This window comes from Bradyrhizobium sp. AC87j1, assembly GCF_002936975.1.
GTDB classification, from domain to species: Bacteria; Pseudomonadota; Alphaproteobacteria; order Rhizobiales; family Xanthobacteraceae; genus Bradyrhizobium; species Bradyrhizobium shewense.
Genome location: NZ_PTFE01000046.1, coordinates 1 through 56,891, shown reverse-complemented (window position 1 = coordinate 56,891; position 56,891 = coordinate 1). Strand labels below are relative to the sequence as shown.

Here is a 56,891-nt window from a genome sequence, read left to right as displayed (position 1 = left end):
GAGCAGCAAGAGCAGCACGGTGCCGACCATCGGCCCGAGGAAGGTCGAGACGCCGCCAAGCATGTTGATGAAGATGCCCTCGCCCGAGATGGTCCAATAGGCGAATTCCGGATAGGCGCCGGAGACGAACAGCGCCATCACCATGCCCCCCATCGCCGCGAACAGCGCCGCCAGCACGAACACGGTGAGTTTTGCGCGCCAGACGTCGATACCGAGGAAGCTCGCGCGCGCGGCATTGTCGCGGATCATGCGCAGGGTGTAGCCGAATGGCGATTGCGCGATCTGGCGCATCCCGAGCAGGCCGAGGATCAACAGCGCGCAGCTCGCAATGTAGAGATGGACGTGGTTGGAAAGATCGATGCCGAGAAAGACGGGTCGCGGAATGCCGCCGCGCAAGCCCTGGTCGCCGCCGGTGAACGAAGCCCAGGACAGGATGGTCGAATGGATCAGCATCTGGAAGGCGAGCGTGACGAAGGCGAAATAGATCTCCTTCAGCCGCACGCAGATCGCGCCGATGACGGCCGCGATCACCGCCGTGATCGCCAACGTCGCCACGAAGGCGACCGGAATGGGCACGCCGAGCTTCTGCATGATCAGGCCGAAACTGTAGGCACCAAGGCCGAAGAACATGCCGTGGCCGAACGAGGTCAGGCCGGTGTAGCCGACCAGGAGGTTGAGCGAGGTCGCGAACAGCCCGTAGGCGGAGCAGCGGATGACGAAATCGAGCAGCGCCTTGCTGCCCGTCAACAGCGGCAGGCTCGCCAGCACGGCAAAGGCGACCAGCGCGATCAGGACGTCGCGATAGCGTTGCAGCACCGAGCCACCGCGCACGGGTGCCAGCCCTTGCGCGCGTCCGGCCTCCAGCTCGGTCATGCCGCCTCCTTGCCGAACAGGCCGGTGGGTTTCGAGACCAGCACGATCACCATGAACAGATACATCAGGCCTTCCGTGAACAGGGGAAAGCCGAGCGAGCCGAACGAGCGGATCAGGCCGAGCAGCAGCGCTCCGATGAGGGCGCCCAGGATCGAGCCCATGCCGCCGATCACGGTGACGATGAAGGATTCGATCAGCACCGAGAATCCCATGCCGGGCGTGAGCGAGCGCACCGGCGCGGCGAGCGCGCCGGCGAGTCCCGCAAGCATGCCGCCGAGCGCGAACACGCCGCCATAGATCAGGCCGGTGTTGATGCCGAGCGCGGACACCATGCCAGGATTTTGCGCGGCGGCCCTGATCACCTTGCCGATCCGGCTGCGCGACAGCCCGATGCCGAGCACAATGGCCGCGACAAGCGCAACGCCGATCAGCAGCAGATAATAAGGCGGCACCACGCCGCCGGCGATGAACAGCGGCATCACCTGGAACGCGGAAGGCATGCCCATCGACTTGAATTCGGGCCCCCAGATCAGGCGCACGACATCGTCGAAGATCAGCACGAAGGCGTAGCAGACGAGGAGCTGCATCAAGACGTCCGCGCCATAGACGCGGCTCATGAAGACGCGCTCGAAGATCAATCCGAGAATGGCGGTGCCGGCCGCGCCCGCCAGCATCGCGAGTGCGAAGCTCCCCGTGAGCTGATAGGCGGTCATCGCGAAATAGGCGCCGAACATGTAGAAGGCGCCGTGGCTGAAATTGACCACCTTGAGCACGCCGAAGATCAGCGTCAGCCCGACCGCGACCAGGAACAGCAGCATGCCGATGATGAGGCCGCTGGTGGTCTGCGTCACCAGGCAGGCGGAGCTGGAGAGGCAGCCGGCAAGCGCGTCGAGATCCACGAGAGCACTTTCATTGTCGGGCGCCTGACAGGGCGCGAAAAACCAAACGAAAGCGGCGAAGACGGTCGCCCGTCTCCGCCGCACATCAGATCAGGTGTAACCCTTGCTCTTCTTCCACTCGGCCTCGAGCTCGAAGATCGTCTTCCAATCGCCGGCCTTGACCTCCGGCACATACGGCTCCTGCGGGATCGTGGTGCCCCAGCCGATGGCGTAGCCGACCAGCGTGTGATCGTCGCCGCGCATCGTCACGGTGCCGTCGGCACCGAACGGGCACTTGATGGTGAGGCCCTTCAATGCCTGCGCGATCTTCTTGCCGTCGACGGAGTTCGCCTTCTTTGCGGCTTCGGCCAGGAACATCACGGCGGTTGCGTTCTGCCACGACCAATTGGTCGGATACTCGTTGTGCTTCGCCTTGTAGGCATCGCCCCAGGCCGCGTTCTCCGGCGTGGTCGGAAAGGTCTTGATGTAACGGTTGCCGGAGTGGATGCCCTTGGGCAGGTTTTTCACGACGGTGAGCGCGGTGTAGTCGGCCATGTTGACCGCGAACACCTCCATCTGGCTGAACATCGCGTAGATGTTGGCCTGGTCGATATAGGAGGTGAGATCGCCGCCCCACAGGCAGGAATAAAGCGCCTGCGGTTTGGCTTGCAGGATCTTGGTCACGACCTCGGTGTAGTCGGGCTGGAACAGCTTTGGCCAGGATTCGCTGATGATCTCCACATCAGGCGCGAAACGCTTCAGATACAGCGTGAACTCGCCGGTGGTGTCGCGGCCATAGGCATAATCGGGCGAACAGGTCGCCCATTTCTTCAGGCCCTTGGTCTTCGCGATCGCGGCGGCGTAGCTGCCGCCGACGATGGAATCGTGGATGCCCTGGCGCACGCAGCGGAACGCGTTCGGGATGTGCTGCTTCGGATCAGCCGTCAGCGAGGACGCTTCCGAGCAGGTATGGATACAGAGCACGCCGAGGTCGCGCGCCACCTCATGCACCGCAAACGATCCGGAGGACGCCTCGCCGTCGAGCAGCAACTCGCAGCCATCGGTGTTGACGAGCTCGCGCGCGACGCGGGCGGCTTCCTGCGGCTGGCCCTTGGAATCGCGGATCACCATCTCGATCTGCCGGCCGGCAAGGCCGCCGGCGGCGTTGACCTTCTCGACTTCGAGCATGACCGCATTGCGCGAGGACGTACCGAGCTGCGCCACCCGGCCCGACAGGATCGTCGGCATGCCGATCTTGATGGTCTTGGCTTGCGCACGCGCCACCCACGGCGCGGCAACACTCATCGCACCGGCGCCCATCAGCGCCAGCGTTGAACGGCGGCTGATGCCCGGTGTGCGGGTCCTCGTCATTTTTCCCTCCCTCTGTCGGGTCGGCGTTTTCCTGGTCCCTTGCCGGAGATCGTCTCGTCTCCGTGTTCCCAAGGATTTCAGAGGGAGGGGGTGACGTCAAGCCAAACATGAACTATGAGTCAGAATTCAAAACAGAGGAAACGAGGCCGACAATTGGCCTGAAACCAGCGAAAATGATCAACCTGTCGAGCTTCATCGCCTTTCATGCCCGGCGCACGCCGGAGCGGTCTGCGCTGAAATATCGCGGCGAGGAGATTTCCTACGCGGCCTTCGACGCGCGCATCCGGAAAGCGGCCGGCTGGCTCGCCGCGCAGGGCATCAGCGTCGGCGACATCGTGGCGGTGCTGATGAAGAACAGCGCGGCGTTCCTGGAGCTCGTCTTCGCCACCAGCCATCTCGGCGCGGTGTTCTTGCCGATCAACTTCCGCCTCTCCCGCGACGAGGTCGGCTACATCGCCGGCAATGCTGGCGCACGGCTTCTGATCGTCGACGAGGAATTGGCTGCGAATGCCGCGGGCACTGGGATTGTCGTGCTCGACGAGGCTGCGCAGCAGAGCCTCACGCATCTCGCAGCCGATGTGCCGCCCGCGCCGATGCATGCCCGCGCACCATCGGACCTGATGCGGCTGATGTATACCTCGGGCACGACCGACCGCCCCAAGGGCGTGATGCTCTCTTACGATAATTTCTACTGGAAGTCCGCCGACCAGACGATCACGCTGGGGCTCAGCGCCGAGACCCGCCTTCTCGTCGTCGGCCCGCTCTATCACGTCGGCGCGCTCGACCTGCCCGGCATCGCCGTGCTCTGGCATGGCGGCTTCATCCACATCGAACGCAATTTCGAGCCGGAGACCGCGCTTGCGGCGATCGCCGAGGACAAGCTCAACGCGGCATGGTTCGCACCTGTGATGACCAGCGCGATGCTCACCTGCCCGACGCGTGAGCGTTATGACGTCTCCAGCCTGCAATGGGCCATCGGCGGCGGCGAGAAGACGCCGGAGCTGCGCATCCACGCCTTCTCCGAATATTTCCGCAATGCGCGCTACATCGATGCCTATGGCCTCACCGAAACCGTCGGCGGCGACACCTTCATGGAGGCCGGCCGCGAGATCGAGAAGATCGGCTCGACCGGGCGTGCGATTGCCCATGTCGAGATCGAGATCCGCGACGAGGACGGCAAGGTCGTGCCGGCCAACGTCAACGGCGAAATCTGCCTGCGCGGTCCCAAGATCACGCGCGGCTATTGGAAGGATCCGGACAAGACGGCCTCCGCCTTCTTCGGCGACTGGTTCCGCAGCGGCGACGTCGGCTATCTCGATGACGACGGCTTCCTGTATCTGACCGACCGCAAGAAGGACATGATCATCTCCGGCGGCGAGAACATCGCCTCCTCCGAGGTCGAGCGCGTCATCTATGAATTGCCCGAGGTGCGCGAAGTCGCGGTGATCGGCCTGCGCGACGCAAGCTGGGGCGAACGTCCGGTTGCGATCGTCGTGCTGGCCGAGGGCGCCAGGCTCGAGCTCCCTGCCCTCACCGAGCATTGCCGCGGGCGGCTCGCGAGCTTCAAGGTGCCGAAAGAGCTGATCATTCGCGACAGCCTCCCGCGCAACCCGTCTGGAAAAATTCTCAAGCGCGTGCTGCGCGCCGAACTGGAGACCGTGGCATGACGCAAGGCCCAGCCACCGCGAAGATCACAAAACTCAACCGCGTCGAGCGCAACGCCTGGACCAAGCAGAAGATCTTCGAGGCCGCCACCAAGGTCGTCGGCAAGCATGGCTATGCCGAAGCCTCCGTCGCCCGCATCACCGAACAGGCCGGCGTCGCGCAAGGCACCTTCTACAATCATTTCGAGAACCGCCAGGAGCTGCTCGACCAGCTGCTGCCGAAGATCGGCCTCGACATGGTCGAATTCATCCGCGCTCGCACCGGCACGGCGGATGCGGCGCGGCAGGAGATCGAGCGCTTCGCCGCCTTCTTCGACTTCATCCGCGAGGTGCCGGAATTTTTGCGCATCCTCAACGAGGCCGAATTCTTCGCACCCATCGGTTACCAGAAGCATCTCGATAACATCTCGATCGCCTATGTCCGTATCCTCCGCCGTGCGCGCCTTGCCGGCGCCATCGAGGATTTCAGCGACGAGGAGTTCGAGGCGATCGTCCACATGCTGATGGGCGCGCGCGGCTATCTCAGCCGCCGCTACTCCTACTCGGCCGGCGGCGTCACCGCCGTGCCCGAGCACGTCATCTCCGCCTATCGCAAGCTGATGACGCGCGGCCTCTTCACCGACTCCGGAGACCAGGACACGCCATGAACATCGAATCTCCGCACAGGCCGCTCGACCTTGCTTCGACCATCGCAGAGGGCGACATCCGCTGCCTCCTGATGGTGCTGGTGCACATGACGGGCGATGAGAAATGGCTTGCGCCGCCGTACTTGCCCAAGCGCGACATCCGCCTGATCCCCGATCCCGAAGCCGGCGTGCCCAAGGAAATCCAGGACGAAATCCGCGCCGCGGTGGTGAAGCTCTTCGCCAATGGCACGCCGAAGCCCGTCATCACTGATCCCGGCGACGAGCTGCTGCTGAAGATGATGCGCGCCTGTCTTGGCGAGAATGTCGCGCCGGAATACGCCCCGCTGATGCGCGAGGAGATGGGGTTTGTTGCGCGCGAGGCGCGTTGGACCGAGCAGCCGTCGAACGACAAGCTCGCGGAGCAGCACGTGCTGATCGTCGGCGCCGGCGTCTGCGCCATTGCGCTCGGCGTGGCGCTCGGCCATCTCGGCATTCCCTACACCATCGTCGAGAAGAACGCCGAGCTCGGCGGCACCTGGTGGATCAACCGCTACCCCGGCTGCGGCGTCGACACGCCGAACCACTCCTATTCCTACTCGTTCGGCTCCGGCAATGCATGGACCCGCTACTTCTGCCAGCGCGAGGAGTTGCTCGGCTATCTTCAGAAGGTCGCGGACGAATATGGCATTCGCAAGCATCTGCGCGTCAACACCGAGCTGACCTCGTCGCGCTGGGACGAAGGCAAGCGGCGCTGGATCTCGACGCTCAAGACCGAGAGCGGCGAGGAGACCTTCGAATCCACCGCGCTTGTCAGCGCGATCGGCCAGCTCAACGATCCCTCCCGCGCCCGCTTCAAGGGCGAGGACACATTCAAGGGAACGATCCTGCATTCGGCGCGGTGGTCGGATGACATCAACATCGACGGCAAGCATGTCGCCGTGATCGGCACCGGCGCAACCTCGATGCAGCTGGTGCCGTCGATCGCCGGCCGCGTCGCCTCGGTCACGGCCTATCAGCGCAGCGCGCAATGGGCGCGGCCGGTGAAGGGTTATGCCGATCCAATCAGCGAGGGCGCGCGCTGGCTGCTCGCGCATCTGCCGTTCTATGTGCAGTGGTACCGCTTCAACATGTTCTGGCGCTATGGCGATGGACTCTTGCCTTTCCTGCGCAAGGACCCGGCCTGGCCGCATCCCGAGCGTGCCGTCAACAAGGGCAACGACCGGCACCGCCAGGAGCTGACCGATTTCATCCTGTCGGAATTGCAGGGCCGGCCGGACCTGATCGAAAAATGCGTGCCGACCTATCCGCCCTACGGCAAGCGCATCCTGCTCGACAACAACTGGTTCAAGACGTTGACGCGGCCGAACGTGGAGCTCGTCACCGACGCAATCGACCATTTCGACCAGGGCGGCATCGTCACCGCCGACGGCAAGCACCGCCCCGCCGACGTCATCGTGGTCGCAACCGGCTTCAAGGTGACGGAAATGGCCGCCCGCCTCAACATCAGCGGCCGCGATGGCAAGGATTTGCGCCAGGCCTGGGCCAACGACAATCCGACCGCGTTCCTCGGCCTCACCGTGCCCGGCTTTCCGAATTTCTTCTGCATGCTCGGCCCCAACTCCGGCCCCGCGCATGGCGGCAGCGTGATCTTTCAGTCGGAATGCCAGAGCCGCTACATCTCCGCTTGTCTCGCCAGCATGATCGAGCACGACGTCGCCGCCATCGACGTCCGCCCTGATGTGCTCGACGACTACGTCCGCAAGGTCGACGCCGAGCACGAGACAATGATCTGGACCCATCCGGGCATGAGCACCTACTACCGCAATTCAAGTGGCCGCGTGTTTTCCGCGATGCCGTGGCGGTTCGTCGACTATTGGCGCATGACGCATGATCCGGATCTGGGGCAGTACAGGATGACGAGGGCGTAGCCTCTCGCCGCCTCGGAATTCACGGGTTAACCTCCCGTCCGACAAGGAGCGCCATACGTCCAAAGGGAGCGGTCCGTGCCCAAGCCAATCGTGCGCATCTACACCGACTACAAGAGCCCCTATGCGTTCGTCGCGAACAAGCGGCTGTTCGCGCTCGAAGAGACGCACGGCGTCGAGCTCGAATGGCTACCCTACACGCTGCGCGTCGCCGAATTCATGGGGACGGTCGAGGAGCGCACGCCGCATTTCTGGCGCAAGGTGCGCTACGCTATATGGACGCACGGCGCTATGCCAACGCTCAGGGACTCGTCATGAAAGGACCGCGTCGAATCTACGACGCGTTCTATTCCAGTGTCGGCATGCTGTTTGCGCAACGGCACGGCTTCTTCCGTGCGTATCACGACACGGTGTTTCGTCGCTTCTGGAGCCATGAGCTCGAGATCGACGACCTCGCCGCAGTCACTGACGTCATCACATCGTGCGGTGGTTCGGCGAGCAAGTTCGAAGCCTACGTCCACGGCCCTGCCCGCGCCGAGCACGACCGCATCATCGACGAAGCCGAAGCGCTAGGCGTCTTCGGCGTGCCCACCATGGTGTTCAACAGCGAGCTGTTCTGGGGCGGCGATCGCATCGACATGCTGATCGCGCGCATCGAGAACCCCGAGACGATCGAGGCCGCGCTCGGCAGCCACCATCGTAAGCCAGGGTAACTGCTACGCCGCCAGCCCAGTCTCCACCGGAGTAAACTCCAGCCCGAGGCTCTCCGCCACCGCCCTGTTGGTGATGCGGCCGCGATGGACGTTCAGTCCGTTGCGCAAATGCGGATTTTCCAGTACCGCGGCAAAGCCCTTGTTCGCGAGCATCAGGCCGAACGGCAGCGTCGCATTGTTCAGCGCCTGGCTCGACGTCACCGGTACCGCGCCCGGCATATTGGCGACGCAATAGTGCACGACGCCGTCGACCTCGTAGGTCGGGTCGGTGTGCGTGGTCGCGTGCGAAGTCTCGAAGCAGCCGCCCTGGTCGATCGCGACGTCGACCAGCACCGCGCCCGGCCGCATCGATTTCAGCATCGCGCGCGTGACCAGCTTGGGGGCGCTGGCGCCCGGCACCAGCACCGCACCGATCACGACATCGGCGGTGAACACCTCGTCCTCGACCGATTCGATGGTCGAGAAGCGGGTACGCACGCGTCCGGCAAAAAGATCGTCCAATTGGCGCAAGCGCGGGATCGAGCGGTCGATCACGGTGACTTCGGCACCGAGGCCTGCGGCCATGCGCGCCGCCTGCGTTCCGACCACGCCGCCGCCAAGCACGACGACGCGCGCCGGCTGCACGCCGGGCACGCCACCCAGCAGCAGGCCGCGGCCGCCTGCCGAGCGCTTGAGCGCGGCGCCGGCGGCCTCGATGGCGAGGCGGCCGGCGACTTCGCTCATCGGGGCGAGCAGCGGGAGGTGACCGTTCGCGTCCGTGACGGTTTCATAGGCGATCGCGGTACAGCCGGAGGCAAGCAGGCCTTTGGCCTGCTCCGGATCCGGCGCAAGATGAAGATAAGTGAACAGGATCTGGCCGTCCCGGAGCTGGGCCCATTCGCTCTTCTGCGGCTCCTTTACCTTCACGATCATGTCGGACTTGGCAAAGATGTCGCGGGCGCTCTCGGCAATTGTGGCCCCTGCCCGCCGATACACCTCGTCGGACGCGCCGATGCCGCCGCCGGCGCCGGTCTCGACCGTGACCTGGTGCCCGGCCGCGACATATTCACGAACCGCGCCCGGGGTGAGCCCGACGCGATATTCCTGCACCTTGATCTCCTTGGGCACACCGACGCGCATCTTCCGGGCTCCTTTGCCACCTTGATTCTGTTCCTCATCGTAGCGACGGGGCCGGTTTGGTTTCGTGCAAATATCCGCTAGTTTCGGTTGGCCCGCGCCGGTTTCCGGCGCCAAGCTGCCCTTTCACGCTGGAAACGAAACATTGGCCCTCGACCGGAAAGACCTCGCGATCCTCGCGGAACTCACGACCAATGCACGTGCCAGCCACACCGAGCTTGCCAACAAGGTGGGGCTCTCCAGCACGGCGTTGGCCCGGCGGCAGAAGGCACTGGAGGACGAGGGCTACATCCAGGCCTACCAGGCCGCACTCGATCTGGCCCAGTTCGGCCTCACCACCACCGTGTTGGTGCGCATCGCGCTGGAGAGCCAGAGCGACGACGCATTGAAGGCGTTCGAGGCGGAGGTGGTGAAATGCCCTTCCGTCGTGCGCTGCTTCCTGATGTCGGGAACCGACGACTACATCCTGATCGTGCTGGCCCGCGACATCCAGGATTTCGAGCGCATTCACCGCACCGAGTTGTCCCGCCTGCCGCGCGTCGCACGCGTGCAATCGAGCTTCGCCCTGCGCGAAATCGTCAACCGCGCGGTACCGACGGTGGTGTTCGGCGAAGCGAAGCGCTGACCTCGTCTATCCGGTCGGGAGAATCGGTCTGGAACCAAGCAACGCGTCATCCGTTGGGCGCTATCGGCCAGCGGCGGCAGCGCATTCTTGCGTCACTTCCACAATTTGCCTAGCTCGGCCTTTCCGCAAGGAATTAGGACATGGCCGACAGTACGATCCCCGAGCGCATTCTGATCAACCTCGTCGTCAATGGCGAAAGGCGCGCGCTTCAGGTCGTGCCGTGGACCACGCTTCTCGATGCGCTGCGTGACCGCCTGGAGTTGACCGGCACCAAGAAAGGCTGCGATCACGGCCAATGCGGCGCTTGCACCGTGCTGGTCGACGGAAGGCGGGTCAATTCCTGCCTGACCCTCGCGGTCATGAAGGATGGCGCCGAGATCACGACGATCGAAGGCTTGGCCAGGGACGGCACGTTGCATCCCCTGCAACAGGCCTTCATCGACCACGATGCCTTCCAGTGCGGCTATTGCACGCCGGGACAGATTTGCTCTGCCGCGGGCTTGTTGGCCGAAGGTCGGGCGCGCGATGCCGACGAGATCCGGGAGTTGATGAGCGGAAATCTCTGCCGCTGCGGCGCATATCCCAACATCGTGGCTGCGATCGAGCAGGCAATGAGCCGGTCATGAATAATTTTCAGTATTCCCGCGCCAACGATGTCGCCGACGCGATCCGCCTTCTGGCCGCCGATCCTGGCGCAAAACTGGTTGCCGGCGGGACCAATCTGATCGACCTGATGAAGGAGAACGTCGAACGCCCCTCGCGGCTGATCGACATCTCCCGCCTGCCGCTCCGCAACGTCGAGGAGACACCCGATCAGGGGCTGCGCATCGGTGCCCTGGTGCCGAATTCGGACCTCGCTTACCATCCGTTGATCGAGCAGCGCTATCCCCTGCTCGCCAGCGCCATCCTCGCCGGCGCCTCCGCGCAATTGCGCAACATGGCTTCGGTCGGCGGCAATCTGATGCAGCGAACGCGTTGCGCCTATTTCTATGATACGACCACCCCTTGTAACAAGCGAGAGCCCGGAAGCGGCTGCTCGGCGATCGACGGTCTCAACCGCAACCACGCGATCCTAGGCGCCAGCAATTCCTGCATCGCGACCAACCCATCCGACATGAGCGTGGCGCTGGCCGCGCTCGGCGCGCTGGTGCACATCGCAGGCCCTACCGGTGAGCGCACCATCGCGCTGACAGATTTCCATCGGCTTCCAGGCGACAAACCTCACGTCGATACCAATCTCAGCACCGGCGAGATCATCACCGCGATCGGGCTGCCGCCGCGCGGCTTTGCCCGGAACTACAGCTATCTGAAGATCCGTGACCGGCTGTCGTACGCCTTCGCCTTGGTCTCGGTCGCGGCTGCGCTCGAACTGGAGGGCAACGCGATCAGCGAAGCGCGCCTGGCACTCGGCGGTGTGGCTCACAAGCCGTGGCGCAGGCTCGAAGCTGAAGCGGCGTTGCGCGGCCAGGCGGCAACGCCGGATCATTTTGGACGCGCTGCCGATCTGCTGCTGGAGGGAGCGGTCGCTGGTTCGCACAACGGCTTCAAGCTCGAACTCGCACGCCGGGCCGTCGTACGTACGCTGATGCAGGCCGCAAGCGGCACACCACAATCACAAGCTCACAAGAAGATCGCGTGAGGGACCGATGAACGGCTATGTCGGAACACCAACGTCCCGCGTCGATGGCCGGGCCAAAGTCACTGGCGCCGCCAAATATGCCGGCGAATTCGCGGCAGACGGCCTCCTCCATGGCTTCATCGTCGATGCCACGGTTCCGCGCGGGCGCATTGCTCGGCTCGACACCAGCGACGCGCTGAAGGTGAAGGGCGTGGTCGACGTGCTCACGCACGCGCATCGCGTGGCCCTCGCCGACAAGGATGAGGCCTGGAAGGACGAGGTGGCGCCGGGGAAGGGTTCACCCTTCCGCCCGCTTTATGACGACAGGGTCAAGTTCAACGGTCAGCCAATCGCGCTCGTCATCGCGGAGGACTGGGAAACTGCCAAATTCGCGGCAACGCGCGTGCGTGTCGAATACGAGCAGGAGGCGTTTGCGACCGATCTCGAAACCGAACGCGGCACATCCGCCAAGGTGGACCAGCCGCACAAGCCGCGCGGCGACGCCGCAGCGGCGCTGGCTGGGGCAGCGGTTCGCCATGAGGCCGACTACGTCCTCCCGACCGAGCACCACAACCCGATGGAGCTCTATGCGACGACAGCGGTCTGGGACGGCAGCGGCAGCCTCACGGTCTACGACAAGACGCAGGGCGTCCAGAACGTCCATAAATATCTCTGCGGCGTGTTCGACATGAAGCCGGAGGACATCCGCGTGGTCTCGCCCTATGTCGGCGGCGCCTTCGGCTCCGGCCTGCGGCCGCAGCACCAGGTGGTGCTGGCAACGCTTGCCGCCCTCGCGCTGAAGCGATCCGTTCGTGTCGTATTGACGCGGCAGCAGATGTATGGGCTCGGCTACCGGCCGATGACCATCGAGCGCGTCGCGCTCGGCGCAAAGTCGGACGGCACGCTCGATGCGGTCACGCACGAAGCCATTGCCGTCACCTCGCGCTACGAGGATTTCTCACGCAATGACACCGGCTGGGCGGAGCAGCTCTACAAGAGCCCCAACAGTCGCCTCTCCCACAAGCTCGTCCACCTCGACGTCGCCACCCCCTGCGACATGCGTGCGCCGGGCGCGGCAACGGGCGTCTGCGCACTCGAATGCGCCATGGACGAGCTGGCCGTCGCGCTCAAGCTCGATCCGATCGAGCTGCGCCTGAAGTGCTACTCGGATCGCGACCAGAGCGAAGACCTGCCTTTCACCAGCAAGCAGCTGCGCGAATGTTACGCCCGTGGCGCGGAAGCCTTCGGCTGGGCCCGCCGCAATCCCGCGCCGCGTGCGATGCGCGATGGCAAGGACCTGGTCGGCTGGGGCATGGCGACAGGGGTGTGGGAGGCGCTGCAGATGCCGGTCGCCGTGCGCATCGTGCTGACCGCCAACGGCCACGCCGAGGTATCCTGCGCCGCGTCCGATATCGGCACCGGCACCTACACCATCATGGCGCAGGTCGCGGCCGACGCCCTCGGGCTGCCGATCGGGAATATCGACGTGAAGCTTGCCGATTCAACCCTGCCCCAAGCGCCCGTCGAGGGCGGCTCCTGGATGGCCGCTTCGAGCGCACATGCGGTCTTGGGAGCGGCCGAGGACATTCGCCAGGAGCTCGCGCGTCTGGCCAAGGCGATACCTGACTCGCCACTTGGCGGCCTCAATGCATCCGAAATGGTTCTTGTTGACGGCACGATTTCCAAGGCCGGCGACAAGAGCCGCGCCGTCGCGATCGCCGATGCGATGCGTCACGGCAAGCTCGAGCGGATCGAGAAGCAGAAGCTCAACCAGTTCGCGGAGGACAAGTCGCACGCCCGCAACACGCATTCGGCTGTCTTCGCCGAGGTGAAGGTCGACGAGGAACTCGGCGTCATTCGGGTCACGCGAGTCGTGAGCGCCGTCGCGGCCGGGCGGATCCTGAATACCAAGACAGGCCGCAGCCAGATCATGGGCAGCGTGGTCTGGGGGATCGGAATGGCGCTGCACGAGGAGACGGTGATGGACCACCACTTCGGCCGCATCATGAACGCGAACATCGCCGAGTACCACATCCCGGTGAATGCCGATATTCACGACATCGACGTCATCTTCGTCGACGAGCCGGACGACCGAATCAACAAGCTCGGCGTCAAGGGTCTCGGCGAGATCGGCATCGTGGGCGTGCCTGCGGCAATCGCGAACGCCGTCTATCATGCCACCGGCAAGCGTGTCCGGCACTTCCCGATCACGCTGGACAAGCTGCTCGGCTGACCTGCCTTGTCATCCGAGCCATGCTTGGATCGGGCCAGTGTCATCCAGCTGTCATCGAATGTGTCGATGAGCTGTGTCTCTGGCACATTCAGGACCCGACATGGACTATTTCAAGCGCTTCAACTTCCTGTTCGCCGCACCAGTGTTCGACGCCGACGATCTCGAAGGCGTCCGCTTCAACCAGATCATCGAGGAGATCCAGCGTTCCGGCTTCGAGGTGGTCCGGGCCCGCAAGCTCGAGGATGCCGAGATGGCGGTGCAGACCGATGCCGCGATCGGCTGCATGGTGGTGGACTGGGGCAAGAAGGGCCTGGAGGGCAAGACCTCGGCGCTGATCAACCTGATGCGCCGCCGCGGCCTCGATTTCCCGATCATCCTCCTGATCCGGCGCAAGCGCTTCGAGGACCTGCCGGTCGAGGTGCTCGATTTCATCGACGGGTATGTCTTCCTGTCCGAGGAGACGCCGACCTTCATCGCCAAGAATCTGATCAGCCGGCTCAAGCAATATGCCGAAACGCTGAAGACGCCGTTCTTCGGCGCCCTGGTCGACTATGCAGAGGAAGGCAACCAGCTCTGGACCTGCCCGGGGCACAATGGCGGCGTGTTCTACAACCGCAGCCCGATCGGCCGGGTCTTCGTCGAGCACCTCGGCGAATCCGTGTTCCGCGACGACCTCGACAATTCCGTGCTCGATCTCGGCGACCTCCTCACCCATGAAGGGCCGGCGCTGAAGGCGCAGAAGGAAGCCGCGCAGATTTTTGGCGCGGAGAAGACCTATTTTGTGCTCAACGGCACCTCGACCTCGAACAAGGTCGCACTCGGCGCCCTCGTCACCGACGGCGACCTCGTGCTGTTCGACCGCAACAACCACAAGGCCGCCCATCACGGCGCCCTGATGATCAACGGCGGCGTCCCGGTTTACGTGCCGACCATCCGCAACGCCTGGGGCCTGATCGGCCCGATGCGCTGGGACGTGCTGGACGAGAAAACCTTGCGCGAGGCGATCCGCAATCACCCACTGGTCACGGACAAGGATGCCTGGCGCAAGGAGCGGCCGTTCCGCGTCGCCGTCGTCGAACAGTGCACCTATGACGGGACGATCCACAGCGCCGAGATGATCCTGAATCGCATCGGCCATCTCTGCGAGTACATCCTTTTCGACGAGGCCTGGGCCGGCTTCATGAAATTCCACCCGCTCTATGCCGGCCGCTTCGCCATGGGGCTGGCGAACCTTCCGCCGGAAGCACCGGGCATCATCGCGACGCAATCGACCCACAAGCAGCTTGCGAGCTTTTCGCAGGCCTCACAGATCCACATCAAGGACCGCCACATCCGCGGCCAGAAGCGGCGCGTCGAGCACCGCCGCTTCAACGAGAGCTTCATGCAGCACGCCTCCACCTCGCCCTTCTATCCGCTGTTCGCCTCGCTCGACGTCGGCGCCCAGATGATGAAGGGCCGCTCGGGCGAAGTGCTGTGGGACGACACGATCCGCCTCGGCATCGAGCTGCGCAAGAAGATCCGCGCGATGCGCAGGGAGTTCGAGGAGAAGGAGCAGAACGCCGATCGGCGCTGGTTCTTCGAACCCTTCGTTCCCGACCGCGTCGCCATTCCCGATGTCGGCCGCCCCGGCGCCGCCCACAACGTCGCCTGGGAAACCCTCTCCACCGATGAGCTCGCCACCAACGCCGCGCTGTGGCAGCTCTCGCCCGACACCAACTGGCACGGCTTCCCCGGCATGGCCGAAGGCTTTGCCATGACCGATCCGAACAAGCTGACGCTGCTCACCCCCGGCTTCGACCGCTCCGGTGCCTATGCCGAGCACGGCATCCCCGCCCCCGTCGTGGCGCAATATCTGCGCGAGAACCGCATCGTCCCCGAGAAGAACGACCTCAACTCCCTGCTCTTCCTGCTCACCCCCGGCGTCGAAGCGAGCAAGGCCGGCACGCTGATCTCCGGCCTCGTCGCCTTCAAGCGGCTCCACGATGACAATGCGCTGCTGTCCGACGTCATTCCGGAGTTCTACCAGCGGCGGCAGGCGCGCTATGCCGGCGTGCGCTTACGCGATCTCTGCGGCGAGATGCACCGCTTCTTCCGCGCCGCCGACGTGAGCGCGCTTCAGGCCCGGCAGTTCATGCCCGAGCACATGCCTGAGATCGCGATGTCGCCTCGCGATGCTGCCCGCTATCTGTTCAAGAACGATGTCGACTATTTGCCGATCGAGGCCATCGCAGGCCGCATCGCGACCACGCCCTTCGTGGTCTATCCGCCGGGCATCGCCACCATCGTGCCCGGGGAGCGGCTGACGGAAAGGGCGAAGCCCATGGTGGATTATCTCAAGATGTTCGAAACCTGCTTCAACACATTTCCGGGCTTCGACGTCGAGATCCAGGGCGTCTACAAGGAGATCGACGCCCAGGGGCGCATCGGGCTCTATACTTACGTCGTTGCCGAGTAGGTGCGAATGAACGAAACAGCTGCGCGCGCGAGCGACGAAGCCGTCCTGGTCAGGCCGTCACGCGAGAGCGATGTCGAGGCGATGCTGGCGATCTACCGCCATCACGTCCGTAACGGCGTGGCGCGCGACATCGAGGGAGCCGGCGCACCCGAGCCGGACGATCTGCGCGACCGGCGCAAGAACCTCAAGCAGACCCGCCTGCCGCATCTGGTCGCGACCTTTCGCGGCGAGGTGGTCGGCTATGCCTATGCGGTGCTGTTCCGCAAGCGCCCGGCCTATCGCTACACGGCCAAGCACTCGATCTACGTCCACCATGAGCAGCTCGGCCGCGGGGTCGGACGGCTGTTGCTGCAGGAATTGATCGATGCTTGTGCGGCTGCCGGCTTCCGCCAGATGATCGGCTATATCGACGCCGACAACGCGCCCTCGCTGGCGCTGCACGAGAAGTTCGGCTTCGCGCGCGCCGGCCTGCTTTGCGGCGTGGCCTATCGCCACGGCCGCTGGTCCGACACCGTCATGGTGCAGCGATCGCTCGGCGCGGGGACCACGGCGCCCCCACCCGTCATGGCGCCGGGCCGGTAAACCTCAGGACGGAAAGTCGGCCGCTCTCACATGGATGCGGTCGGCATGCAGCGACCAGTGATGCAGCGCCTGGTCCTTGCAGAACCTGGCCTTCGCCCGCTCCCTGGCCTCGTCCTCGTCGGAGGCGTCGATTTCCAGCGTCCCCTGGCAAATCTCGCTCTGCCGGCCGTACTCGCCGAGCACATCCTTCATGAACTTGACGACATAGGTTGACATGGGACCTCCCTGCTGCCCCGGCCGCACTCTAGTCCCATTTAAGCCGGACCGGGAAAGGAGATTTTGACGCGGATCAAGCCCGGCAAAGTTCCCGCCGCCCATTCAGGCGGCAGCCCTCATGTGGTGATGTCGAGCAGCGACTCTGTCGTTTCCGCGTAAGCCTGAATGACTTTCGCATTGGCAATGAAGCTGTACTTGGCGGCCGCCAGTTGAACGAATTCGTTGGCGATATCGACATTCGGCGCGGCGACCAGCCCATCCTGGTTTGCGAAGGAAGCGCTTGGGTCTGATTGCGCGGTATAGCTCGGCGATACCGTCGACACCTTCGCGATCGTGCCGCCCGGCGTCGAGCCGCTCGATTGGTCGACCTGATCGACGCGCAATGGCACGTAAGCCGCGGGAAACGTCGGAGCAATGCCCGGACTGCCTGTAACGGCCGACGGGCTCGACCCGCCCGACGCCGGCAGCGGGCCGGTCGTTTGAACATTGGCGATGTTGCTCGCGGCGACGTTCACGCGCAAACTCGCCGCATAAAGTCCGGATGTCGCAATCGAGAAGATGCTCATGGACTTTCAACTACAGGACAAGTGATACGCGTTCACTTACCCGCTCGATAAGATGCGGCGCTTTGCCTTTCCGTCGTGGTAACCAATGATCGGAGCGCGCTGAGCCTTCGCGCCCTACCCCGGCGTCACCCCGAACGCCTGCTTGAAGCGCTCCGCATAACGCGGCCAGACCTCGGGATTGATGATGCGCGGCGGGCGCTTGCCGTCGAGGGTGTCCAGCACCTGCTCAGCCGCGATCCGGCCCATGTTCTGCCGCGCCTCGATCGTGACGCCGGCGGTGTGCGGGCTCGCCAGCACGTTGTCGAACTGGAGCAGCGGATGCTCCGGCGGCGGCGGCTCCTTGGACCAGACGTCGAGGCCGGCACCGGCGATGCGCTTGTCGCGCAGCGCCTGGAGCAGCGCATCCTCGTCATGGATGAAGCCGCGCGCCGTGGTGATGAAATACGCATGCGGCTGCATCAGCCCGAACTCGCGCACGCCGATCATGTTGCGGCTGCCCTTGTTGAGCGGGCAGGAGATCGAGACGAAATCGGCGCGGCGCAACAGCTCGTCGAGCTCGACCTTCTCCCCGCCCCGCTCCGCCATCACCTCGGCCGTGAGGTACGGATCATAAGCCAGCACCCTCATGCCGAGCAGGCCCTTGCACAGCGCGGCAATGCGGCGGCCGACATTGCCGAGGCCGATGATGCCGACGGTCTTGTGCTCGACCTCGTTGCCGACCAGATCGTTGCGGTTGACGTCGCGCTCGCGGCGCAGTCGGCGATCGGACTGGATGATACGTTTGGACAAGGTCAGCATCATCGCCAGCGCGTGCTCGGCGACTGAATGGGCATTGCCGCCGGACTGATTGACGACGAGCACGCCCGCATCCGTGCAGGCTTCGACATCGACAGGGTCGAAGCCCGCGCCATTGCTGGAGACCAGCAGCAGGTTCGGCGTGCGCTTCAGGAAGGTGGCATCGACATGGAAATGCGGGGCGAGTTCGTCCCGGGCGGCGCCGATCTGGTAAACGTGCGCCGCATTCAGGATCGGCGCGTAGACATCTTCGGGACTCCCGTTCTCGATGCGATCGAGCCGGACGTCGGGCCGCGCCTTCAGGATGTCGGCATAGATCGGATTGGCCAAATAATTGGAGTAGAAGACGCGCTTGCTGTTGACGGACATCAGGACCCTTCCGGCTCTCCAGGGAAATCCGCAAGGTCGGCGCGATGCGCGCCCGTCCGTGCCCCCTCCCGTTTTCTCGTTGTCGCCGCTTATGACATGGCGGTGCCGACCACGACAGGCCGTTCAGCGCAGATCACGGTGCGGCCCGGACATGTTGACAATCCCGCCCGCTCCGTCAAGTTCGACCGATCGCGCGACGGCCAGAACCAAGAAGCATGCGCGGCCCAAGAAAATACGCCAAGGGAGAACGCAATGGCGATTGCGGAACAGCGTACTCAGGCGGGACAGGCGTCCGGCGACAACAGCTGGCACGGCATCGTCCTGCAAACCCTGAAGCGGAACGAGATCAGCCTCATCCCTTACGTGCCCGACCGGGTGCTGACGCCCCTGATCAAGAATCTGCACGCCGATCCCTTCTTCACCACCTTCGCCACTGCCCGCGAGGAGGAAGCCGTCGGCATCGTCTCAGGCGCCTGGATGGGTGGGCGGCGCGGCGCAGTCCTGATGCAGACCTCCGGCTTTGCCACGCTCGCCAACGTGCTCGCCTCGCTCGCAGTGCCCTACCAGATCCCCCTGATCATGTTCGTGTCCGAGCGCGGCACGCTCGGCGAGTTCAATTACGGGCAATCGCTGGTCTGCCGCACCATGCGCCCAGTGCTGGATTCGCTGGCGCTGGAGCACCACACCATCACCCGGCTCGACGAGCTCGAATTCATCACCGACCGCTCGATCAAGCAGGCCGTCACGACACAGGCGCCGGTGGCCCTGATCCTCAACCCGCTGCTCACGGGCGGCAAGGTTTTCGACAAGTGAGCGCCACCATGAACACGCGCAATACCAAGGTGATGAACCGTTTCGATGTCACTTCGCGCCTGATCGAGAAGCTCAAGCACGAAGAAGCCGTGATCGGCGGCATCGGCAACACCAATTTCGACCTCTGGGCAGCCGGGCATCGCCCCCAGAATTTCTACATGCTGGGCAGCATGGGCCTCGCCTTCCCGATCGCGCTCGGCGTGGCGCTGGCGCAGCCCGACCGCCGCGTCTTCGCGCTCGAAGGCGACGGCTCGCTGTTGATGCAGCTCGGCGCGCTCTCGACGATCGCGACGTTGAAGCCGAAGAACCTCATCATGATCGTGATGGACAACGGCATCTACCAAATTACCGGCGCACAGCCGACGCCCGCGGCAAGCGTCGCGGACATCGTTGCCATCGCGGCAGGCTCTGGCCTTTCCAACAGCACCTGGGCCGCAGACGAGGAGGATTTCGAGCGGTTGGTCGATGCGGCGATGTCCGCCGCCGCGCCGAGCCTGATCGCGGTCCGCATCGACGACAAGCCCGGCGTCGGCACCACAAGGCGCGATCCCGTACAAATCCGGGAGCGCTTCATGCACGGGCTCGGCGTGCGCGAGCCGCTTTAACATTTTGTCATTAACTACACAGCGATCTGATGGAGGGACTGTACCGGTCCGCTGCCAATCTGTGCTAAGCGAACCGGATGTCCATTTTGATCCGTTCATTTGCCTGGCTGCTCGCTGCCGCCGTTACTTTCGCCACCCTCGGTCCCCCCGGCCTGCGACCCCATTCCGACCTCGGCCAGGACGGCGAACATGCGCTCGCCTTCATCCTGGTGGGACTGGCCTTCGGCCTCGCCTATCCGCGGCGGCGCCTGCCGGGCGCAGGAGCTGCGGTCGTCCTGATTGGCGTGCTCGAGCTGATGCAATTTTGGGCACCCGGACGCCACGCCCGGCTGGAGGACTTTCTGGTCGACGCGCTCACGGCCTGCCTCGGCTTTGCGCTCGCGGCGGTCACCGATTGGGTTGTGACACGCTTTCGCGCAAGCCCCTCTGCAGCAAGCGAAGGCCCCGCGGAGTAAAGCTCCGCAGGGCCCTTTTCTCTCCACACCTGTGGGTCGGCTTGGATCAGTCGATGATCTTGACCACGCGACGCGTGCGCGGCTCGACGATCACGCGGCGATCGTTCACGACCGCATAGCGATACTCAGTGTAGTTCGGTACGGGGCGGAGCACCACGGTCGGCGGCAGCGGCTCGCCTACCACGACGCGCTCCTCGACCACGACGGAATCGCTGCGAGGAATTCCGCCAAGGACCGCATTCGGAATCTCGAGGCCGGCGCCCACGGCCGCACCAACGGTGCCGCCAACCATGGCGCCGATCGGGCCGCCAATATCGCCGCCCGCACGCGCGCCGTCCCTGGCGCCTTGTTCGGTCGTCGACTGAGCAAAGGCTGCGCTCGACGCCAGCAGCGACGCTGCAGCCAACGTAATCGCAAGACGGGTTTTCATGTTGCTTTGTCTCCAGTGATTGTCCTGCGCCTTCAACCGTGGGGCCGGAGCATTGTTCCGGTTCCCCCGAAGCGAAGACGCCTCAAAAACTGGAGACTGTTACCGCGTAACAGTTCAGGCTGCGGCGATCTCGTGGCCTGCCATCAGTTCCAGTGCCCGCACCATCGCGGAATGATCCCAGCCCTTGCCGCCATGCGCAGTGCAGGCCGAGAACAATTGCTGCGCCACTGCCGTGCTCGGCAACGACAGGCCGAGCGTGCGCGCGCCTTCGAGCGCGAGATTGAGATCCTTCTGATGCAGCTCGATGCGGAAGCCGGGATCGAAATTGCGCTTCACCATGCGCTCGCCATGCACTTCGAGGATGCGCGAGGAGGCAAAGCCACCCATCAGCGCCTGCCGCACCAGCGCCGGATCGGCCCCGGCTTTCGATGCGAACAACAACGCCTCGCTCACCGCTTCGATCGTCAGCGCGACGATGATCTGGTTGGCAACCTTCGTCGTCTGCCCGTCGCCATTGGCGCCGACGCGGGTGACATTCTTGCCCATCTTGTCGAACACCGGCTTCATGGTGTTGAACGCCCGCTCCGGCCCGCCGACCATGATGGTGAGGCTCGCCGCCTTGGCGCCGACCTCTCCACCTGAGACCGGCGCGTCGAGATAGTCCGCCCCGAGCGCCTCGATCTTCTTTGCAAACTCCTTCGTCGCCAGCGGCGAGATCGAGCTCATGTCGACGACGATCTTGCCTTTCGAGATGCCGCTCGCAACACCATCCTTGCCGAACAGCACCGCTTCGACATGCGGCGTGTCCGGGACCATGATGATGACCGCATCGGCCTCCTCGGCGACCTGCTTGCTCGACTTGCAGGCGATGCCGCCCGCCGCGATCAGCTCGGGCGCGACCGGCGCGACATCATGCAGGAGCACGCGATGGCCAGCGCTAAGGAGATGGCCGGCCATCGGCCGTCCCATGGTGCCAAGTCCGATGAAGCCGATGTCGATCATGTCTCATTCTCCAGATTTAGGCCAAGTCGATCCACAAGCTCGGTGCACCTCTCCCGCTTGCGGGAGAGGTCGGCGCGTAGCGCCGGGTGGGGGCTCTATCCGCTTGGGGACTTTCTCCGCATCTCGATCGAATCTTTTCGCGGAGATACCCCCACCCCAGCCCTCCCCCGCAAGCAGGAGAGGGAGCGCACCGCTGCTGTGGGTGCATTCTCAGGTCTCGAACGTCTGCGCTGCGTGCCAGGACAGGCCTTCCAGCGTCGTAGTCCTCGGCTTGTATTCGCAGCCGACCCAGCCGCGATAGCCGATTGCGTCGAGATGGCGGAACAGGAAGGGATAGTTGATCTCGCCGGTGCCGGGCTCGTGGCGGCCCGGATTGTCGGCGAGCTGGATGTGGGCGATCTGGGGCAGATATTCCTGCATGGTGCGAGCGAGATCGCCCTCCATGATCTGCATGTGATAGATGTCGTACTGGACGAACAGATTGTTCGACCGCACCTCGGAGATCAGCTGTATCGCCTGCTCGGTGCCGTTGAGGAAGAAGCCGGGAATGTCGAGCGTGTTGATCGGCTCGACCAGCAGCTTGATGTTCTCACGTGCCAGCGTCGAGGCGGCAAAGCGCAAATTTCCCACCAGCGTCTCGTTGAGTTCGCTCGGATCGGCATCGGCAAGCGCAATACCCACGAGGCAGTTGAGCTGCTCGCAATCGAGCGCCTTGGCATAGTCGATGGCGCGAAACACGCCGTCGCGGAATTCAGCGGTGCGATTGGGCAGGATCGCAATGCCGCGCTCGCCCCCGGCCCAGTTTCCGGCCGGCAGATTGTGCAGCACCTGGGTCAGGCCGTGGGCTTCCAGCTGCTCGCGCAGCTGCGCCTTGTCGAAATCATAGGGGAAGAGATACTCAACCCCGGAAAAGCCCGCCGCCTTCGCCGCTGCGAAGCGGTCCAGGAACGGCATCTCGTTGAAGAGCATGGTGAGGTTGGCGGCGAATTTCGGCATGATGAGGTCCTCTCCTATTCCGCCGGCTGCAGCACGCCCGGGCGCGCCCGCTCGACCTCGTCGAGCGGAAGGTCCAGCACCTCCTCGAACTCGACGATGTTGTCGATCTCCGTGCCCATCGCGATGTTGGTGACGCGTTCGAGGATGAACTCGACCACCACGGGCACGCGGTGCTTGGCCATCAGCTCACGGGCGGTCGCGAATGCAGCCTGCGTGTCCTTCGGATCGGTGACGCGGATCGCCTTGCAGCCGAGGCCTTCGGCGACCGCGACATGGTCGACGCCGTAGACGCCGATCTCGGGCGCGTTGATGTTCTCGAAAGAGAGCTGGACGTGATAGTCCATCTCGAAGCCGCGCTGGGCCTGGCGGATCAAGCCGAGATAAGAATTGTTCACGACGACGTGGATGTAGGGCAGATTGAACTGCGCCCCGACCGCGAGCTCCTCGATCAGGAACTGGAAGTCGTAGTCGCCGGAGAGCGCGACGATGTCGCGATCCGGGCACGCGGCACGCACGCCGAGCGCGGCGGGCAGCGTCCAGCCGAGCGGACCCGCCTGCCCGGCATTGATCCAGTTGCGCGGCTTGTAGACGCCGAGGAACTGGGCGCCGGCGATCTGCGACAGGCCGATCACGGTGACGTAGCAGGTGTCGCGACCAAAGGCCTTGGTCATCTCCTCATAGACGCGCTGCGGCTTGATCGGGACGTTATCGAAATGGCTCTTGCGCAGCATCGTCTTCTTGCGATCGCGGCAGGAAGCGGGCCACGCCTGGCGCTCGCGCAGCTTGCCTGACCGGCGCCACTCCCTGGCGACGGTGACGAACAGCTCGAGCGCGGCCTTGGCGTCCGAGACGATGCCGAGATCGGGATTGAATACGCGCCCGATCTGGGTTGGCTCGATGTCGACATGCACGAAGGTGCGGCCCTTGGTGTAGGTCTCGACCGAGCCGGTGTGGCGGTTGGCCCAGCGGTTGCCGATGCCGAGCACGAAGTCGGATTCGAGCATAGTGGCATTACCGTAGCGGTGGCTGGTCTGAAGGCCGACCATGCCCGCCATCAGCACGTGATCGTCGGGGATCGCGCCCCACCCCATCAGCGTCGGCACCACAGGCACGTTGGCGATCTCGGCGAATTCGACCAGGAGGTCGGAAGCATCGGCATTGATGATGCCGCCGCCCGCAACGATCAGCGGCCGCTCGGCGGCGTTGAGCATCTCCAGCGCCTTCTCGACCTGCTTGCGCGTCGCGGTGGGCTTGTAGACCGGCAGCGGCTCATAGGTCTCATCGTCGAACTCGATCTCGGCCAGCTGCACGTCGAGCGGCATGTCGATCAGCACCGGCCCCGGCCGGCCCGAGCGCATCACATGAAACGCCTGGCTGAACACGCGCGGCACCAGCGCCGGCTCGCGCACGGTGACAGCCCATTTGGTCACAGGCTTTGCGATCGACTCGATGTCGACGGCCTGAAAATCTTCCTTGTAGAGCCGCGCCCGCGGCGCCTGCCCGGTGATGCAGAGGATCGGAATGGAATCGGCGATCGCCGAATAGAGCCCGGTGATCATGTCGGTGCCGGCCGGCCCCGAGGTTCCGATGCAGACGCCGATATTGCCGGCCTTCGCCCGCGTATAGCCCTCGGCCATATGCGAGGCGCCCTCGACATGGCGCGCCAGGATGTGCCGGATCGAGCCGCGCTTCTTCAGCGCCGAGTAAAGCGGATTGATCGCGGCCCCGGGAACGCCGAAGGCGGTGGAGATGCCCTCCTTCTCCAGAATTCGCACGGCAGCATCGATAGCTCGCATCTTCGCCATATCGGACCTCGCTCAAGTTGCGTCAGCGAGCGAGATCATCGGGTGCGCAGAAGCCGATCTCAACGAGATCGATTTTATTTTCCACGATGCGGCAGCCGCGGAAAAATCGTGGGCGTCTCAAGCGGTTAGATCGAGAGTCGCGTGAAAGCGGATCACTCGAACAGCGGCGCCAGTTCCATCTGCGGCACCAGCACGAGGCCCTTGTCGGTGATGCGAATTTCCGGAATGACCGATAGGGGAATCAAATTGAAGCCCATGTAAGGAATGGTGCAGCCGGCCTCGGCCCATTCCTTCTTGAGCATCTTGACCTCTTCGGCCACCTCCGTGACGCGCTTGTCAGAGAGAAGCCCCGCGATCGGTAGCGGAACCAGCGCCCTTACCTTGCCATCGGCGACGACGCAGACGCCGCCCTGCTGGTCCTTGATGGCAGCGATCGCGACTTGCATATCGGGCTCGTTGGTGCCGGCGACGATGATGTTGTGGCTGTCGTGCCCGACGCTGGAAGCGACCGCGCCGCGCTTCAGACCAAAATCCTTGAGCAGGCCATGGGCAACATTGCCGGCGGATTTGCCGTGGCGCTCGACGACGGTGACGAAACACAGACTGTAGCGTGCGAACAGCAACGGCCAATCCTTGGCTGGCTCGATCGCGACCTTCTCATGGATCAGCGTGATGCCCGGCAGCGCCGTCTTGATCGCATTGACGGTGCAGGCCTTCGCCGGCAGATCCGGCGTCAGCTTGACCTTCTCCGGCAGCTTCACCGTCGCATAGGCCGCCTTGGGATATTGATAGCGCTGCGACAGCGCCTGATCGAGCACCCCGGTGATCTTGCGGCTCTCGACCACGAGCTCGCCGCCATACCAGGTGCATTGCGGCTTGAGCTGGTCGTCCATCAGCACGAGATCGGCGCGGCGGCCGCCGCCGAGGCCACCGATGTCGCCATCCATGCCGAAGCGCGTGGCGCCATGCAGCGAGCCCATCGACCAGGCCTGCTCCGGCGACATCCCGGCCTTCACGGCTTCGCGCACCACCCAGTCGAGACCGAACATCAGGAGATCGTCGGCGTCGCGGTCATCGGTGCACACGGCCGTGCGCTTGTGCGAGGCGCCGAGCTCGGTGACGGTGCGGATCGCCTGCGGCAGCGAGTGCCAGGGCGTGGTCGGCGGGCCGCCACGCAGGAACACCCACACGCCGGCGTCGAGCAGATCGTCGGCGATGTCGCGGTCGATCGCCTCATGGGTGTCGGTGACGCCTGACGCCGCATAGGCCGCGACGAATTCACGGCCGTAAACATGGCCGGACACGGGACGACCACGCTTCAAGGCAGCCGCAAGGATGGCGTGGCTGCGCTCGTCGCCCATCGTGACCGGGACAAAATCCATCTTCTCGCCCAGCCCCACGGCTTCGGGCCAACGGTCGAACAGGCCGGCGATCTTGTCCGGCGTGAGATCGCCGCCGGCCGTTTCCAACTCGGCCGACGTCGCCGGCACCGTGCTCGGCACCGTCAGGAAGATCGAGAGCGGCGCCTCGCGCGCGTCCTCCAGCATCGCCTCCACGCCGGCGACGTCCATGACGTTGCCGATCTCGTGGCTGTCGCAGAAGATCGTGGTGGTGCCGTTGAGCAGCGCGGCTTCCGCGTAGGCACAGGCCGTCACCATCGAGGATTCGATGTGGATGTGCGGATCGACCAGGCCCGGCGCGACGATGCCGCCGGCGGCGTCGTAGAGCGGCACGTTGGGCCAGACCTTCTTCGCCGCGCCTGACGGCTTCACCGCCGCGATGCGCCCGCCGGTGATCCAGACCTCCCGACCGGGATGAATGCGTTCCGAATAGGTCGAGAGCACCCGCGCGCCGGCGATGACCAGATCTGGCGCGAGGCGCGCGGAAGCGACGTCGGCCAGGCGCCGGGTCATCGCATGCAGCGGGGCCACGGTGAAGCGGGTGAGTTTGGTCATCGGGACCCTCGCGCGGCGTTACGGCCCAGCGATGGTTACGCCCTGCACCAAACCGGGCAAGTGCAAATATGACGGCACGCCCTGCTTACGCCTTAGGCGCCGCGCCGCCTGCCCCCGACCTGGCAGGCCGGCGCGGGTTCCGCGTTCTTGCCGGCGGTGCAGCAATGGGCTTGACCCGAATCCGCATCGACCGGCCCTTCGGCTCATCGATCTCGAACGAATTCGTCTTCCGCACGAGGTCGCTCAGCTTGCGGAAGCCGTAGGTCCTCGGATCGAAATCGGAAGCGAGATTGGCGAGCTGCCGTCCGACTTCACCGAGCGCGACCCAGCCGTCCTCGCTCTCCATCTGGGTGATGACCTTCTTGATGATGGGCGTGGCAGCATCGGGCGGCTGAAGCGGCGCTGAGCGTGAGGATGCGTCCTGGGTGGCCGCGGTGCCGGCAAGCAGGTTCTCCGTGTAGACGAATCTGCGACAGGCCTGCCGGAAGCTTTCGGGCGTCTTCTGCTCGCCAAAGCCAAAGACATCGATGCCCTGCTCCCGGATGCGGGCGGCCAGACGGGTAAAGTCGCTGTCGGATGACACCAGGCAAAAGCCGTCGAACCGGCCGCTGTGAAGCAGGTCCATGGCGTCGATGACCAGCGTGATGTCTGATGCATTCTTTCCCGTCGTGTAGGCGAATTGCTGCTGCGGGATGATGGCGTGTTTGGACAGAATGTCGGCCCACCCCTTGGACCGCGCATTGGAGAAGTCGCCGTAGATGCGGCGAACGCTGGCCTCGCCGATCTTGGCGATCTCCTCGAACAGTCCGTCCGCGATTTTCGCCGACGCATTGTCCGCATCGATCAGGACGGCGAGACGGGGCGAGCGAAGTTCTGACGGCATGGCATGTCCCTACGGATGGACGCAGCATCGAAAATGCATGCGCCGGGATGACTAATCCTCGGTCGCTTTGAACCGCCCGAGCCCCTTCAGCACGAAGGGCGCCAGCAGCGCGATCAGCGCCAGCGCCAGCAGCGTCGCCGAGATCGGGCTCTGCAACAGCGTCATGGGATCGCCGAGGCTGATCGCGAGCGCCCTGCGCAACTGGCTCTCGGCGATCGGACCGAGGATCAGGCCGACCACGACGGGCGCGATCGGAAAATCGAACCGGCGCATCAGGAAGCCGAGCACGCCGAAGCCGGCCAGCATCGACAACTCGACCACTGACGGCTTTGCGGCGATGGTGCCCATGGTCGCGAACACGAGGATGCCGGCATAGAGCCACGGCTGCGGGATCGCGAGCAACCGCACCCAGAGGCCGACCAGCGGCAGGTTCAGCACCAGCAGCATGCAATTGGCGATGAACAGGCTGGCGATCAGACCCCACACGAGGTCGGGCCGCTCGGCAAACAGCAGCGGTCCCGGGTTGAGGCCGTATTGCTGGAAGCCCGCCAGCATCATCGCGGCCGTCGCCGAGGTCGGCAATCCCAGCGTCAGCAGCGGCACCAGCGTGCCGGCGGCGGAGGCGTTGTTGGCGGCTTCCGGCCCCGCGACACCTTCGATCGCGCCCTTGCCGAACTCTTCGGGGTGTTTCGTCAGCCGCTTCTCGGTCGAATAGGACAGGAAGGTTGGGATCTCCGCACCGCCGGCCGGCAACGCGCCGATCGGAAAGCCGAACATCGTGCCGCGCAGCCACGGCTTCCACGAACGCTTCCAGTCCTCCCTGGTCATCCACAGCGAGCCGCGCACCGGCTCGAGCTTCTCCTCGCTGTGGTGGCGTCGCGACGCGACATAGAGCGCCTCGCCTACCGCGAACAGGCCGACAGCAAGCGTCGTCACCTCGACGCCGTCGAGCAATTCAGGGACGCCGAACGCCAACCGCGCTTGGCCGGTCAGCTTGTCGATGCCGACGAGACCGAGCGTCAGGCCGATGAACAGGCTGGTCAGGCCGCGGATCGGAGAATCCCCGAAGGTCGCCGATACCGTGACGAAGGCGACGCACATCAGCGCGAAATAGTCCTCCGGTCCGAAGCGCACGGCGAAATCGACCAGCCAGGGCGCGAGGAAGGCCAGACCGATGGTGGCGATGGTTCCGGCAACAAAGGAGCCGATCGCGGATGTCGCAAGCGCTGGTCCGCCGCGGCCGGCCTTGGCCATCTTGTTGCCTTCGAGCGCGGTCGCCATCGAGGCGCTCTCGCCGGGCGTGTTGATCAGGATCGCGGTGGTGGAGCCGCCATACATGCCGCCATAATAGATGCCGGCGAACATGATCAGCGAACCGCCGGGGTCGAGCTTGTAGGTGACGGGCAGCAGCAGCGCGACCGTCAACGCGGGGCCGATGCCGGGCAGCACGCCCACGGCGGTGCCGAGGAACACGCCGATCAGCGCGTAAAGCAGATTCATCGGCTGGACGGCGACCGCCATGCCGTGGGCCAACGCGGCAAAGGTGTCCATCACAGCAGTCGCTCCAGCGGGCCGGCCGGAAGGCTGAGCGTGAGCAGCCGGTCGAACGCGAGATAGATGAGGGTCGACATCACGAGAGCGATGATGCTGTCGACGAGGATGGCACGGCGGCCGAAGGCGGCCGATGTTGTCACGAACAGCGCCGACGTCGCCAAGATAAAGCCGCCGCCAAAGCCGATGATGGCGATTAGCAGCGCAAGACCGATGAGGATCAGAACCACAGGCACGGGATCGGCGCTCTCGCGCGCCGGCAAATTGCCGCGCAGCGCGTCGATGAAGTTGCCGATCGCGAGCAGCGCGAGGCCGCTGGCGACCACGACCGGCATCGCCTCCGGCCCCATGCCGTACATCGCGGTGGATGACAGGCCGCGCGCATCGAAGACCAGCACCGCGGCGAGGCCTGCGAGCAATACAGCGATGACGATGCCGGCGCGATCGACGCGCCGCGGCGGCTGAGCCGGATCGCCTGAGGTCATGACTTGACCAGACCGACCGATTTCAGCACGTCGGTGACCCGCACGGTTTCCTTCTTCAGGAAGTCGGCGAAGGCGTCACCGCCGAGATAGGCGTCTTCCCAGCCCTTCTGCTTGAGGATCTCCTTCCAGGCGTCCGACTTCACCATCTTCTCGACCGCATCGCTCAAGGTCTTGCGCTGCTCCGGCGTGATGCCGGGAGGCGCCACCACCGACCGCCAGTTGGCGATCACGAGGTCGATGCCTTGCTCCTTGAAGGTCGGGATGTCGCTGCCCGGGATGCGCTTCTCCGAGGTCACGCCGATCGCGCGCAGCTTGCCGGACTTGATCTGCCCTTCATATTCGCTGAGGCCCGAGATGCCCGCGGTGACCTTGCCGCCGAGGATCGCCGCCAGCGACTCGCCGCCGCCGGAGAATGGGATGTAGTTGATCTTCTTGGCGTCGGCACCGACCGCGCCGGCGAATAACGCCGCCATCACATGGTCGACGCCGCCGGCCGAGCCGCCGGCGAAAGTCACCTTGGCGATATCGGCCTTCACCGCGGCGGCCAGATCCTGCGCAGTCTTGATCGGCGAATTCGCGGGAACCACGATCACCTGGATTTCCTCGGTGAGGCGCGCGATCGGCGTCACCTGCTCGAGCGTGACCGGCGACTTGTTCATGGCGAGCGCGCCCACCATGACGAAGCCGTTGACCATCAGCTGGTTGCCGTCACCCTTGGCACCATTGACGAACTGCGCGATGCCGACGCTGCCGCCGGCGCCGGGAACGTTGGTGACCTGCACGCTGCGCGCGACGCCCGCGGCCACCAGCGCCTGCTGCATGGAGCGCGCGGTCTGGTCCCAGCCCCCGCCCGGGGCCGCCGGCGCCATCAGCTTGAGCTCGAGCTGCTGGGCAAAGGACGGCGTCGCTGCCGCAAGGGTCAGCGCGACGGCTGCGCCGGCAAGGCGCGCGGAAAATTGAAACATGGGGACGCTCTCCAAGCTCATGCGGACGTTTGCCGCATTGTGTCGTTTGGTCGCATATCAGCCAAAACGGCCGATGCTGTCCAGCGACAGTGCCCGGGTTCCCCAGTTAGCGCGGCGCCGGCATCACCCCGCCGAGCGCGACCGTCAACTCGCCGGCGACGTCGCGCACGATTTGGCCGATTTCCGGCAGCCTGTCGTCGGTCAGGCGGCTGGTCATGCCCGAGACGGAAATCGCCGCGAGCGGCTCGGCGCAGTCGTTGTAGACCACTGCGGCAATACAGCGCAGCCCCATGCAGGCCTCTTCATCGTCGAGCGCAAAACCCTGCTTGCGGATTTTTTCGAGCTCCTTGAACAGGTCGCTCGGCCGCACAATCGACTTCTCGGTCAACCGGGGCATGCCGTGATGGCGGATGACGGCGCCGACGTCCTCATCGGAATAGGTTGCGAGCACGGCCTTGCCGACGCCCGACGTCACCATGGGAACGCGGCCGCCGACCTGGGTCAGCGAACGCATGATCTCGCGGCTTTCCATGCGGGTCAGCACGATGATGAACTCATCGTCGACCACGGCGAGATTGGCGGTCTCGCGGGTGAGATCGCGCAGCTTGCGCAAGTAAGGAATCGCCTGTGTGGAGAAATTGCGCCGCCGCGCAAAGCTCGCGCCCACCGTGAACGCGCGCGAGCCGACATGCCATTTTGATTGCGTGCGGTCGAACTGCACGAAGCGGCGGCTTTCCAGCGTCGCGAGCAGGCGATGCACGGTGGAGGCCGACAGGCCGGTGCGCACCGCGAGATCGCTGAGGCGATAGCCTTCATCGTCCTCGGCCAGCGTTTCGAGGATCGACAGCGCGCGATCGACGGACTGCACGCCGCCGTCGCGCGTGTCGTTATCGGCCTCCGATGCCGATCGAGGCTCGAGCGATTTGCGCCGGATCACGTTCTTGCTCATCGCGACCTGCCGCTTATGCATCCGTCATTCCGGGATGGTGCGCCGGGACTGCGCGCAGCGCGGGCCTGGCGTACCAGACCCGGAATCTCGAGATCCCGGGTTCGACGCTCCGGGCCGCGCTTGCGCGGTCCCGTCGCATCGCCCCGGGATGACAGGAGAGATAACGCTCAGAGCAGCCCTGCCCCGCGCGCCCACTTATACTTGGCGCCGAGGACCTCGACTGGCAGCTCGGTCGAGTAGGCGTAGGCCGGGATGCCGTTCTGGTAGAGATATTCGGCGGCTTCCTCGACCTCGACGTCGCCGGCGAGCGAGGCGACGATCGGCTTCACGAAGCCTTTCGCCTCCATCTCCTTCTTCACCTCGACCATGTTGCGGGCGAACACCATCGGCGGCGTGACGATGGTGTGCCAGTAGCCGAGGATCAGCGAGTGGATGCGCTCGTCGGACAGGCCGAGCTTCACCGTGTTGACGTAGGTGATCGGAGGCTCGCCGCCGGTGATATCCACAGGATTTCCGGCAGCTCCAAACGGCGGGATGAACTTCCGGAAGGCCGCGTCCAAATCCGCCGGCATCGACATCAGCGACAGGCCGTTGTCGACGCAGGAGTCCGACAGCAGCACGCCCGAGCCGCCGGCACCGGTGATGATCAGCACGTTCTCGCCCTTCGGCGTCGGCAGCACCGGCACGCCGCGGGCGAACTCGAGCAGTTGCCGCAAGCTACGAGCGCGGATCACGCCGGACTGCGCCAGGACGTCCTCGTAGATCTTGTCGTTACCGGCCAGCGCGCCGGTATGCGACGACGCCGCCTTCGCACCTGCAGACGTGCGGCCGGCCTTGAGCACGACAACCGGCTTCTTCTTGGAGACGCGTTTTGCGGCTTCCGCAAAGGCGCGGCCGTCCTTCAGGTCTTCGCAATGCTGCGCGATGATCGCCGTGTTCGGATCCTGCTCGAAGAAGGCGAGCAGATCGTCCTCGTCGATATCGGATTTGTTGCCGAGGCCGACGATCGCCGACACGCCCATTTTCGCCGAGCGCGAGAAGCCGATGATCGCCATTCCGATGCCGCCGGATTGCGACGACAGCGCCGCCGAGCCCTTGACGTCGTAGGCCGTGCAGAAGGTCGCGCAGAGATTGGCGGGCGTATAGTAGAAGCCGTAGATGTTCGGCCCCATCAGGCGGGTGTCGTACTTCTTGCCGACCTCGACGATCTCGGCCTGCAGCTCCGGCGCACCGGCTTCGGCGAAGCCCGACGGAATCAGCACCGCGCCCGGGATTTTCTTCTCGCCGCATTCGGTGAGCGCGGCCGCCACGAACTTCGCCGGGATCGCGAACACCGCCGTGTCGATCACGCCAGGCACGTCCTTGACGCTCTTGTAGGCCTTGTAGCCGAGGATCTCGGTGGCCTTGGGATGAATCGGATAGATGTCGCCCTTGTAGCCGCCGTTGATGAGGTTCTTCATCACGGAGTTGCCGATCTTGCCGTCCTCGGCGGAGGCGCCGACCACGGCGACCGCCTTCGGCTGCATGATGCGGCTCATCGCCGCGACGATTTCCTCGGTCGGGCGCGGCTTCGGCTTCGGCACATAGGCGAAGTCGACGACGATGCGCACGTCGGCGGCGGTCGCGCCCTTCGCCGTCGCGAACACCGGGTTGAGGTCGAGCTCGACGATTTCAGGGAAATCGGTGACGAGCTGCGAGACCTTGACGATGACATCGGCGAGGGCGTTGCGGTTGACCGGCTCGCCGCCGCGCACGCCCTTCAGGATCTCATGCGCCTGGATGCCGTCGAGCATCGAGAGCGCGTCTTCCTTGGTCGCAGGCGCGAGGCGGAAGGTGATGTCCTTGAGCACCTCGACCAGCACGCCGCCGAGGCCGAAGGCGACCAGCTTGCCGAACGAACCGTCGGTGATGGAGCCGACGATGACCTCGGTGCCGCCGGCCAGCATCTGCTGCACCTGGACGCCGTCGATCTTGGCATCGGCCTTGTACTTCCTGGCGTTGCCGAGAATGGTCTCGTAGGCCTTCTCGGCTTCTTCGGCGGTCTTGAGGCCGACGATGACGCCGCCCGCTTCGGTCTTGTGGAGAATGTCCGGCGAGACGATCTTCATCACGACCGGGAAGCCCATCGACGAGGCCATCTTGCCGGCCTCGCCCGCCGACTTCGCCACGCCCTCCTTCGGCACCGGAATGCCATAGGCGTCGCAGACCAGCTTGCCTTCCGGGGCCGTCAGGCTGGTGCGGTTGTCCGCCTTGACCTGGTCAAGCACCTTGCGGACGGCTTCTTTGGAATTGGACATGTGGCTTCTCCCTTGACCTCAGTTCGTTCTTTTCAAAGCGCGCGCGTGGTTTTGCGGCTGCCCGTGATGCTTGCCATTCGCCGCGCTCTGTTCCATTCCGCGGAACGGAGCGGCATAAAGCGCCAGACTACTCCGCCGCCGTGGATCAAAAATGGCTGGCGATGGCATTTGGTATGCCAGAAGCCAACTTGTCAAGCTGTGGCATCGCTTAGAACGCCGCAAAAAATAGCCAGCTTGACATTCTGGCATGTGGTATGCCAAAAACTTTCCCGTTAATAATCCTGTAAAAGACGACTCCCACTGGAGGAGATTCGTCGTGTCACTGCGGAAACCAACCAAGGCGTTGCCGAACATGGCCGAGGCAGATATCGCAATCGTTCGTATTGCCCCGGAGAGCAGCTTCAAGAACAAGGCGTATGACGCCTTGAAGGAAGCCATCCTCAGGATGGACATCTATTCGACGCCCGAGCCGGTGATGCTCGACGAGCGCGCGCTGTCTGAACGTCTGGGTGTCAGCCGCACGCCGATCCGCGAAGCCATCGCGATGCTCGAGCAGGACGGCTTCGTGAAGACGGTGCCGCGCCGCGGCATCATGGTGGTGCGCCGGACCAAGAGCGAGATCGTCGACATGATCCGCGCCTGGGCGGCGCTGGAAAGCATGGCCGCGCGCCTCATCACCACCACTGCGCGCAAGAAGGACATCACGGCGCTGCGCGATTACTTCAAGGACTTCGGCAAGGACCGCCTGCCCGAGGATCACGTCGAGGAATATTCGCGCGCCAATATCGCCTTCCATCAGGCGCTGATCTCGCTGTCGGAATCGCCGGTGCTGGTCGATCTCACCAACGACCTCCTCCTGCACGTGCGCGGCTATCGCCAGCTGACCATCGGACGCAAGGACCGCACTGCGACCTCGCTGCCCGAGCATCTCGGCATGATCGAAGCACTGGAGGCGCGCGACACCGAGCTCGCCGAGAAGCGTGCCCGCGACCACACTCTCGGCCTTGCCGCTTACGTCGAAGCGCACGGCCAGGAACTGTTTACTTAACCAAGCAACGTTCACCAGAAGGGCGAACAATTCGCCCCACTATCTGAGACCAGGGAGACAAGGCCCATGCTGAATACCGCGACCAAGTCCGAGGCACCGGGCACCGAGCAGGAGCTGACGGATGGCTTCCATCTCGTCATCGACGCGCTCAAGCTGAACGGCATCACCACCATCTATAATGTGCCGGGCATCCCGATCACGGATTTGGGCCGCATGGCGCAGGCCGAGGGCATTCGCATGATCTCATTCCGCCACGAGCAGAATGCCGGTTATGCGGCGGGCATCGCCGGCTACCTCACCAAGAAGCCCGGCATCTGCCTCACCGTCTCCGCGCCCGGCTTCCTCAATGGTCTCACCGCGCTCGCCCACGCCACCACCAACTGCTATCCGATGATCCTGATCTCGGGCTCATCCGAGCGCGAGATCGTCGACCTGCAGCAGGGCGACTACGAAGAAATGGACCAGCTCGCGATTGCAAAACCGCTGTGCAAGGCGGCCTATCGCGTGCTGCACGCGCAGGACATCGGCATCGGCCTGGCCCGCGCCATCCGCGCTGCTGTCTCGGGCCGTCCGGGCGGCGTCTATCTCGACCTGCCGGCCAAGCTGTTCGGCCAGGTGATGAACGCCGATGCCGGCCAGAAGTCGCTGGTCAAGGTGATTGATGCTGCGCCCGCGCAGATCCCCTCGCCCGCTTCCATCAAGCGTGCGCTCGACGTGCTCAAGAGCGCAAAGCGTCCGCTCATCATCCTCGGCAAGGGCGCGGCCTACGCGCAGGCCGACGAGGAGATCAAGACCTTCGTCGAGAAGAGCGGCATCCCCTTCCTGCCGATGAGCATGGCCAAGGGCCTCCTCTCCGACACGCATCCGCAATGCGCAGGTGCTGCCCGCTCGACGGTGCTGAAAGAGTCCGATGTCGTGCTGCTGATCGGCGCGCGGCTGAACTGGCTGCTCTCGCACGGCAAGGGCAAGAACTGGGGCGAAGCGCCCAAGAAGTTCATCCAGGTCGATATCGAGCCGCGCGAGATGGACTCCAACGTCGAGATCGTCGCGCCCGTCGTCGGCGACATCGGCTCGGTCGTCTCCGCCTTCAACCAGGCGATGGCTTCGGGCTGGACCGCACCGCCCGCCGAATGGACCAAGGCGATTTCGTCCAAGCGCGAAGAGAACGTCGCCAAGATGGCGCCGAAGCTCATGAACAACAAGTCGCCGATGGACTATCACGGCGCGCTCGGCGTGCTGAAGAACGTCATCAAGGAGCATCCGGAGGCGATCCTCGTCAACGAAGGTGCCAACACGCTCGATCTCGCCCGCGGCGTCATCGACATGTACCGGCCGCGCAAGCGTCTCGACGTCGGCACCTGGGGCGTGATGGGCATCGGCATGGGCCAGGCGATCGCGGCCGCACTCGAGACCGGTCACCCCGTGCTCGCGGTGGAAGGCGACTCGGCGTTCGGCTTCTCCGGCATGGAGGTCGAGACCATCTGCCGCTACAACCTGCCGATCTGCGTCGTGATCTTCAACAATGACGGTATCTATCGCGGCACCGACGTCAACGGCGCCAACGCCGATCCGGCAACGACGGTATTCGTCAAGGGCGCGCGCTACGACAAGATGATGGAAGCCTTCGGCGGCGTCGGCGTGAATGCCACCTCGCCCGACGAGCTCAAGCGCGCCGTCAACGAAGCCATGAAGTCCGGCAAGCCGACGCTCATCAACGCGGTGATCGATCCGGCTGCGGGCTCGGAGAGCGGCCGCATCGGCAATCTCAATCCGCAGAGCGTTCTGCAGAAGAAGAAGTAAGTCCACCCCCTCAACCCTTTATTCCCTGCGGTTAGCGGGGGCAGACACAGAGTACGGAGCAACACGATGACCAAAGCGCTCACGGGCGTTCGCATTCTCGACTTCACCCACGTTCAATCAGGACCGACCTGCACGCAGCTGCTCGCCTGGTTCGGCGCTGACGTGATCAAGGTGGAACGTCCGGGCGTGGGTGACATCACCCGCGGCCAGCTGCAGGACATCCCGAACGTGGACAGCCTGTATTTCACCATGCTCAACCACAACAAGCGCTCGATCACGCTCGACACCAAGAACCCCAAGGGCAAGGAAGTCCTCACCGAGCTGATCAAGAAGTGCGACGTGCTGGTGGAAAACTTCGGCCCCGGCGTGCTCGACCGCATGGGCTTCCCCTGGGAGAAGATCCAGGCCATCAACCCGAAGATGATCGTCGCCTCGATCAAGGGCTTCGGCCCCGGACCGTACGAAGACTGCAAGGTCTATGAGAACGTCGCCCAGTGCACCGGCGGCGCCGCCTCCACTACCGGCTTCCGCGACGGCCTTCCGCTGGTCACCGGCGCGCAGATCGGCGACAGCGGCACCGGCCTCCACCTCGCGCTCGGCATCGTCACCGCGCTCTATCAGCGCACCGTCACCGGCAAGGGCCAGAAGGTTACGGCTGCGATGCAGGACGGCGTACTCAACCTCGCGCGCGTAAAACTGCGCGACCAGCAGCGCCTCGCCCATGGCCCGCTGAAGGAATACAGCCAGTACGGCGAAGGCATTCCGTTCGGCGACGCCGTGCCGCGCGCCGGCAATGATTCCGGCGGCGGCCAGCCCGGCCGCATCGTCAAGTGCAAAGGCTGGGAGACCGATCCCAACGCCTACCTCTACTTCATCACCCAGGCGCCGGTCTGGGAGAAGATCTGCGACGTGATCGGCGAACCCGGCTGGAAGACCCATCCCGACTACGCCAAGCCGCCGGCCCGGCTGTCGCGCCTCAACGAGATTTTTGCGCGCATCGAGCAGTGGACGATGACCAAGACCAAGTTCGAGGCGATGGAAATCCTCAACAAGGACGACATCCCCTGCGGGCCGATCCTGTCGATGAAGGAGATCATCGAGGACCAGTCGCTGCGCGCGACCGGCACCTTGGTCGAAGTCGACCACCCCACCCGCGGCAAGTACATTTCGGTCGGCAACCCGATCAAGCTGTCGGATAGCCCGAGCGACGTCGAGCGCTCCCCGCTGCTCGGCGAGCACACTGACGAGATCCTGCGCTCCGTGCTTGGCTTCAGCGACCACCAGGTCGCCGACATCCACAAGTCTGGCGCGCTCGACCCGCCGCAGAAGCAGGCCGCGGAGTAAGCGGACCTATCAGTGAACGACGAAAGGCCGCCGGTTTCGGCGGCCTTTTTGTTCGGGCCAAGGGAACCGAACCGCAGGCCGGCCGTTATTGCTTCGACCGGCATGCTCTCAGCAGTGCGAGCGTACCGCGTCCACGGCGAGTGACCAAGCCTCGCGCCAGACCCGCCCAACACTGAAGGATTGTCCACCCTCCCGTTCAGAGGGTGACTAATCGGCTTGCAAGCGGGAGGCGCCGCGTCCGGCGCTCGCGGGCTACGCCCATTGATCGAAGTGAGGTCGAAATGTTGAGAGATCAATCCTCTGATCGGGCCAAGCGTGAAGCCAACAAGGCGTTCAAGCCTGTCAAGACGCAGAAGCCCATGACTGACTATGCGAAGGACCAGCACTCCCTCAACGAGAATCGGGAGCGGCTCAAGGCGGAGCGATTAGCCCGCGAGGCAAAGTCGAAGGAGCTGCTTGAAAAAGGCTTGCCCGAATAGGAAGCGCGCTGTCGCTGGTTACGATCTGACATCCGGCCGGTGAAGGCCGCCGAATTGGCGCCTGATCTTGAGCTAGAGCATCGAGAGAACGACGATGCCGTCTTCGAGCTCCCCGGACGCCAGCCGGGTCCGCGCGATGCGCTCGAACTCGGTGCGGTGTTTCTGAAGATAGCTGAAAGCCTGTTTCTGCGTTTGGAACGTGGTCGCGAGCCGGCACATCTGTCGGCCTGCGCCAAGCGCCAGGAAAAAGGTGATTGTGCCACCGCCGTCCGACTTGGCTCTAGGCACGACCCGCACTCTTTGGCATGTGACCGGTCCTCTCCAGATTTCGTCGGCGGCGCTGCTGAAGTCGATTATTGCGGCGGCTTCTTCTTGCGCTTCGTCGGGGTTGGTGCCGGTAACGATGCGCGAAGGGTTGCATCGGCCGCTTCCTTGGCTTCGCGCAGTTCGCGAAGCCTTGCCATGTTCTTGCGAACGTCGACCGCCTGCTTTTCGGCATCCGCCATCGCGCGTGCTCCTTCCTCAGCCGCCAGGCGCTGGCGGTTGGAACGCGCGATGCCTTCGGGTGACGGTTCTGCCGATTTCCTGGCGCTCATCCTTCACCCTGCTCCGAATAGACAAAACCCGCTCAATCCTTGCGATCGAGCGGGCAGCGTGGCCGCTTCAGTACATCCGTGAAACGGCCCCAAAGCGCGATGCGATCACGATGAACCGTCATCGCGCTTTTAGATTTGTTGTCTAAGCATGATCTTTCCGGAAAACCGCTGCGCACTTTTCCGGATCATGCCTTAGCGAGCTCAAGCCAGCGAGAGATTCTCAGCGCTGACTTTGCCCCGCATCTTGTCGGTCTTGGCCTCGAAGTTGACCTTTTGGCCTTCAGCGAGACCCGCAAGACCAGCCCGCTCGACCGCGCTGATGTGAACGAACACATCGTTGCCGCCGTCGTCGGGCTGAATGAATCCAAAGCCCTTCTGGCCGTTGAACCACTTCACGGTACCTGTCGTCATTTTCTTCTCCAAAGCGCGCAAGCGCACATTCCGCGTGACGCTCACGCAGAACCAATTCAATTCGTCGATGTCTATGGAAAAGGAGCCCGCGGGCGCATTCAACAAGGCACAGCGGCTGAACGAACGAATTCAGGGTATACCCCACCAACCCCAGTTGCAAGGCTTGGCCAAGCTTAATTGCACCAGGGACCTCGGCGGAACAGTCCCAGGTTTGAGGCGACTACGCGGGGCCTCCCTCTGGCGAAACGGCTTAGGAGTTGAACGAGGAACGGCTGCGGAATTGTGGCTTCCGTTGACGAGGCGTAGACATTCGGGCTGATCTTGCTGCTCGGAATGGGAGGTCACCATGTCACTACTGGGCAAGGCCGCCGTCGCGATGTGGTGGAGCGTTCGCCCCGAGCAGCGCACCGAGTTCGGCGACTGGCATTCGCATGAACACTTCCCGGAGCGGATGAGCATTCCCGGCTTCCGGCGCGGGTCGCGATGGACGAGCACGACGGACGCCGAAGGTTTCTTCGTGCTTTACGAGCTCGAGCAGTACGAGGTCCTCACGTCGAAGGGATATCTCGACCGGCTCAATGCGCCAACGCCGTGGTCGACCAAGATGATGCCGCATCATCTCGGCATGGTCCGCAGCCAATGCCGGATCGTCGCGAGCTTTGGCGGAGGTGTGGCGACCTCGCTTGCCACCATCAGGCTGTCGCCGGAAGCCGGACGGGATGCGCAATTGCAGACGCGCCTGTCGGAAACGCTCAGCGCATTGGCGCTGCAGCCGGGGCTGACAGGCGCCCACCTCCTCTTCACCGACACGCCTCGCACGAGCGCGCCCACCACCGAGCAGCAGATCCGCGGCAAGGACGGCGCTGCCGACTGGATCGTCCTGCTGTCGGGTTACGATGCCGATGTGGTTGACGCCGGGATCGCCGGCCAATTCTCGCCGTCGTCGCTTCACGCAGCGGGCGCTGGCGAGGATATCATGATCGGCCGCTACAGGCTGGCATTCACGATGACGCCACAGGATGTCGCAGCGATCTAGCAACCCGGCCAGAAGGACCGCTGACAAAAAAAACGAGATGCCCATGTCGGATCGGCGGCTTCCCGGTCGTCCTCGTGACATGAATGGGCCATAGACGCCAATCTCGGGCCCATCAATCACTGAGGATAACAACCATGCCCAGCACGATCCGCCTGCACCGCGTTCTCGCCACCAGCCCGCAAAAAGTCTATCGCGCTTTCCTGGAGGCCGATGCGATGGCGAAATGGCTGCCGCCGAACGGCTTCACCTGCACCGTGCATCATTTCGAGCCCAAGGTCGGGGGCACGTTCAAGATGTCGTTCCGGAATTTCACGACGGGCAACAGCCATTCGTTCGGCGGCGAATATGTCGAGCTCGTGCCCGGCGAACGTCTCCGCTACACCGACAGGTTCGACGATCCCAACCTGCCCGGCGAGATTGAGGTCACCGTGATCCTGAAGAAGGTCTCGGTTGGCACCGAAGTGGACATCACGCAGGCCGGCATCCCCGACGTGATCCCGCCGGAGGCCTGCTATCTCGGCTGGCAGGAATCGCTGCGCAATCTGGCGAAGCTCGTCGAGCCGGAGATTAATCAGTAGCGGCGGCGTTGGCGTCGTAGGGTGGGCAAAGGCGCACTTGCGCCGTGCCCACGATCTTTCCGATACGGCGACAGACGCGCGGACACGCTTCGCGTTGCCCACCCTACGGCACTGTTCGATCCGATGCGCCGTTCTACCCACGCCGTCATTGCGAGTGTAGCGAAGCAGAGTGTTTCCGCGGTGGGATTCTGGATTGCTTTGCTGCGCTCGCAATGACGGAGAATCGTTAAGCCCCCGCCTTCGCCTCGAGCCCGCCGCCGGCAGTCCAGCGGTCCGGGTTGGGGCTGTGCCCGATCAAGGCGAGCCCATAGGCGATCGACTCGAACTGGTCGCCCGACATCAGCCGTTCGTTGCCGAACCGCTCGGCGAACAGTTTTCGGACCGCCGGTACGAAGGACGTGCCGCCGGTCAAGAACACCTTCTCGATCTCGCGCGCGGTGATGCCGGCTTCGGCCAGCACCTTGTCGACGGTGGCCCCGAGCCGGGCGATGTCGTCGGCAATCCAGGATTCGAAATTCTTCCGCGTGATGGCCGCGCCGATGTCGACGCCGCCGCCCTTGAAGCGGAAATCCACCTCGTCCTGCGCCGACAGCGCGACCTTTGCGTCGGACACCGCGCGGTACAGCGAAAAGCCGAGGTCGAGATCGACGATGGTGATGAAATCCTCCAGCAGCTTCGGCTTCAGCGCGGTGCGCGCAAGCTCCCTCAGCTCGCGCAGATCGCCGTTGCTCTTCATCATCGCCAGCTGATGCCAGCGCGCCAGGTTGGTGTAATGGCCGCTGGGGATCGGCAGCACCTTGTCGAAGGAGCGGAAGCTGGAGCCCTTGCCGAGCCGCGGCGAGACGACGTGGTCGACGATGCGGTAATCAAACGTGTCGCCGGCGATGCCGATGCCGGCGTGGCCGAGCGGCTCGGCGCGAAGGCTGCCGCCCGCGCGCGAGAAACGCATCACGGAGAAATCGCTGGTGCCGCCGCCGAAATCCGCAACCAGCACGGTGGCATCGCGCTCCAGCCTTCGGGCAAAGGAGAACGCCGCGCCCACGGGCTCGTAGACATAGCGCGCATGGCCGGCGCCCAGGCGCTCGAACGCTGCGCGGTAGCGCTGCATCGCCAGCGCCTCATCGGGATTGCCGCCGGCGAAGCGCACGGGGCGGCCGACCGTGATGGTCGAGGTCTCGAAGCCGAACCTGTCGCCGCCATGGCGCGCCAGCGTCCGTAGGAACGCCGCCAGAATGTCCTCGAACTTGAAGCGCTGCCGGAACACCTGCGTGGTGTTGAAGCTGCTGCTCGCCGCAAACGTCTTGAACGACTGCAGGAAGCGGTAGACGTGGCGTCCTTCCAGGAATTGCTCGATCGCCCAGGGGCCGCCCTCGGCCTGGGCGCCGACGCCTGGCCGGTCCTCCCAGAAGCACAAAGCCGATACATAGACGCTGTGGCGCTGTCCGCCGTGGTCGAAGCGGATGGCCTCGACCCGGCGGTCGTCCGCCGCAAGGGCGACGACCGTATTGCTGGTCCCAAAATCGATGCCGATCGAGACGGCGGGCGAGGCGCTCGACATGAACCACTCTGACAGATGATTGGAAGGGGGCAGACCACTAGCGGCTTTGACTTGCCCTGCCAAGCCTTGCCCTGCCAAGCCTTGCCCTTCAAAGCCTTGCCCTGCAAAGCCCCTCGCCTATTAAGGCTCGCTTTAGGTTCGCGCCGGTGGACCCCGATTTCCGCTTCAATCGAATGAATAAGCCCTTGATCGCCATTTTCGGCGTTCGAGGATGGCGTCTAAGACGGAAAAGCCTTCTTTGGGGTACGCCATTTAAGCCCGAACCGGCCCCATTAACTCGTCATTATGCTGCGATGCGGAACTTTCTATGCTGCTATGCAAACAAACGCGTAGACAGTGGCATCTGGTATACATAGTTTCATCCCCAGACGAGACGCCAAGACTGATCGTCTCAAGAAAGGGAATTCCAATGTCCAAGACTGCTTCCGTCGCTTTCGCCCCCTCCTCCTCGCTGTTCAGCCGCTTTATGGCTGCAGTCGACCGTTTCCTGATGGCGAGCGCCGAGATCTCGAACCACAACGGCGACCTGCCGCGTTTCGGCCTGTAAGAAGGCCTCCCGCGCAGCCGAAACGGCGCGCGGCCCGCAGACGGTTCGTTTGATCAATGGCCCCCTCGTCGGGGCCATTTTCTTTTGGTCCCCGCTTCGCCCGCGAACACAACTGCGACGATTGGTCCGCCGATTTGGGCGGCCGTCCAATTGTGAGCCAGCTGGCATCTCGCATACCATTCGACAACCAAAAACGATTGCACGACCAAGGTGCTGGATGGGGATGCAGAGCGCGGGACAGGAACGGCCAAGGAGATGGCACGTTTGCCAATCATGGCGGAGCCTTAGCCCAAAGGAGCGGATGTCGCGCCTTGTCCCCGCTCATAAACTTCTGGTTGGTGAGGCTGCAATGGGAGATCGACCGCAAAGGTGACCCCAAGCGTGTGAATCCAGATGGGCTGACGCGAGCTGGCAAAGAACGGCCGCGTTTCGACAGGGAGAGAAACGAGATGAAGTCATTCGTTCTGAATGTCGCTTTGGCGGCAATGGCGATGTCGTGCGCCGGCAGCACTGCAAGTTTTGCGGCCTGGGAGCCGGTTCGGCCGGTCGAGTTCATCGTGCCCGCGGGCACCGGTGGCGGCGCCGATCAGATGGCACGAACCATCCAGGGCATCGTCACCAAGCATAATCTCATGAAGCAGCCGCTGGTCGTCATCAACAAGGCCGGCGGTGCAGGCGGCGAAGGCTTTCTCGACGTGAAGACGTCGTCGGGCAATCCGCACAAGATCATCATCACGCTCTCGAACTTGTTCACGACGCCGCTGGCAACGGGGATTCCGTTCAACTGGAAGGATTTGACTCCGGTCGCGATGCTGGCGCTGGATGAATTCGTGCTCTGGGTGAATGCCGAAAAGCCGTTCAACACCGTCAAGGATTACGTCGACGCCGCGAAGAAGGCACCAAGCGGCTCATTCAAGATGGGCGGCACCGGCTCGAAGCAGGAAGACCAGATCATTACGGTCGGCATCGAGAAGGCGATCGACGCGAAGTTCACCTACATCCCCTACAAGGGCGGCGGCGAGGTCGCGGTTCAGCTCGTCGGCAATCACGTCGATTCCACCGTCAACAATCCGATCGAGGCGGTCGCGCAATGGCGCGGCGGCAAGCTCCGCCCGCTCTGCGTCTTCGACGCCCAGCCGATGGCCTATGACGAGCCGATCGCCGAGGGCAAGGCCTGGAAGGACATTCCGACCTGTAAGTCGCAGGGCCTCGCGATGGAATATCTCATGCTGCGCGGCATCTTCATGTCGCCCAAGGCCACCAAGGATCAGGTCGAGTATTACGTCGAGCTGTTCAAGAAGGTTCGCGCCACGCCGGAATGGCAGGATTTCATGAAGAGCGGCGCCTTCAACACGACCTTCCTGGCTGGAGCCGACTACGCCAAATGGATCGAGGCGGAGGAGAAGCGCCACGAAGGCCTGATGAAGGATGCCGGTTTCCTCGCGCCGGGAAATTGATTCCCGAATCGATCCGCGACATCGATGACGGATGAGGACGCCGGTCGTCCTCCCGTCTGCTGCGAAACGTGCGATTCCGCCTGGAGCTCCCATGACTGAACAATCCGAATCCGGTCCGGCCCACAAGACGGTGGAGATCGGCATGGCGCTGTTGATCGGCGTCTTCGGCCTGATCGTGATCTTCGGCAGCATCAAGGCCGGCATCAACTGGGGCGCGGAGGGTCCGCGAGCCGGGTTCTTCCCGTTCTATGTCGGCGCCGTCATCGTCGGCGCGAGTGCCATCAACCTGTGGCACGCGCAGCGCGACGACGACGGCCGGCTGTTCGCGGAATGGGGACAGCTGCGCCAGGTCATGAGCGTCGTCGTGCCCACCGCGATCTATGTCGGCTCGATGCCGTTCATCGGCCTCTACATCGCCTCGATGGTCTTCATCGCCTGGTTCATGCGCTGGCTCGGCGGTTATCGCTGGCTGACGGTCATCGCGGTGGCGGTCGGCATGCCGGTGGTGACCTATCTCGTTTTCGAGCGCTGGTTCCTGGTCCCGCTTCCCAAGGGGCCGTTCGAGGAGTGGCTCGGTCTGTAAGGGCCACGCATTCATTCAATTGCTGCTGCAGGACGTATCGATATGGAAGAGTTGGCCAATCTATTTCACGGCTTCGCGGTCGCCCTGCAGCCCTACAACATCATGCTGATGATCATCGGCATCACGCTCGGGGTCATCATCGGCGTGCTGCCGGGGCTTGGGGGCGCCAACGGCGTGGCGATCCTGCTTCCCCTGACCTTCAGCATGCCGCCGACGTCGGCGATCATCATGCTGTCATGCATCTATTGGGGCGCATTGTTCGGCGGCGCCATCACCTCGATCCTGTTCAACATCCCCGGCGAGCCCTGGTCCGTGGCGACCACCTTCGACGGCTATCCCATGGCGCAGCAGGGCAAGCCCGGCGAAGCCCTGACGGCCGCCTTCACCTCCTCCTTCGTCGGCGCGCTGTTCGCCGTCATCATGATCACGCTGGTCGCGCCGCTGGTCGCGGGCTTTGCGCTGCGATTTGGTCCGGCGGAGAAGTTCGCGGTGTACTTCCTCGCCTTCTGCAGCTTCGTCGGCCTCAGCAAGGAGCCGCCGTTCAAGACCATCGCGGCAATGATGATGGGCTTTGCACTCGCAGCGGTTGGCCTCGATTCGATCACCGGGCAATTGCGACTGACCTTCGGCGTCACCGAGCTGCTCAACGGGTTCGACTTCCTGATCGCCGTGATCGGCTTGTTCGGGATCGGCGAGATTCTGCTGACCATGGAGGAAGGGCTCGCCTTCCGCGGCGGCAATGCCAGCATCAACCTTCGGGTCGTGCTTCAGACTTGGCGCGAGCTGCCCACCTACTGGATGACCTCGCTGCGCTCCTGCCTGATCGGCTGCTGGATGGGCGTCACACCCGCCGGAGCGACGCCGGCATCCTTCATGAGCTACGGCATCGCCAAGCGCCTGGCGCGGCGCGGCAACAATTTCGGCAAGGGCGAGATCGAAGGCGTGATCGCGCCGGAGACGGCCGCGCATGCGGCAGGCACCTCGGCGCTGCTGCCGATGCTGTCGCTCGGCGTGCCCGGCTCGCCGACGGCTGCCGTGCTGCTCGGCGGCCTCCTGATCTGGGGCCTGCAGCCAGGTCCGATGCTGTTCGTCGAGCAGAAGGAATTCGTCTGGGGCCTGATCGCTTCGATGTATCTCGGCAATCTCGCCGGCCTCATCGTCGTGCTCACCTGCGTGCCGCTCTTCGCCGCGATCCTGCGCGTGCCGTTCGGCATCATCGCCCCGCTCATCCTGGTGCTGTGCGCGATCGGCGCCTATTCGGTGCACAACAGCACCTTCGACGTGATGCTGATGCTGGTGTTCGGCGTACTCGGCTATCTCCTGAAGAAGTGCAACTACCCGCTCGCACCTCTCGTGCTCGCCATCGTGCTCGGCGACAAGGCCGAGGAAGCCTTCCGCCAATCGCTGCTGGGATCGCAAGGCTCGCTCGGGGTGTTCTTCTCCAACGGCCTCGTCAGCACCATCATGGCGCTCGGTCTGGTCGCCCTGTTCTGGTCCGCGATCCAGGAAGGCTACAGCCGGCTGCGCATGTCGATGGCGTGAGGCGCGCGCAGGCGCATTCGGCGTCGGCGGCCGCCGATTCCGCCGGGCGGCCGAGCTACTGGGATATAGAATTCCAGGATTGAGCGTTCACTGCACGGCCGCGCACCCGGATGTGCCCGGGGCAGCGCGCACCACCGACCGGAAGCTGAAAATCGCGGAGGCACGGATTCCCGCGCCTGCTTGCGGCTTTCGCCACGACAAGCAAGACTTCTCACAAAATCAATGGGTTGATCGCAGGCTGGAAGCCGATTGGGCTTTACAATCGAGCAGCCATGGTGCATGTGAAGAATCCGCGATATTTCGCCGCACCCTCCAGTCCTTCGCTTGAATCTTGGCATAATGAATACCAGGATGCGAACCAGCGCACGCATAAAAATGATCGGCGCCTTCGGGAGGGTTTTTTATGACAGATATGGTGCAGTCAACAGCGGCCCCAAGCGTCGCGCGCGTCAGCGATGCCTATCGCTGGACGCAGTTGGCGGTTGGCGTCGCCGCGATGGTGATGATCGCCAACTATCAATACGGCTGGACGTTCTTCGTCCCTGACATCCAGAAGAAGTTCGGCTGGGATCGCGCGTCGATCCAATGGGCCTTTACGCTCTTTGTCCTGTTCGAGACCTGGCTGGTCCCGATCGAAGGATGGTTCGTCGACAAGTACGGTCCGCGCATCGTCGTGCTGGTCGGCGGCGTTCTCTGCGCCATCGGCTGGGCGATCAACGCGCAGGCCACCACGCTCAACGGCTTCTATCTCGGCATGATCATCGCGGGCATCGGCGCCGGCGGCGTCTACGGCACCTGCGTCGGCAACGCGCTGAAGTGGTTTCCGGACAAGCGCGGTCTTGCCGCGGGCATTACGGCCGCGGGCTTCGGTGCGGGCTCCGCGCTGACCGTCGCGCCGATCCAGGCCATGATCAAGGACAGTGGATTCCAGACCACCTTCCTCTATTTCGGCCTCGGACAGGGCATCATCATCTGCATCCTCGCCTTCTTCCTGCTCGCACCGAAAGCAGGCCAGGTGCCGAACGTGGTGGCGAATGCCAATCTGCTGCAGACCCGGCGCAACTACCAGCCGACCGAGGTGCTGCGTCAGCCGATCTTCTGGCTGATGTACTTCATGTTCGTGATCGTCGGCGCCGGCGGCTTGATGGTGACGGCCAACCTGAAGCCCATCGCGGCCGACTGGAAGGTCGACAACGTGCCCGTCACGCTGATGGCGGTGACGATGACGGCGGTGACGTTCGCGGCCACCATCGACCGCGTGCTCAACGGCCTGACGCGTCCGTTCTTCGGCTGGATCTCCGACATGATCGGCCGCGAGAACACGATGTTCATCGCCTTCGGCATGGAAGGTTTCGGCATCTGGATGCTCTACCTCTGGGGCCACGATCCCCTCTGGTTCGTGCTGCTCTCGGGCTTCGTGTTCTTCGCCTGGGGTGAGATCTACTCGCTGTTCCCCTCGACCTGCACCGACACGTTCGGCGCCAAGTTCGCGACCACCAATGCCGGCCTGCTCTACACTGCGAAGGGCACCGCCGCACTGCTGGTCCCGATCGGCAATTACATGCAGCAATCGTCGGGCACGTGGGACAGCGTGTTCATCATCGCGGCCGGCGCCAACATCCTGGCTTCGCTGCTGGCGATCGCGGTGCTCAAGCCCTGGCGCAAGGTCGTGGTCGCAAAATCGACCATCTGACACGCTCCATCACAGCTCTTCATCGAGCAGACGCCCGGCCTCACGGCCGGGCGTTGTCGTTTTGGCGACGTCTTGCAGCGCCGTTCCCGCTCCAATGGAACCGCAGATTTGTGACAATCCGCCGCAGATAGGGCTTGCATTCTGGAATATGGTATACCAAGCTCCGCGCCGCGCTTGCGACGATAAGCCACAACATTTGCGACACTGGGTCATCTTGCCATCCAAAGTCGTGATCAATCAGGCGCGTTGGGAGGTTCTTGATGATTTCCAGCACGGACGGCGCCGTCACGGCCGCGCCTCTTCGCACCGGTTTCCGTTGGCTCCAGCTCGTCATGGGCATCGTCTGCATGGCGATGATCGCCAACCTGCAATACGGCTGGACGCTGTTCGTCGATCCGATTGATGCGGCCCACCACTGGGGACGCGCCGCGATCCAGCTCGCCTTCACCGTCTTCGTCGTCACCGAGACCTGGCTGGTGCCGATCGAGGCCTGGTTCGTCGACAAATACGGCCCGCGCATCGTCGTCATGTTCGGCGGCGTAATGATCGCACTGTCCTGGATTCTCAACTCCTATGCCGACAGTCTCACTTTGCTCTACGCGGCCGCGATCATCGGCGGCATGGGCGCGGGCGCGGTGTACGGCACCTGCGTCGGCAACGCGCTGAAATGGTTTCCCGACCGCCGGGGCCTTGCCGCCGGCGCGACCGCCGCGGGCTTCGGCGCGGGCGCCGCGCTCACCATCGTGCCGATCGCGACCATGATCGCATCGAGCGGCTATCAGCACGCCTTCTTCACCTTCGGCATCGGCCAGGGCGTGATCGTGTTCGTGCTCGCCTTCTTCATCCAGCCGCCGCGGCTCTCGATCCCGCCGAAGAAGAAGCAGCTCAACCTGCCGCAGACCAAGATCGACTTCACCCCGCCGCAGGTGCTGCGCAGCCCTATTTTCTGGGTGATGTATCTCGTCTTCGTCATGGTCGCATCCGGCGGCCTGATGACCGCGGCGCAGATCGGCCCGATCGCGCACGACTTCAAGATCGCCGACACCCCGGTCACGCTGGCCGGCTTCCAGATGGCGGCACTGACCTTCGCGATCTCGCTCGACCGCATCCTCGACGGTTTCGGACGCCCCTTCTTCGGCTGGGTCTCCGACACGATCGGCCGCGAGCACACCATGTTCATCGCCTTCGGCACGGCGGCGCTGATGCTGCTGACGCTGTCGGCTTACGGTCATGTCCCGGTCGTGTTCGTGCTCGCGACCGCCGTGTATTTCGGCGTGTTCGGCGAGATCTACTCGCTGTTCCCGGCGACCTGCGGTGACACCTTCGGCTCGAAATTCGCGACCACCAACAACGGCATGCTCTACACCGCGAAAGGCACCGCCTCGCTGCTCGTCCCGCTCGCCAGCGTGATCTCGGCGACGTACGGCTGGAAGGCCGTGTTCGTGGTCGCGGTCGCGTTGAACGCGACGGCGGCGCTGACGGCGTTGTTCGTGATCAAGCCGATGCGCCGCTCCTTCATCCTCGGCAAGGAAGCCGAGAGCGCGAACACCGCAACCGGCAGCGCCGAGACCACTGCAAAGACCGAGACGGCGTAGCCGCCGCTTACATTGCAGGGATCAACAAGGGGCGCAGCGATGCGCCCCTTTCTTTTTCGCACACGGCAAACGTCAGTATTGCTGTCGCAAGATTTTTCGGATCGCCCAAACCAGCCCTTGACGATTGGCATTATGTATACCACACTTCCAGCAACATTCACCCAGGGAGGTTGTAATGCTGGTCGGAGACATTCTGCGCAAGAAGACACCGCGCGTTGTCACGGTGCGAATGAACGAAACGGTGGGTATCGCCGCCAAGCTGATGCGCGCCAACAACATCAGCGCTCTCGTGGTCAAGGACGTGGTCCGCTCCGAGGGCAATACCGCCGTCGGCATGTTCACTGAGCGCGACGTGGTGCGCGCCGTCGCCGAGCACGGCGCGAATGCCGTCAACGTCAAGGTCTCGCAGCTCGTCTCGGTGCAGCAGCTGGTGTCCTGCAGCTCGAGCGATACGATCGAGCAGGTCCGGCATCTGATGAACCGGCATCACATCCGCCATTTGCCCGTCATCGACGATTACAGCCTCGTCTCCGTCATCAGCATGCGCGACATCGCAGCTGCCATGGACGAGGCCATCAACGGCACGCCGCAAGCGGCAGCCTAAAGCGACGCACACTTCCCCTGTGACTACCGGCCGGCTCGGACACGTTCGAGCCGGACCGGATCTTTCGTCCCAAAATTCCGGTCTCCCGCGAGGATTTCATGAAGATCTGCATCTACGGCGCCGGCGCAATCGGCGGATATCTCGGGGTTCAGCTTGCACGCGCAGGCGCCGATGTCAGCCTCATCGCGCGCGGCGCCCATCTTGCCGCAATGCGCGAGCGCGGCCTGACGCTGCTCGCGGGCGAGGAGAGGCACACCGTGCATCCGCGCTGCACCGACGATCCCGCCGAGCTCGGCGTGCAGGACTACATCATCATCACGCTGAAGGCGCATTCCATCACCGGCGTGATCGAGAAGATGCAGCCGCTGCTCGGGCCGCACACCCGCATCGTCACCGCCGTCAACGGCATCCCCTATTGGTACTTCTACAAGCACGGCGGCCAATACGAGAATTCGACGCTGGAGAGCATCGACCCCGGCGGACGACAGTGGCGCGAGATCGGCGCCGAGCGCGCCATCGGCTGCATCGTCTATCCCGCCACCGAGATCGAGGCGCCCGGCGTGATCCGCCACGTCTACGGCAACAACTTCCCGCTCGGCGAGCCCTCCGGCGAGATCACGAGCGACGTGCAGCGCCTTGCCGATCTGTTCGTCGCGGCCGAGCTGAAGGCGCCGGTGCTTGACCGCATCCGCGACGAGATCTGGCTCAAGCTGTGGGGCAATGTCTGCTTCAACCCGATCAGCGCGCTGACCCATGCAACGCTCGACGTGATCTGCACCGATCCGTCCACGCGCGCGCTGTCGCGCGCGATCATGGTGGAGACGCAAGCGATCGCCGAGACCTTCGGCGTCAAATTCCGCGTCGACGTCGAGCGCCGCATCGAGGGCGCCCGCAAGGTCGGCGCGCACAAGACCTCGATGCTGCAGGATCTCGAGCGCGGCCGCCCGATGGAGATCGACCCGCTCGTCACCGTGGTGCAGGAGATGGGCCGTCTCACCGGGATCGCGACGCCCGCGCTCGACTCGGTGCTGGCGATGGTGACCCAGCGCGCCCGCATCGCCGGCCTCTATGACGGCGTCTCGACACCTTCAGATCCCCGCGCACTGGCGGTGGCGTGATGGCGGGCGAGATGAAGCAGTGGCTGCGCTTCCGGAATAATGGCGCGACCGGGTTCGGCACGCTGACGCCATCGGGTATCAGCGTGCACGAGGGCGAGATGTTCGGCCGCAACACCGCGACCGGCAAGATTCTGGCGCTGTCGGAGGTCGAGCTGCTAGCGCCTTGCGCGCCCAGCAAGATCGTCGCGCTCTGGAATAATTTCCACGCGCTCGCCGCCAAGCTCAACCAGCCGGAGCCGCCGGAGCCGCTGTATCTGCTGAAGGCCACCACCACCATCACGACGCCCGGCGCCGTGATCCGCCGTCCCTCTTATTACGACGGCAAGACCACCTATGAAGGCGAGCTCGGCATCGTCATCGGCAAGACCTGCGCGCGTGTCTCCCCCAGCGAAGCCAACAGCTTCATCTTCGGCTACACCTGCGTCAACGACATCACCGCCAACGACATCCTGACCAGCGACCCCACCTTCCCGCAATGGGCCCGCGCCAAGGGCATCGACGATTACGGTCCGTTCGGCCCGGTCATCGCAACCGGCCTCGATCCGGCCAAGCTGACCGTCCGCACCATCCTCAACGGCGCGGAGCGGCAGAACTACCCGATCTCCGACATGATCTTCTCGGCGCAGGAGCTGGTCAGCAAGATCTCCCACGACATGACCCTGCTCCCCGGCGACCTCATCGCCGTCGGCACCTCGGTCGGCGTCGGCGTGATGAAGGAGCCGGTGAACACGGTCACCGTCGCGATCGACGGCATCGGCGAACTCACCAACGAGTTTCGGCTGTAGCCGCATCCACCGTCCCGTAGCCCGATTTATTCTCGCCGCAGCGCGGCAAAATTGATCCGGCGCAAATCGCGCCGGCACGGCCGCCTTATCCTCCGGCAGTCAATTTCTGACGCCAGGGAGGATCGCCATGACGAATGCCAGTAATGCACTTTTGTGGACGGCTCTGTACTTTGCTCTCGCGTTCGGTGCGATCTTCGCGGTCTGGTTCGCCGACAAGATGCGCTCGAACTTCCTCGGGAAATAGCGAGCGGCGCCGCAGCCCGGATGAGCGGAGCGACATCCGGGACGCCTCTTCGCATGGTCCCGCCCCGCATGTCGCTCCGCTCGTGCGGGCTACTAACGCTACTCGATCCGTCGTGGCCGGCCCTGTCCCGGCAAGCCCGGGCATGACGCGTGTGTGGAAACTCTGTCCGGGAAAACCCGGCACCTTCCGCGCCGCCGCCACCCATCGGCCAACGCAACCAGTCGTGGATCACGCCGCCCGAAACAGCCCACTAACCTCCCCGCCCCTTGCGCTCGGTTCCACTCTTGGCAATCATGGCGAAAATGTGTGCCGGCGTGTGGAATTCACGATGTGGCTGTTTTTCCTGGTTGCCTGGTTCGGCCTGTTGGCCATCGTCGCGGTCGTCGCCCAGCAGGCGTTCGGTCACGACATCAGTCACCTGCCCGCCTGGTTCGCGGACCTGCCGGTGCCGCAACGCGTCGCGACTGGCGTCTTCCCCGCCCTCGCACTGGCCCTGATCGGCGCTTCAGCCTGGCGGCTGTCACGCCAGGACCGCAGCCTGAAGACGCTGCGTGACCGGCTCAAGAAAACCCGCGAGGACGTCGTCGTCGCCCACGCCCTGCAAAACCGCTTGGATGCCACCGTCCAGCATTTGATCGAGAGCGACCCCAGGGAGGCGGTCTCCGCGCTGCACGACAAGCTGGGCGAGACCGAGCAGCGCGCGCTGCTCCAGCAGGGCCGCAACCAGTCCACCGACATGCACGACCAGCTCGCCGAAATCCGCAGTCGCCAGCAGCACCTGCGCGACATGGTCGGCAAGGTCGCCGAGCAGCGCCGCGCGGTCGAGCCGGTCTTCACCGAGATCCGCGACCGCCAGAATCAGCTCGAACGCTCCCTGCACGATCTCGAGACCGACGACCGCAAGAACAACCTCGCCGATCGGCAGAGGGACATCGCGCGTGACGTGGCGGCGCTTCTAGGACGGGTGAACGGCGTCCAGGAGACATTTGCGACCCTCAACCAGTACAAGGAGGATCTGGCGAAATCCCACGCCGAGCTGGTGCCGCTGCGGTCAACCGACGCCGGCATCAACGCCCTGATCGGCGAGCTCAGCCTCAGCCACGAGCGCCTTGCCAAGACCATCGACGAGCTCGAGACCGGCGGCGAGACGCCGCTTCCCACCCGCGTCGAGACGTTGTCGAAGAACAAGATCGAGATCGAGCAGCGCCTCGCCCGCATCGACGACAGCTTCAACATTCTCAAAAGCATCCGGCTCGACTTCGAGGAGCTCGGCCAGCGCCAAGCCCAGCTCGAACGCTCGCTCGCCGATGTCGAGACGGACGCCAACGGCAAGACCCTTGCCGACCGCCAGAACGCGCTGAACGATTTCGTCCTGCAGTCGCGACACCGCCTCGGCGCCCTGCAGGAGACGCTGGCGACGCTCAACGCCTTCAAGGCGGAGCTGTCGAAATCGCAGGCCGACCTCGTCCCGCTGAAGGCGCCGGTGTTCGGCATCGAGGCCCTGATCGCGGAGGTCGGCACCACCCGCGACCTCCTCGCCAAAACCGTCGGCGAGATCGAGGCCAACGGCGACGTCACCCTCGCCTCGCGCGTCGACGCGCTCACCAAGAGCAAGCGCGAGGTCGAAGACCGCCTCGCTCGCATCTTCGACAATTTCAACGCGCTCGATGCCTTGCGCAAGGACATCGGCGGCATCTTCTCGACGATCAGGAGCAGCCTCAACCGGATCGGGTGAGTTGCCGCGTAGGATGGGTAGAGCGAAGCGAAACCCATCACCTCTCCTCGCGAAAATAGCCGATGGGTTTCGCTTCGCTCTACCCATCCTACGGATCACGGGCTGACTGCGGCGCCCCGGAAACATCCAGACACATCACATCTGCGCGCGTCAGACATATGCCGCCAACATGTCCCGCGCGCGCCGCAACTTGGTCGCATTCGGCCGCCCTTCTGTGAGGCGTGTCTGGGGGCACGGCATGGCCGTGTTTGGACCAAACCTTCTAGGGGTATGACTGTGAAGAAGATTGTATTTGCTCTGGGTGCTACGCTTGCTCTGGTGACGGTTGCGAACGCTGCAGATCTGCCGCGCCGCCAGCCCGTGCCGGCCTATCCGGCCGAGCAGGCACCGATCGGCAAGATGCCGATTGGCAAGAGCCCGGTTGGAAAGGCCCCGATCGGCAAGGCGCCCGGCCCGGTCGCTGCGCGTTACTGAGACGCAGCGCAAGACTAGCGTAAGCGGCTGACAGTCGAGGGGCACAGCGTGACGAACAAACCTGATCGATCGGGACCCTGCATCCTTGCGGGGTTTGCCCTCGCGGCCATGATCGCGTGTACGACGCCCTCGGCCTCGGCCCACGAAGCGAACAAGCGCGTTGCCGACGCCAACGCGCTTGCCACGACCGACTCCACATCGCGGCCTCAGCCGCAATCGACGCGGCGCTCCGTCGCGCGCGTGGAGAAAGGTCCCTATTACGTCGACTTCCGTGCCCGCACGGCCGCGAGCTGGGGCCACGCCTTCGTCTGGTACGGCAAGACCAGCGAGAAGGCGGTCGAGGTCGCAGGCCTCACGCCCGCCGGCGACACGTTTGCATACGTGCTCGGCCACCTCACCTTCGTGCCGTCGGAGACCGGTGCGAGCTACGGCGATCTCGATCCGGAATATCTGACCGCGAGCTACCGCGTGTACCTGAACGAAGCCGACGCCAAGCGCGTGTTCGCCTACATCAAGAAACTGCAGGCGAGCTCGCCGGTCTGGAACGCCGAGACCACCAACTGCACCGGCTTCATCGGCGACATCGCCGAGTTCATGGGCCTGAAGGTCCCCTATCGCTGGCAGCGCCCGGAAAACTTCGTCAACAGCCTCAAGGACATGAACGGCGGCCGCCGGATGGTGCGGCTGTCGGCGGAGTAGCTGCCCCTGTGGCGGCGGCCTTGTAGCCCGGATGGAGCGAAAGCGAAATCCGGGACGGCCCTCGCTTGTCGCATGAGTCCCGGATTGCGCTACGCTCCATCCGGGCTACGAACCTCCACCGTCACCTCCGGCGTCATCGCTGTTCATGCGACGAAGCAATCCAGAGTGTTTCCGCGGAGGGATCCTGGATTGCTTCGCTGCGCTCGCAATGACGGTGGTTGATGCAGCGGTGCCGCATAGCGCTCCGGCCACGTTCGGAGCACCTCACCCGTCGGGCAAAACACCCCGCCAATTTCTCCACTCCGCTTGTCAATCCTCACCCGCCAAAATATTCCACTTTACCGAAATTCGGATTTGTCGTACGCACAAGCCACCCTGGCCCGAGACAAGGGGCGGATCGCGATCGTCACGAACCGCGGGCCGGGGTGCGATGGACGCGACGGCGTCGGGCGCGAGCAGCAATTGCAGGGCGGGAAACCGTGAGCAAAGCGCTTCGCGCATACGACCCGGCGCCGACAGCGTCTTCGCATGGCTTCGGGCGCGAGCACACGCCAGCACTCGAAGCGACATGCGAGGACGTGCGCGGACGGCCAAGTCGTGTGGTCCTGACGCCCGGGGTCTGTGCGTCAAGTCCTGCGGTGATGTGGCGGCCAACCGGTGCGCGCATCAGTCATCCGCAAGGCGACGGGGGCAATAGTGCATCGCTCCCCGGGGAGAGCACGAAGTACGCCGTAAACCATCGCGCAGGGAAGGCCGGGCGTTCGGCTCACCTGTGGTCCACCCCGTGTGCATCTTTTTCGTGCACGGACTTACGGGTGCCCGCCGGCGCCCGGCCTTCCCTGCGCCCTTGTCTTTCATGAGGGCAACGCGACGAAGCAAAGCTCGGGCGCAGATGCCGCGAGAGCGCGAAGGCGTGTCTTGATCGGACAAGAATTGCACATGGCCCGCGAGCGCAAATCTACGACCGTCACCCTGAGGTGCGCGCTCGGGGGCGCATCGCGCCACTGAGCAAGCCTCGAAGGGCGACAGCCCGACGCTCGCAGCGTGGCCGCCCATCCTTCGAGGCTCCCTGCACGTTGCTTCGCACCGTGCAGGTCGCACCTCCAGCGACAACCGCTTCGCGGTTGCGCGGGGATGACGGACGAATAC

The 56,891-nt window shown here is 64.2% G+C and carries 54 protein-coding genes (1 of these 54 running past the window's edge); 32 read left to right on the top strand and 22 right to left on the bottom strand.

All coding sequences use genetic code 11. From position 1 onward, the window contains the following. From CV770_RS22935 to CV770_RS22925, 3 genes are all read right to left on the bottom strand, one after another. Positions 1-873 carry the 5' portion of a branched-chain amino acid ABC transporter permease gene (locus CV770_RS22935; protein ID WP_104463962.1) on the bottom strand. 147 nt of this gene lie to the left of the window's left edge, so 873 of the gene's 1,020 nt are visible here — the first part of the coding sequence; it begins with the start codon at positions 871-873; the stop codon falls past the left edge of the window. After that, positions 870-1,772, bottom strand: a complete 903-nt coding sequence (locus tag CV770_RS22930) for a branched-chain amino acid ABC transporter permease (RefSeq protein ID WP_091952957.1) — start codon at positions 1,770-1,772, stop codon at positions 870-872. The genes CV770_RS22935 and CV770_RS22930 overlap by 4 nt, the downstream gene beginning before the upstream one ends. 90 nt (positions 1,773-1,862) lie before the next feature. After that, the gene (locus tag CV770_RS22925; RefSeq protein WP_104463961.1) at positions 1,863-3,122 is read right to left on the bottom strand and encodes an ABC transporter substrate-binding protein; all 1,260 of its coding nucleotides are present in this window, start codon (positions 3,120-3,122) and stop codon (positions 1,863-1,865) included. Positions 3,123-3,295: 173 nt separating this feature from the next. Here CV770_RS22925 and CV770_RS22920 point away from each other — a divergent pair, with 173 nt between their 5' ends. The 5 genes from CV770_RS22920 (at position 3,296) to CV770_RS22905 (ending at position 8,050) form a co-directional block, all read left to right on the top strand. Next, entirely contained in the window at positions 3,296-4,789 is a 1,494-nt protein-coding gene (locus CV770_RS22920) for an AMP-binding protein (RefSeq protein ID WP_104463960.1), read from the top strand. Next, positions 4,786-5,433, top strand: a complete 648-nt coding sequence (locus tag CV770_RS22915) for a TetR/AcrR family transcriptional regulator (protein ID WP_104463959.1) — start codon at positions 4,786-4,788, stop codon at positions 5,431-5,433. Before CV770_RS22920 ends, CV770_RS22915 begins: the two co-directional genes overlap by 4 nt. Beyond that, entirely contained in the window at positions 5,430-7,340 is a 1,911-nt protein-coding gene (locus CV770_RS22910) for a flavin-containing monooxygenase (protein ID WP_104463958.1), read from the top strand. Before CV770_RS22915 ends, CV770_RS22910 begins: the two co-directional genes overlap by 4 nt. Positions 7,341-7,415: 75 nt before the next feature. After that, complete coding sequence (locus tag CV770_RS43420) at positions 7,416-7,655, top strand: hypothetical protein (RefSeq protein WP_245453837.1); 240 nt, start codon at positions 7,416-7,418, stop codon at positions 7,653-7,655. Beyond that, entirely contained in the window at positions 7,652-8,050 is a 399-nt protein-coding gene (locus CV770_RS22905; protein ID WP_349627981.1) for a DsbA family protein, read from the top strand. The genes CV770_RS43420 and CV770_RS22905 overlap by 4 nt, the downstream gene beginning before the upstream one ends. 3 nt (positions 8,051-8,053) lie before the next feature. Here CV770_RS22905 and ald read toward each other — a convergent pair whose 3' ends face one another. After that, the gene (gene ald, locus CV770_RS22900; protein ID WP_104463956.1) at positions 8,054-9,169 is read right to left on the bottom strand and encodes an alanine dehydrogenase; all 1,116 of its coding nucleotides are present in this window, start codon (positions 9,167-9,169) and stop codon (positions 8,054-8,056) included. Positions 9,170-9,311: 142 nt separating this feature from the next. On the opposite strand from ald, the gene CV770_RS22895 reads away from it, so the two are divergent. The 6 genes from CV770_RS22895 to CV770_RS22870 all read left to right on the top strand — a co-directional run bounded on the left by CV770_RS22895 (position 9,312) and on the right by CV770_RS22870 (position 16,679). Further along, positions 9,312-9,791 (top strand): Lrp/AsnC family transcriptional regulator, encoded by a 480-nt coding sequence (locus CV770_RS22895; RefSeq protein WP_201759988.1) that lies wholly within the window; start codon positions 9,312-9,314, stop codon positions 9,789-9,791. A 140-nt stretch (positions 9,792-9,931) separates the two neighbouring features. Beyond that, entirely contained in the window at positions 9,932-10,417 is a 486-nt protein-coding gene (locus tag CV770_RS22890; RefSeq protein WP_104463954.1) for a (2Fe-2S)-binding protein, read from the top strand. After that, a complete protein-coding gene (locus CV770_RS22885) occupies positions 10,414-11,430 on the top strand; it encodes an FAD binding domain-containing protein (RefSeq protein ID WP_104463953.1) in 1,017 nt (338 codons plus the stop codon). Before CV770_RS22890 ends, CV770_RS22885 begins: the two co-directional genes overlap by 4 nt. A 7-nt stretch (positions 11,431-11,437) precedes the next feature. Then, positions 11,438-13,642 carry a xanthine dehydrogenase family protein molybdopterin-binding subunit gene (locus CV770_RS22880; RefSeq protein ID WP_104463952.1) on the top strand — a complete coding sequence of 735 codons (2,205 nt, stop codon included), beginning with the start codon at positions 11,438-11,440 and terminating at the stop codon, positions 13,640-13,642. 100 nt (positions 13,643-13,742) lie between these two features. Then, positions 13,743-16,097, top strand: a complete 2,355-nt coding sequence (locus CV770_RS22875) for an Orn/Lys/Arg family decarboxylase (protein ID WP_104463951.1) — start codon at positions 13,743-13,745, stop codon at positions 16,095-16,097. Positions 16,098-16,103: 6 nt separating this feature from the next. Beyond that, complete coding sequence (locus tag CV770_RS22870) at positions 16,104-16,679, top strand: GNAT family N-acetyltransferase (RefSeq protein WP_201759987.1); 576 nt, start codon at positions 16,104-16,106, stop codon at positions 16,677-16,679. A gap of 3 nt (positions 16,680-16,682) precedes the next feature. Here the strand turns inward: CV770_RS22870 and CV770_RS42715 are convergent, their stop codons facing one another. The 3 genes from CV770_RS42715 to CV770_RS22855 all read right to left on the bottom strand — a co-directional run bounded on the left by CV770_RS42715 (position 16,683) and on the right by CV770_RS22855 (position 18,625). Further along, a complete protein-coding gene (locus CV770_RS42715; RefSeq protein WP_018315882.1) occupies positions 16,683-16,895 on the bottom strand; it encodes a hypothetical protein in 213 nt (70 codons plus the stop codon). A gap of 116 nt (positions 16,896-17,011) precedes the next feature. Then, the gene (locus CV770_RS22860) at positions 17,012-17,461 is read right to left on the bottom strand and encodes a flagellar basal body rod protein FlgC (RefSeq protein WP_104463949.1); all 450 of its coding nucleotides are present in this window, start codon (positions 17,459-17,461) and stop codon (positions 17,012-17,014) included. A 114-nt stretch (positions 17,462-17,575) separates the two neighbouring features. Continuing rightward, positions 17,576-18,625, bottom strand: coding sequence for a hydroxyacid dehydrogenase (locus tag CV770_RS22855; RefSeq protein WP_104463948.1), 1,050 nt, complete (start codon positions 18,623-18,625; stop codon positions 17,576-17,578). Positions 18,626-18,877: 252 nt separating this feature from the next. Here CV770_RS22855 and CV770_RS22850 point away from each other — a divergent pair, with 252 nt between their 5' ends. From CV770_RS22850 to CV770_RS22840, 3 genes are all read left to right on the top strand, one after another. Next, a complete protein-coding gene (locus CV770_RS22850) occupies positions 18,878-19,438 on the top strand; it encodes a thiamine pyrophosphate-binding protein (RefSeq protein ID WP_104463967.1) in 561 nt (186 codons plus the stop codon). A gap of 8 nt (positions 19,439-19,446) precedes the next feature. After that, positions 19,447-20,043 carry a thiamine pyrophosphate-dependent enzyme gene (locus CV770_RS22845; RefSeq protein WP_201759986.1) on the top strand — a complete coding sequence of 199 codons (597 nt, stop codon included), beginning with the start codon at positions 19,447-19,449 and terminating at the stop codon, positions 20,041-20,043. A gap of 77 nt (positions 20,044-20,120) precedes the next feature. Continuing rightward, positions 20,121-20,498 (top strand): VanZ family protein, encoded by a 378-nt coding sequence (locus CV770_RS22840; RefSeq protein WP_104463946.1) that lies wholly within the window; start codon positions 20,121-20,123, stop codon positions 20,496-20,498. A 46-nt stretch (positions 20,499-20,544) separates the two neighbouring features. Here CV770_RS22840 and CV770_RS22835 read toward each other — a convergent pair whose 3' ends face one another. The 11 genes from CV770_RS22835 to CV770_RS22785 all read right to left on the bottom strand — a co-directional run bounded on the left by CV770_RS22835 (position 20,545) and on the right by CV770_RS22785 (position 33,816). After that, positions 20,545-20,928, bottom strand: coding sequence for a DUF1236 domain-containing protein (locus tag CV770_RS22835; protein ID WP_018315876.1), 384 nt, complete (start codon positions 20,926-20,928; stop codon positions 20,545-20,547). Positions 20,929-21,042: 114 nt separating this feature from the next. Then, complete coding sequence (locus CV770_RS22830; RefSeq protein ID WP_104463945.1) at positions 21,043-21,930, bottom strand: 2-hydroxy-3-oxopropionate reductase; 888 nt, start codon at positions 21,928-21,930, stop codon at positions 21,043-21,045. 210 nt (positions 21,931-22,140) lie between these two features. Next, positions 22,141-22,926 (bottom strand): hydroxypyruvate isomerase, encoded by a 786-nt coding sequence (gene hyi, locus CV770_RS22825; RefSeq protein WP_104463944.1) that lies wholly within the window; start codon positions 22,924-22,926, stop codon positions 22,141-22,143. Between the two features lie 14 nt (positions 22,927-22,940). Next, positions 22,941-24,731 (bottom strand): glyoxylate carboligase, encoded by a 1,791-nt coding sequence (gcl, locus tag CV770_RS22820; protein ID WP_091953005.1) that lies wholly within the window; start codon positions 24,729-24,731, stop codon positions 22,941-22,943. 152 nt (positions 24,732-24,883) lie between these two features. Then, positions 24,884-26,686 (bottom strand): adenine deaminase, encoded by a 1,803-nt coding sequence (locus tag CV770_RS22815; RefSeq protein WP_104463943.1) that lies wholly within the window; start codon positions 26,684-26,686, stop codon positions 24,884-24,886. Positions 26,687-26,771: 85 nt separating this feature from the next. Beyond that, on the bottom strand, positions 26,772-27,569 hold the full coding sequence (locus tag CV770_RS22810) for an NYN domain-containing protein (RefSeq protein ID WP_104463942.1): 798 nt from the start codon (positions 27,567-27,569) through the stop codon (positions 26,772-26,774). A 51-nt stretch (positions 27,570-27,620) separates the two neighbouring features. Further along, positions 27,621-29,120, bottom strand: a complete 1,500-nt coding sequence (locus CV770_RS22805; RefSeq protein WP_104463941.1) for a tripartite tricarboxylate transporter permease — start codon at positions 29,118-29,120, stop codon at positions 27,621-27,623. After that, positions 29,120-29,605 carry a tripartite tricarboxylate transporter TctB family protein gene (locus tag CV770_RS22800; protein WP_104463940.1) on the bottom strand — a complete coding sequence of 162 codons (486 nt, stop codon included), beginning with the start codon at positions 29,603-29,605 and terminating at the stop codon, positions 29,120-29,122. Before CV770_RS22800 ends, CV770_RS22805 begins: the two co-directional genes overlap by 1 nt. Then, entirely contained in the window at positions 29,602-30,570 is a 969-nt protein-coding gene (locus tag CV770_RS22795) for a Bug family tripartite tricarboxylate transporter substrate binding protein (RefSeq protein ID WP_104463939.1), read from the bottom strand. Before CV770_RS22795 ends, CV770_RS22800 begins: the two co-directional genes overlap by 4 nt. A 106-nt stretch (positions 30,571-30,676) precedes the next feature. Next, the gene (locus CV770_RS22790) at positions 30,677-31,519 is read right to left on the bottom strand and encodes an IclR family transcriptional regulator (RefSeq protein WP_165637147.1); all 843 of its coding nucleotides are present in this window, start codon (positions 31,517-31,519) and stop codon (positions 30,677-30,679) included. Positions 31,520-31,686: 167 nt separating this feature from the next. Further along, positions 31,687-33,816 (bottom strand): acetate--CoA ligase family protein, encoded by a 2,130-nt coding sequence (locus tag CV770_RS22785; RefSeq protein WP_104463938.1) that lies wholly within the window; start codon positions 33,814-33,816, stop codon positions 31,687-31,689. 352 nt (positions 33,817-34,168) lie between these two features. On the opposite strand from CV770_RS22785, the gene CV770_RS22780 reads away from it, so the two are divergent. The 4 genes from CV770_RS22780 (at position 34,169) to CV770_RS22765 (ending at position 38,487) form a co-directional block, all read left to right on the top strand. Further along, a complete protein-coding gene (locus tag CV770_RS22780; protein WP_161966556.1) occupies positions 34,169-34,864 on the top strand; it encodes a GntR family transcriptional regulator in 696 nt (231 codons plus the stop codon). Between the two features lie 66 nt (positions 34,865-34,930). Next, entirely contained in the window at positions 34,931-36,664 is a 1,734-nt protein-coding gene (gene oxc, locus CV770_RS22775) for an oxalyl-CoA decarboxylase (RefSeq protein ID WP_104463937.1), read from the top strand. Positions 36,665-36,730: 66 nt separating this feature from the next. Further along, on the top strand, positions 36,731-38,008 hold the full coding sequence (gene frc / locus CV770_RS22770) for a formyl-CoA transferase (protein ID WP_018315863.1): 1,278 nt from the start codon (positions 36,731-36,733) through the stop codon (positions 38,006-38,008). A gap of 281 nt (positions 38,009-38,289) precedes the next feature. Next, positions 38,290-38,487, top strand: coding sequence for a hypothetical protein (locus CV770_RS22765; RefSeq protein ID WP_104463936.1), 198 nt, complete (start codon positions 38,290-38,292; stop codon positions 38,485-38,487). 72 nt (positions 38,488-38,559) lie between these two features. Here CV770_RS22765 and CV770_RS22760 read toward each other — a convergent pair whose 3' ends face one another. The 3 genes from CV770_RS22760 to CV770_RS22750 all read right to left on the bottom strand — a co-directional run bounded on the left by CV770_RS22760 (position 38,560) and on the right by CV770_RS22750 (position 39,494). Continuing rightward, the gene (locus CV770_RS22760; protein WP_018315861.1) at positions 38,560-38,784 is read right to left on the bottom strand and encodes a hypothetical protein; all 225 of its coding nucleotides are present in this window, start codon (positions 38,782-38,784) and stop codon (positions 38,560-38,562) included. A 56-nt stretch (positions 38,785-38,840) separates the two neighbouring features. Further along, positions 38,841-39,083, bottom strand: a complete 243-nt coding sequence (locus CV770_RS22755; protein WP_018315860.1) for a hypothetical protein — start codon at positions 39,081-39,083, stop codon at positions 38,841-38,843. A 201-nt stretch (positions 39,084-39,284) separates the two neighbouring features. Further along, positions 39,285-39,494 (bottom strand): cold-shock protein, encoded by a 210-nt coding sequence (locus CV770_RS22750; protein WP_026201564.1) that lies wholly within the window; start codon positions 39,492-39,494, stop codon positions 39,285-39,287. Positions 39,495-39,840: 346 nt separating this feature from the next. Here CV770_RS22750 and CV770_RS22745 point away from each other — a divergent pair, with 346 nt between their 5' ends. Together CV770_RS22745 and CV770_RS22740 are read left to right on the top strand one after the other, a co-directional pair. After that, positions 39,841-40,530, top strand: coding sequence for a hypothetical protein (locus CV770_RS22745; protein ID WP_104463935.1), 690 nt, complete (start codon positions 39,841-39,843; stop codon positions 40,528-40,530). 134 nt (positions 40,531-40,664) lie between these two features. Beyond that, positions 40,665-41,108, top strand: a complete 444-nt coding sequence (locus CV770_RS22740) for an SRPBCC family protein (RefSeq protein ID WP_104463934.1) — start codon at positions 40,665-40,667, stop codon at positions 41,106-41,108. A 226-nt stretch (positions 41,109-41,334) separates the two neighbouring features. On the opposite strand, the gene CV770_RS22735 is transcribed toward CV770_RS22740, so the two are convergent. Further along, a complete protein-coding gene (locus CV770_RS22735) occupies positions 41,335-42,666 on the bottom strand; it encodes an Hsp70 family protein (RefSeq protein ID WP_104463933.1) in 1,332 nt (443 codons plus the stop codon). A gap of 409 nt (positions 42,667-43,075) precedes the next feature. On the opposite strand from CV770_RS22735, the gene CV770_RS42710 reads away from it, so the two are divergent. From CV770_RS42710 to CV770_RS22675, 12 genes are all read left to right on the top strand, one after another. Further along, positions 43,076-43,213, top strand: a complete 138-nt coding sequence (locus CV770_RS42710) for a hypothetical protein (protein WP_162832240.1) — start codon at positions 43,076-43,078, stop codon at positions 43,211-43,213. A 449-nt stretch (positions 43,214-43,662) separates the two neighbouring features. After that, positions 43,663-44,670 carry a Bug family tripartite tricarboxylate transporter substrate binding protein gene (locus CV770_RS22725; protein ID WP_091953036.1) on the top strand — a complete coding sequence of 336 codons (1,008 nt, stop codon included), beginning with the start codon at positions 43,663-43,665 and terminating at the stop codon, positions 44,668-44,670. A gap of 91 nt (positions 44,671-44,761) precedes the next feature. Beyond that, positions 44,762-45,253, top strand: coding sequence for a tripartite tricarboxylate transporter TctB family protein (locus tag CV770_RS22720; protein WP_091953039.1), 492 nt, complete (start codon positions 44,762-44,764; stop codon positions 45,251-45,253). 42 nt (positions 45,254-45,295) lie between these two features. Beyond that, positions 45,296-46,795: a tripartite tricarboxylate transporter permease gene (locus CV770_RS22715; RefSeq protein ID WP_028143032.1), complete on the top strand. Its 1,500-nt coding sequence runs from the start codon at positions 45,296-45,298 to the stop codon at positions 46,793-46,795. A 403-nt stretch (positions 46,796-47,198) separates the two neighbouring features. Then, positions 47,199-48,488 carry an oxalate/formate MFS antiporter gene (oxlT, locus tag CV770_RS22710; protein WP_091953041.1) on the top strand — a complete coding sequence of 430 codons (1,290 nt, stop codon included), beginning with the start codon at positions 47,199-47,201 and terminating at the stop codon, positions 48,486-48,488. Between the two features lie 260 nt (positions 48,489-48,748). Then, entirely contained in the window at positions 48,749-50,083 is a 1,335-nt protein-coding gene (oxlT, locus tag CV770_RS22705) for an oxalate/formate MFS antiporter (RefSeq protein ID WP_091953043.1), read from the top strand. A gap of 175 nt (positions 50,084-50,258) precedes the next feature. Continuing rightward, positions 50,259-50,687, top strand: a complete 429-nt coding sequence (locus tag CV770_RS22700) for a CBS domain-containing protein (protein ID WP_091953045.1) — start codon at positions 50,259-50,261, stop codon at positions 50,685-50,687. A gap of 98 nt (positions 50,688-50,785) precedes the next feature. Then, on the top strand, positions 50,786-51,805 hold the full coding sequence (locus CV770_RS22695) for a 2-dehydropantoate 2-reductase (protein ID WP_104463932.1): 1,020 nt from the start codon (positions 50,786-50,788) through the stop codon (positions 51,803-51,805). A gap of 11 nt (positions 51,806-51,816) precedes the next feature. Beyond that, the gene (locus tag CV770_RS22690) at positions 51,817-52,590 is read left to right on the top strand and encodes a fumarylacetoacetate hydrolase family protein (RefSeq protein WP_245453836.1); all 774 of its coding nucleotides are present in this window, start codon (positions 51,817-51,819) and stop codon (positions 52,588-52,590) included. Between the two features lie 572 nt (positions 52,591-53,162). Then, positions 53,163-54,569, top strand: coding sequence for a coiled-coil domain-containing protein (locus tag CV770_RS22685; protein WP_201759984.1), 1,407 nt, complete (start codon positions 53,163-53,165; stop codon positions 54,567-54,569). Positions 54,570-54,839: 270 nt separating this feature from the next. Then, a complete protein-coding gene (locus CV770_RS22680) occupies positions 54,840-55,043 on the top strand; it encodes a hypothetical protein (RefSeq protein ID WP_104463929.1) in 204 nt (67 codons plus the stop codon). Positions 55,044-55,091: 48 nt separating this feature from the next. Then, positions 55,092-55,742 carry a hypothetical protein gene (locus CV770_RS22675; protein ID WP_104463928.1) on the top strand — a complete coding sequence of 217 codons (651 nt, stop codon included), beginning with the start codon at positions 55,092-55,094 and terminating at the stop codon, positions 55,740-55,742. The last annotated feature ends 1,149 nt before the right edge of the window (positions 55,743-56,891 follow it).

Excerpts from the sequence above, each read along its gene's own strand:
- CV770_RS22925 (WP_104463961.1), bottom strand. The coding sequence starts at position 3,122 with ATGACGAGGACCCGCACACCGGGCATCAGCCGCCGTTCAACGCTGGCG.
- CV770_RS22920 (WP_104463960.1), top strand. The coding sequence starts at position 3,296 with ATGATCAACCTGTCGAGCTTCATCGCCTTTCATGCCCGGCGCACGCCG.
- CV770_RS22915 (WP_104463959.1), top strand. The coding sequence starts at position 4,786 with ATGACGCAAGGCCCAGCCACCGCGAAGATCACAAAACTCAACCGCGTC.
- CV770_RS22910 (WP_104463958.1), top strand. The coding sequence starts at position 5,430 with ATGAACATCGAATCTCCGCACAGGCCGCTCGACCTTGCTTCGACCATC.
- CV770_RS22905 (WP_349627981.1), top strand. The coding sequence starts at position 7,652 with ATGAAAGGACCGCGTCGAATCTACGACGCGTTCTATTCCAGTGTCGGC.
- ald (WP_104463956.1), bottom strand. The coding sequence starts at position 9,169 with ATGCGCGTCGGTGTGCCCAAGGAGATCAAGGTGCAGGAATATCGCGTC.
- CV770_RS22890 (WP_104463954.1), top strand. The coding sequence starts at position 9,932 with ATGGCCGACAGTACGATCCCCGAGCGCATTCTGATCAACCTCGTCGTC.
- CV770_RS22885 (WP_104463953.1), top strand. The coding sequence starts at position 10,414 with ATGAATAATTTTCAGTATTCCCGCGCCAACGATGTCGCCGACGCGATC.
- CV770_RS22880 (WP_104463952.1), top strand. The coding sequence starts at position 11,438 with ATGAACGGCTATGTCGGAACACCAACGTCCCGCGTCGATGGCCGGGCC.
- CV770_RS22875 (WP_104463951.1), top strand. The coding sequence starts at position 13,743 with ATGGACTATTTCAAGCGCTTCAACTTCCTGTTCGCCGCACCAGTGTTC.
- CV770_RS22870 (WP_201759987.1), top strand. The coding sequence starts at position 16,104 with ATGAACGAAACAGCTGCGCGCGCGAGCGACGAAGCCGTCCTGGTCAGG.
- CV770_RS42715 (WP_018315882.1), bottom strand. The coding sequence starts at position 16,895 with ATGTCAACCTATGTCGTCAAGTTCATGAAGGATGTGCTCGGCGAGTAC.
- CV770_RS22860 (WP_104463949.1), bottom strand. The coding sequence starts at position 17,461 with ATGAGCATCTTCTCGATTGCGACATCCGGACTTTATGCGGCGAGTTTG.
- CV770_RS22855 (WP_104463948.1), bottom strand. The coding sequence starts at position 18,625 with ATGTCCGTCAACAGCAAGCGCGTCTTCTACTCCAATTATTTGGCCAAT.
- CV770_RS22850 (WP_104463967.1), top strand. The coding sequence starts at position 18,878 with ATGGCGATTGCGGAACAGCGTACTCAGGCGGGACAGGCGTCCGGCGAC.
- CV770_RS22845 (WP_201759986.1), top strand. The coding sequence starts at position 19,447 with ATGAACACGCGCAATACCAAGGTGATGAACCGTTTCGATGTCACTTCG.
- CV770_RS22840 (WP_104463946.1), top strand. The coding sequence starts at position 20,121 with ATGTCCATTTTGATCCGTTCATTTGCCTGGCTGCTCGCTGCCGCCGTT.
- CV770_RS22835 (WP_018315876.1), bottom strand. The coding sequence starts at position 20,928 with ATGAAAACCCGTCTTGCGATTACGTTGGCTGCAGCGTCGCTGCTGGCG.
- CV770_RS22830 (WP_104463945.1), bottom strand. The coding sequence starts at position 21,930 with ATGATCGACATCGGCTTCATCGGACTTGGCACCATGGGACGGCCGATG.
- hyi (WP_104463944.1), bottom strand. The coding sequence starts at position 22,926 with ATGCCGAAATTCGCCGCCAACCTCACCATGCTCTTCAACGAGATGCCG.
- gcl (WP_091953005.1), bottom strand. The coding sequence starts at position 24,731 with ATGGCGAAGATGCGAGCTATCGATGCTGCCGTGCGAATTCTGGAGAAG.
- CV770_RS22815 (WP_104463943.1), bottom strand. The coding sequence starts at position 26,686 with ATGACCAAACTCACCCGCTTCACCGTGGCCCCGCTGCATGCGATGACC.
- CV770_RS22810 (WP_104463942.1), bottom strand. The coding sequence starts at position 27,569 with ATGCCGTCAGAACTTCGCTCGCCCCGTCTCGCCGTCCTGATCGATGCG.
- CV770_RS22805 (WP_104463941.1), bottom strand. The coding sequence starts at position 29,120 with ATGGACACCTTTGCCGCGTTGGCCCACGGCATGGCGGTCGCCGTCCAG.
- CV770_RS22800 (WP_104463940.1), bottom strand. The coding sequence starts at position 29,605 with ATGACCTCAGGCGATCCGGCTCAGCCGCCGCGGCGCGTCGATCGCGCC.
- CV770_RS22795 (WP_104463939.1), bottom strand. The coding sequence starts at position 30,570 with ATGTTTCAATTTTCCGCGCGCCTTGCCGGCGCAGCCGTCGCGCTGACC.
- CV770_RS22790 (WP_165637147.1), bottom strand. The coding sequence starts at position 31,519 with ATGAGCAAGAACGTGATCCGGCGCAAATCGCTCGAGCCTCGATCGGCA.
- CV770_RS22785 (WP_104463938.1), bottom strand. The coding sequence starts at position 33,816 with ATGTCCAATTCCAAAGAAGCCGTCCGCAAGGTGCTTGACCAGGTCAAG.
- CV770_RS22780 (WP_161966556.1), top strand. The coding sequence starts at position 34,169 with ATGGCCGAGGCAGATATCGCAATCGTTCGTATTGCCCCGGAGAGCAGC.
- oxc (WP_104463937.1), top strand. The coding sequence starts at position 34,931 with ATGCTGAATACCGCGACCAAGTCCGAGGCACCGGGCACCGAGCAGGAG.
- frc (WP_018315863.1), top strand. The coding sequence starts at position 36,731 with ATGACCAAAGCGCTCACGGGCGTTCGCATTCTCGACTTCACCCACGTT.
- CV770_RS22765 (WP_104463936.1), top strand. The coding sequence starts at position 38,290 with ATGTTGAGAGATCAATCCTCTGATCGGGCCAAGCGTGAAGCCAACAAG.
- CV770_RS22755 (WP_018315860.1), bottom strand. The coding sequence starts at position 39,083 with ATGAGCGCCAGGAAATCGGCAGAACCGTCACCCGAAGGCATCGCGCGT.
- CV770_RS22750 (WP_026201564.1), bottom strand. The coding sequence starts at position 39,494 with ATGACGACAGGTACCGTGAAGTGGTTCAACGGCCAGAAGGGCTTTGGA.
- CV770_RS22745 (WP_104463935.1), top strand. The coding sequence starts at position 39,841 with ATGTCACTACTGGGCAAGGCCGCCGTCGCGATGTGGTGGAGCGTTCGC.
- CV770_RS22740 (WP_104463934.1), top strand. The coding sequence starts at position 40,665 with ATGCCCAGCACGATCCGCCTGCACCGCGTTCTCGCCACCAGCCCGCAA.
- CV770_RS22735 (WP_104463933.1), bottom strand. The coding sequence starts at position 42,666 with ATGTCGAGCGCCTCGCCCGCCGTCTCGATCGGCATCGATTTTGGGACC.
- CV770_RS42710 (WP_162832240.1), top strand. The coding sequence starts at position 43,076 with ATGTCCAAGACTGCTTCCGTCGCTTTCGCCCCCTCCTCCTCGCTGTTC.
- CV770_RS22725 (WP_091953036.1), top strand. The coding sequence starts at position 43,663 with ATGAAGTCATTCGTTCTGAATGTCGCTTTGGCGGCAATGGCGATGTCG.
- CV770_RS22720 (WP_091953039.1), top strand. The coding sequence starts at position 44,762 with ATGACTGAACAATCCGAATCCGGTCCGGCCCACAAGACGGTGGAGATC.
- CV770_RS22715 (WP_028143032.1), top strand. The coding sequence starts at position 45,296 with ATGGAAGAGTTGGCCAATCTATTTCACGGCTTCGCGGTCGCCCTGCAG.
- oxlT (WP_091953041.1), top strand. The coding sequence starts at position 47,199 with ATGACAGATATGGTGCAGTCAACAGCGGCCCCAAGCGTCGCGCGCGTC.
- oxlT (WP_091953043.1), top strand. The coding sequence starts at position 48,749 with ATGATTTCCAGCACGGACGGCGCCGTCACGGCCGCGCCTCTTCGCACC.
- CV770_RS22700 (WP_091953045.1), top strand. The coding sequence starts at position 50,259 with ATGCTGGTCGGAGACATTCTGCGCAAGAAGACACCGCGCGTTGTCACG.
- CV770_RS22695 (WP_104463932.1), top strand. The coding sequence starts at position 50,786 with ATGAAGATCTGCATCTACGGCGCCGGCGCAATCGGCGGATATCTCGGG.
- CV770_RS22690 (WP_245453836.1), top strand. The coding sequence starts at position 51,817 with ATGAAGCAGTGGCTGCGCTTCCGGAATAATGGCGCGACCGGGTTCGGC.
- CV770_RS22685 (WP_201759984.1), top strand. The coding sequence starts at position 53,163 with ATGTGGCTGTTTTTCCTGGTTGCCTGGTTCGGCCTGTTGGCCATCGTC.
- CV770_RS22680 (WP_104463929.1), top strand. The coding sequence starts at position 54,840 with ATGACTGTGAAGAAGATTGTATTTGCTCTGGGTGCTACGCTTGCTCTG.